The sequence below is a fragment of the Amycolatopsis ruanii genome, assembly GCF_003385175.1.
In the GTDB taxonomy this organism is placed as follows: Bacteria; Actinomycetota; Actinomycetes; order Mycobacteriales; family Pseudonocardiaceae; genus Amycolatopsis_E; species Amycolatopsis_E thermalba.
Window position 1 is genome coordinate 56,174 of the sequence record NZ_PQHY01000014.1, and the last position, 57,671, is coordinate 113,844.

The following is a 57,671-nucleotide window of genomic DNA, read 5'->3' on the forward strand; positions in this document are numbered from 1 at the left end:
GCCCGGCGAGGCCAGCTCGACGTACTTCTCCCCGAGCAGGCTGGACTGGCGGATGTTGGCCAGCGCGTTGGCGGGCAGCTTGACGTCGCCGTTGAGCTTGACCGTCACCTCGGCGTGCCAGCCGTCCTCGGTCAGCCCGATCGACTCGACCCGGCCCACCGGGACCTCGTTGACCTTGACCCCGGCCTGCGGCACGAGGTCGAGCACGTCGGCGAACTGGACCTTGACCGTGTACGGGTGGTCGCCCAGGTCGGCGCCGCCGGGCAGCGGCACGTCGTAGATGCCGCCGAACGAGCAGCTGGTCAGGGTCAGCGCCGCCGCCAAGCCGGCGGCGGCGAGGGCGAGTGGCTTCCTCACTGCGACGCCCCCGTTCCGTAGACGGTCTGCGCCAGCGGGAGCGGCAGCGGCGGCAGCTGGCCGTTCTGCAGCGCGTGCACGGTCTGCGCGACCGACGGCAGCGGCACCGCGCCATCCAGCAGCGGCGCCACCGAGCTGCACAGGTTGCCGATCGCGTCCAGCGCCTCCGGCGTCTGCTTGAGCAGGTTGCAGATCATCACGATCGGCGGCTGGGTCAGCTCGTTGAGGTTGGCCCGCGCGTCGAGCGTGCCCGACGAGCCGTTGTAGGCGTTGATGACGTTGTTCAGGCCGACCGGCGCGACGTCGAGGATCTCGGCGAGCGCGCTGCGCTGGTCCACCAGCACCTGGGTCACGCTGGCCAGCTTGTCCACGTTGGACTTCAGCCGGTCGGAGTGGTTGTTGATGAACTGCTGCACCGTGGCGAGCGTGGTGCCCAGCTGCTGCACCGTGGCGGCGAGGTTGTCCTTCTCCCCCGCCAGGTAGCCGGAGACGTCGGCCAGCCGCTGCTCGAACTGCCGCACCTGGTTGTCGCTGTTGGCCAGGGTGGTGGTGAAGTCGGCCAGGTTGGCGACCGTGCCGAACAGGTCGTCCTTGTTGCCCGACAGCGTCCGCGACGCCTGGCTCAGCTTCGTGATGGTGTCGTGCAGGGCCTGGCCGTTGCCGTCCATGTTCTGCGCCAGCGTGGTGAGCAGGTCCGACAGCGAGCCGTTGGAGTTCACCCCGTTCGGGCCGAGCGACCGGCTGATCTTGTCCAGGCTCTCGTAGAGCTGGTCGACCTCGATCGGCACCGCGGTCTTCTCCAGCGGGATGGTGGCGCCCTCGCTGATCACCGGGCCGCCGGTGTAGGCCGGGGCGAGCTGCACGTACCGGTCGCTGACCAGCGACGGCGCGACGATCGCGGCCTGCGCGTCGGCGGGCACCTGCACCGCGCGGTCGTACTCCATGACGACCTTGACCCGGTCGCCCATCGGCTCGACCGAGGTCACCTTGCCCATGTCGACGCCCAGCACGCGCACGCTGTTGCCCACGTAGAGGCCGGTCGCGCTGGTGAAGTAGGCGGTGACGTGCTTCTTGTCGGCGTCCTTGAGGGTCCACCAGAGCACGCCGGCCACGACGAGACCGAGCACGCACGCCGCCGCGATGCCACGCGCGAGGGATCGGCCGAAGCGGGTCTCCGTCATTTCTGGTTGCACCCCTCTTCGTTCAGGGGGCCGATCGAGGGCAGGATCAGACCGCAGATGTAGTTGTCGAACCAGTGCCCGTTGCCGACGGTGTTGGTGAACACGCGGATGTAGGGCGCGAAGCGGGCGATGCCCTGGGCCAGGTTGTCCTGGTTGCGCTGCAGCATCGCGGTGAGCTGGTCCAGCGAGGTCAGCACCGGCGTCAGCTGCGCGTCGTTGTCGCTCACCAGTCCCTGCAGCTGCCGGGACAGCTCCTGCGCGCCGGTCAGCAGCGTCGAGATCGCCTGCTCACGGGCGGCGACCTCCTGCAGCACCAGGTTGCCGTCCTGCAGCAACCGGGTGAGCTGCTGGTCGCGGTCGGCCAGCGTCTGCGAGATCTGGTTGGTGTTCTGCAGCAGCTGCGCCAGCTCGGTGTCCCGCTTGGCGATCGTGTCGGACAGCTGCGACAGGCCGTTGAGCGCGCCACGCACGTTGTCGGAGGTGCCGGACAGCGTCTGGGACAGCACGTCGAAGGATTGGGCCAGCTGGTCCGTGTCGATGTCGTTCACCGTGGTCGACAGGTCCCGGAACGCGTCCAGCACGTCGTAGGGCGCCAGCGTCCGTTCCTTCGGGATCGGCGTGCCCGGGTCCAGCGCCTTCTCCCCGACCGGGTCGAGCGCCAGGTACTTCTGGCCGAGCAGCGTCTTGATCTTGATCGCCGCCGCGGTCTTGTCGCCGAGCCAGGTGTCCTTGACCTTGAACGTCACCTTCACCGACGCGCCGTCCAGCGTCACGTCGGTGACCTTGCCGACCTTCACCCCGGCGACGCGCACCTCGTCGTCGGCCTTCAGGCCGGCCGCCTCGGTGAACTCCGCCTCGTAGCTCGTCCCGGCGCCGATGATCGGCAGGTCGTCGGCGTTGAGCGCGGCGACGAAGCCCAGCAGCATCAGCACGAGGCCGACGACCGCGATGGGCACCGGGTTGCGGGACTGGAAGCTCCTCATGATCCACACCGGTCCCGGGTCTGCGGCATGATCGGCAGGTTGATCTCCTGGTTGATCAGCGGCGGCAGGGACACGCTCCCGGTCGCCGAGCAGAGGTAGAAGTTGAACCAGGAACCGTAGTCGGCCGTGCGCGCGAGCGTCGTGACCTTCTGCGGCAGGAACTGGATGAAGTGCTCCACCACCGGCTCGCTGTCGTTGAGGTTCTGGGCGAGCCCGCCCAGCGCCGAGATGTCGTTCTTCAGCGGTTCGCGTGCCTCGTCCAGGAAGCCCGCGGTGGTGGTGGCCAGCCCGCCCAGCGCGTCGATCGCGTCACCGATCGAGTCGCGGTCCTGCGCCAGTCCGGTGGTCAGCCGCTGCAGCTTGTCGATCAGGTCGGTCAGCTGCGGGGTGTGCGCGTTGACCGCGTCCAGCACTGTGTTCAGGTTGGTCACCACCTGGCCGATCACCTGGTCCTTCTGCGCGATCGTGGTGGTCAGCGACGCGGTGTGGGCGAGCAGGCTGTCGATCGTGCCGCCCTCGCCCTGCAGGACCTGGATCAGCTCGTAGGACAGCTTGTTGACGTCCTCCGGGTTGAGCGCGCGGAACAGCGGCTTGAACCCGTTGAACAGCTCGTCCAGGTCCAGCGCCGGGGTGGTGCGCTCCAGCGGGATCGTGCTGCCCGGCTCGAGCGTGCCCTTGCCGGTGCCCTGGCCGAGCGAGAGGTACCGCTGGCCGACCAGGTTGCGGTACTTGATCTGCACCGTGACCCCGGCCGGCAGGGTGCGGCCCTGGTCGACCTCGAAGTCGATCTGGGCCTGGCGCCGGTCCACGATCTTGACGTTCGTGACCTGGCCGACCTTCACGCCCGCGATGCGGACGTCGTCACCGGGCAGCACGAGCGTCGCGTCGGTGAAGCGGGCGCTGTACCCGGTGGTGTCCTGGGTGTTGATGTTGGCGATGCTGATGCCGAGGATCGCCGTGAACAACACGGTGATCACGATGAAGATCGTCAGCTTGATCAGCGGCGCGACCAGTCCCCTCACTTGACCGTCACCTCCGCACCGCGGTAGAGCGGGCCCACGAGCAGGCCGGACCAGCCCGGCATGGCCGCCGGGTCGAGGCCGGCCACCGGGCCGACGAGCTGGGACAGGAAATCGAGCTCGGCCCGGCTGTTGGCCGGGTTGCCGCCCGCCGCGCCACCGCCGCCGTTGTAGCCGCCGGCGTCGGCGATCGTGTTGGCGGGCTGCAGGCCGTCACTGGCCGACTTCGACGCCGGGGTCGGCTGGGCGCCGTCCTTGATCGGACCCTCCGGCGGGTACTGCGGGAACGGCTGCGGGAACTCCTTGACGTTGTAGCAGCGCGGGCCCCGCTTGTCCTCGAAGCGCGGCTCGTCGCGGCCGGCCACGTACGGCCCGCGGGTGGTGACGATCTCGATCGTCGCGTGCAGGCCGGGCTGGTTCGTGCCCTTGCCCAGCGCCTGGTCCACGAAGGGCACCAGCTCGGCCATCGACCCGAACAGGCACGGGTACTCCGGCGCGTACTTCGCCAGCAGCTCGGCCGTCGGGCGCGAGTTCTCGGCCAGGCTGATCAGGTTGCTCGCGTTCGCGCTCACGAACGATTCCAGGGTCTGCGAAGCGGCGGTCACGTTGGCGTAGAGGGCCTGCAGGTTCTGCTGCTCGTCGAACACCGTCTTCGTCGTGGTCGACAGGTTGTCCAGCGTCTGCACCAGATCCGGCGCCGCGTCGGACAGGTTGTCGGAGAACTTCGCCAGCTCCTGCAGGTTTTCCCGCAGCTGCGGCAGGTGCGGGTTCAGGTCGCCGAAGTAGGTGCCCAGCTCGGACAGGGTCTGCCCGAGCGTCTCGCCGCGGCCCTGCAGCGCGGTCGAGATCGCGGTCAGCGTGGTGGACAGCTTCTCCGGCTGCACGGCCTGCAGCACCGGCAGCAGGTTGTCCAGCGCCTGCGACAGCTGGACGGCGTCCTGCGTGCGGTCCTCCGGGATCACGTCACCGGCGGCGATCGTCTTCGCCGACGGCCGCTCCGGGATCTCCAGCGACACGTACCGCTCGCCGAACAGCGTCTTCGGCAGGAACCGGGCGCTGACGTTCTCCGGGATCAGCTTCGCCGACTCCGGGTCCAGCGCGAGCGTCAGCGTGGTGCCCTCGGCGCTCGCGTCGATCGACTTCACCGAGCCGACGATCAGCCCGCGCACCTTGACGTCGGACTGCGGCAGCAGCTGGTTGCCGACCTCGCCGGCCTGCAGCTTCACCTCGACCGTCGGCGTGAACGCCTTGTTGTACATGGCGATCGACAGCGTGACGCCCGCCGCGAGCACCACGATCAGGAGCAGGCCCAGCAGCCTGCGACGCAAGGTCACCACTGTGTCCTCACCCCGCGATCCGGACCGTCACCGAGGTTCCCCAGATGGCAAACCCGATGAAGAAGTTGATGATGGCGACCGTGACGATGCTCAGCCGCACCGCGCGGCCCACCGCCACACCCACGCCGGCCGGGCCGCCGGAGGCGCGGTACCCGAAGTAGCAGTGGGTCAGGATGATCACGACGCTGAATATCAGCACCTTGATGAACGAGTAGAAGACGTCTTCGGGAGGTAGGAACAGGTTGAAGTAGTGGTCGTACGTACCTGCCGACTGCCCGTAGATGTAGATGACGACCAGCCGCGACGCCAGGTAGGACGACAGCAGGCCGATCACGTACAGCGGGATGACCGCGACGAACCCGGCGATGATCCGGGTGGTCACCAGGTACGGCAGGCTCGGCACGCCCATCACCTCGAGCGCGTCGATCTCCTCGGAGATCCGCATCGCGCCCAGCTGAGCGGTGAACCCGGCGCCGACGGTCGCCGACAACGCCAGCCCGGCGACCAGCGGCGCGATCTCGCGGGTGTTGAAGAACGCCGTCAGGAACCCGGTGAACGCCGACGTGCCGATCGAGTTCAGGGCCGAGTAGCCCTGCAGGCCGACCAGCACACCGGTGAACAGGGTCAGGCCGATCATCACGCCGACCGTGCCGCCGATGACCGCCAGCGAACCGGAGCCGAAGCTCACCTCCGCCAGCAGCCGCAGGACCTCCTTGGTGTAGCGGCGCAGCGTACGCGGCGTCCACGCCAGCGCACGGGCGTAGAACGACATCTGGTCGCCGAAGTTGTCCAGGATCTCCAGTGGACGGGTGGCGATCCGCTTCGCCGTCTGACCGATGCTCGCCATGATCAGCTCAGCTTTCCGGGGACGATCTGCAGGTAGATGAGCGTGATCACGAAGTTCACGACGAACAGCAACAGGAACGTGATGACGACGGACTGGTTCACCGCGTCACCCACGCCCTTCGGGCCGCCGGCGGGGTTCAGCCCGCGGTAGGCGGCGACCACGGCCGCGATGAAGCCGAAGATGAGCGCCTTGATCTCGCCGACCCACAGGTCGGGCAGCTGCGCCAGCGCCGAGAAGCTCGCCAGGTACGCGCCCGGCGTACCGCCCTGCAGCACGACGTTGAAGAAGTAGCCGCCGAGCACGCCGATGACGCTGACCATGCCGTTGAGCAGCAACGCGACGAGCATCATCGCCAGCACGCGCGGCACGATCAGCCGCTGCACCGCGGAGACGCCGAGCACCTCCATCGCGTCGATCTCCTCGCGGATGGTGCGCGCGCCGATGTCCGCGCAGATCGCGCTGCCGCCGGCGCCCGCGACGCGCATCGCGGTCACCAGCGGGGCGGCCTGCTGCACGGTCGCGAGCACGCTGCCGGCGCCGGTGTAGGACTGCGCGCCGAGCTGACGCGCGAGCGACCCGAACTGCAGCGAGATGACCGCGCCGAACGGGATCGCGACGAGGGCCGTGGGCAGGATCGTGACGCTCGCGATGAACCACGACTGCTGGATGAACTCCCGCAACTGGAACGGCCGCTGGAAGAACCCGCGGATGATGTCCAGCCCGAGGGCGAACAACTTCCCGGTCTCACGCAGCATTCCGAGTCCGGGAACCTTGGCCGGGGAGGCCGTCGAGCTCATGCCTCACCGGCCCCCGGGCCACGCAGCCGGTCGGTGGTCTCGGTTCTGGACCAGCCCGACTGCGGCATGTGGGCGATTTCCTCCTGCGGCAGCTGCCCCTGGTGCTGCGTCGGCAGCGGATGGGTCGGGGCGGCGTGCCTGCTGCCGGTGTGCACCGCGCGGCGCGGCGTGACGCCGTAGTGGCGCTGCTCCTCCGGCGACAGGGACTCGATGATCCCCTCCTGCGCCGCGGGCGGGAGCGTGTGCAGGATCTTCATGACCCGGTCCTTGCGGCGGATCGCGCCCTGCCGGGTCGGCACGCCCGGGGTCGGCTGCATCTGGGCCGGGATGCCGGTGACGTCCTCGACACCGCCGGCGTGGTGGCCGGCCTCGAACATGGCGCGCTCGGCGGCCATCTGGGCGGTGTCCTTCTCCTCGGACATACCGATCGGGCCGTCCATGCGGCCGTTCAGGAACTGCTTGACGACCGGCTCCTCGCTGGTCAGCAGCACCTCGCGGGGGCCGAACATGACCAGCTCCTTGCGGAACAGCATGCCCAGGTTGTCCGGCACCGTGCGGGCCAGGTTGATGTTGTGCGTGACGATCAGGAACGTGGCGTCGATCTGCGCGTTCACGTCGATGAACAGCTGCGAGATGTAGGTGGTGCGGACCGGGTCCAGACCGGAGTCCGGCTCGTCGACCAGGATGATCTCCGGGTCCAGCACCAACGCCCGGGCCAGGCCGGCGCGCTTGCGCATCCCGCCCGAAATCTCGCCGGGCAGCTTCTTTTCGGCACCGGCCAGACCGGTCATCTCGAGCTTTTCCAGGACGATCCGGCGGATCTCGGTCTCGGATTTCTTGGTGTGCTCGCGCAGCGGGAAGGCGACGTTGTCGTAGAGGTTCATCGACCCGAACAGCGCGCCGTCCTGGAACAGGACACCGAACAATTTTCGCGTTTCGTACAGCTTGTGCTCGCTGCACCGCACGATGTCCACGCCGTTGATGACGCACTTGCCCCGGTCGGGCTTGAGCAGCCCGATCATGGACTTCAGGAACACCGACTTACCGGTGCCCGACGGGCCCAGCATGACCGACACCTCGCCCGGAGGCAGTGTCAAGGTCACGTCCCGCCAAATGCTCTGCCGCCCGAAGGACTTGGTCAGACCCTCGATGACCACCTCGGCACCCATCGAACCTCCCGCAGCTCCGACGCCGTGGATCAACACCCTGGCACACGCCTGCCCGGCGTCAACAGGGTGCAACGAGTCAAGTCCCGGGCAGGTTACTCATGAGTTTTGCAAGCCACAATCCAGGTGATCCGAAAAAGGCGGGCCACCGTGGAGGTGACCCGCCTTTTTCGAGATGCGAAATTCGCGACTACTTGACGCTGACCTTGGCGCCGGCAGCCTCGAGCTTCTCCTTGGCCGCGTTGGCGGCGTCCTTGTCGACCTTCTCCAGGAGCGGCTTCGGGGCGCCCTCGACGAGCTCCTTGGCCTCCTTCAGGCCCAGACCGGAGACGACCTCGCGGACGACCTTGATGACCTGGATCTTCTTGTCGCCGGCACCCTCGAGGATGACGTCGAACTCGTCCTTCTCCTCCTCGGCCGGGGCGCCCGCGGCGGCGGCACCCGGGGCGGCCACCGCGGCGGCGACCGGGGCGGCGGCGGTGACGTCGAAGGTCTCCTCGAACTTCTTCACGAAGTCCGAGAGCTCCAGCAGGGTCAGCTCCTTGAACGCGTCGAGCAGTTCGTCGGTGCTCAGCTTCGCCATGATGGCGTTCCTTTCCTAACGGGTGGTACGGGGTGGGTGGTACGTCAGCTCTCGGCGGGTGCCTCGTCGCCCTGCTGCTTGTCGGCCAGGGCCTGCGCGAGGCGGGCGACCTGGGACGCCGGGGCCTGGAACAGTGCCGCGGCCTGGGACAGCTTGGCCTTGAACGCGCCTGCCGCCTTGGCGAGGAGAACCTCGCGGCTGTCGAGGTCGGCGATCTGGTTGACCTCGTCGACGGACAGCGGGCGGCCGTCCATGTAGCCGCCCTTGATGACCAGGGCGGCGTTGTCCTTGGCGAAGTTCTTCAGGGCCTTCGCGGCGTCGACCGGCTCACCCTGCACGAAGGCGATCGCGGTCGGGCCGACGAAGAGGTCCTGGAGACCCTCGATGCCGGCCTCTTCCGCGGCCCGCTGCACGAGGGTGTTCTTCGCAACCCGGTACTTGGCACTGGTGCCGAGAGCGCGGCGCAGCTGGGACAGCTGGGACACGGAGAGGCCGTTGTACTGCGTGACGACGGTGGCCGAGCTGTTGCGGAAGTGGTCCGCGATCTCGGCGACGGCCGCCACCTTGTCCGGCTTCGCCATGGGTCGCCTCCTCTCTTGGCTGGTGTGACCGCCTTGTGCGAGGAGTCCCGGGAAGAAGAAAACGCCCACGCGCAGCAAGCACGGGGCGTCATCGGCGCACACGGGTGCACCGGCCTCGTTCTTCCTGCGCGGGCCGCCCCTTCTGCTCGGGGCACTTCGCTTCACGCCTGACGGCGTGAAGAACCAGCGGTCTTCGGTAGAACCGTCGTCCATCGTACCTGGTGGTTTTCGTGCCCGGCGCGGGGGCCGGTTTGCGCGGTGCGTGATGACTCGGCCACCACACGGCAGGCATCATGGGGCGCGTGGTGGAGCAGCGACCAGGCCAGCAGCCCGACGAGCCGTCCCGGGACCCGGAGCCCAACGGTTCCGCGGTCGAACCCGCGCAGCCGCGGCTGGATCCGGAGCAGCTGCGGCAGTTCCAGCAGTTCCAGCAGTTCCAGGACTTCCTCCGCTACACGGAGGCCCAGCGGCAGGGCAACGGCCAGCTGGTGCCCACGCAGAACGCCCCGGTGCAAAGCGCGCCCGGCTACGGCCCACCGACGCAGGCCGGCCCCGGCGGCCGGCCGGTGCAGCCGCCTCCGCCGTACGGCCAGCTCCAGCCCGCCCCCCAGCCCGGCCCGAAGATCAGGGCGCCGAAGTGGGCGAAGCGCCTGGCGGGGAAGCTGCTGTCCGCCCTGCTGTTCCTGATCGTCCTGCTGGTGGCCGGCAAGCTGGCGTACAACCACTTCTTCCCCACCGACGACGAAGACAAGCCGGCCTCGGAAACCGGTGGCGGGCAGTGGCGCACGAACAAGATCTTCTCCACCCAGCCGTACGAGGCGGTCCGCACGGTCTACGCCCAGATCGCGCAGAACCGGCCCGATCTCGCGTGCGGCTCGTTCGACATCCCGATCCAGCAGAAGTTCGCGGAAGACCTCGGGTACGCCGACTGCCAGCAGGCGGTGTTCGCACTGAAAGCCCAGGTCACCAATGTCAACAACTACGCCGAGTCGATCCCCAGCTCGGTCTCCGAGCCTCCACCCGGCGATACCCTGACGATCGACTCGTGCCGGTTCCCCATCCAGGGCGGGCCCGCCCTCGGGACGTTCACCGTGCAGCGCGTGGAGAAGGGGCAATGGCTCATCACCGGCCACGAGCCGGGGCCCGTGACCTGTCCGGTGCCGAGCACCGCGGCCACTCCCACCAGCCGATAACGCGAAACGGGCCCCGGCGCAGCAGCGCCGGGGCCCGTTCACGTCACTGACCGTCAGGCGGTCGCTTCCTCCGCGAGGAGGTTGCGCGTCCGGGCCGGGTCGACCGGGATGCCGCGTCCCATGGTGGTCGAGACGACCACCTTCTTGATGTAGCGGCCCTTCGCGGCGGACGGCTTCGCCCGGAGGATCTCGTCCAGGGCGGCCGCGTAGTTCTCCACCAGCTTCTCGGCGTCGAACGACGACTTGCCGATCACCAGGTGCAGGTTGGCCTGCTTGTCGACGCGGAAGTCGATCTTGCCGCCCTTGATCTCGGTGACCGCCTTCGCCACGTCGGGCGTCACGGTGCCGCTCTTCGGGTTCGGCATCAGGCCACGCGGGCCCAGGATGCGGGCGATGCGCCCGACCTTCGCCATCTGGTCCGGCGTCGCGACAGCGGCGTCGAAGTCGAGCCAGCCACCCTGGATTCGCTCGATCAGGTCGTCGCTGCCGACGGCGTCCGCACCGGCGGCCTCGGCCTGCGCGGCCTTGTCGCCGACGGCGAACGCGATGACGCGGACGGTCTTACCGGTACCGTGCGGCAGGTTCACGGTGCCGCGGACCATCTGGTCGGCCTTGCGGGGGTCGACGCCGAGGCGCATCGCGACCTCGACCGTCTCGTCCATCTTGGACTTGGAGAGCTCCTTCGCCAGCTTCACGGCCTCCAGCGGCGCGTACAGCCGCGTGCGGTCGACCTGCTCAGCGGTCTGGCGGAAAGCCTTGCTGCGCTTTGCCATGTCTGTCCTTAGCTAGAAAGTGGATCAGTTGTGGTGACGAGCCAGCGCCTGGCTCTCCCACGACGAGCCCGAGGGCTCTTACTCGACCGTGATGCCCATCGACCGAGCGGTACCGGCGATCATGCTTTTGATCGACACTGTGCGGCCTGCTCGATGTCGTTGGCGTTCGCGGTGCGGGAATTACTCGACCGTGATGCCCATCGACCGGGCGGTACCGGCGATGATCTTCGCCGCCTGCTCGACGTCGTTGGCGTTCAGGTCCGACTTCTTGGTCTCGGCGATCTCGCGCACCTGGTCCCAGGTCACCTTGGCGACCTTGGTCTTGTGCGGCTCGGCCGAGCCCTTGTCGATGCCCGCGGCCTTCAGCAGCAGCTTCGCGGCCGGCGGCGTCTTCAGCTTGAAGTCGAACGACCGGTCTTCGTACACGGAGATCTCGACCGGCACCACGTTGCCGCGCTGCGACTCGGTCGCGGCGTTGTAGGCCTTGCAGAACTCCATGATGTTGACGCCGTGCTGACCCAGCGCGGGGCCGACCGGCGGAGCCGGGTTCGCGGCACCCGCCTGAATCTGCAGCTTGATGATCGCTGCAAGCTTCTTCTTCTTGGGTGGCATTCCTAGTTCCTATTCAGTACCGAGTACCCCGCGCGCCTGCCTGCGCGCGAGGGCCAACGATCCAGTGTACTGGGTCGTCAGATCTTGGAGACCTGGGTGAACGACAACTCGACCGGCGTCTCGCGGCCGAAGATCGACACCAGGACCTTCAACTTCTGCGCGTCCGCGTTGACCTCGCTGATCGTCGCGGGCAGCGTCGCGAACGGGCCGTCCATGACGGTGACCGACTCGCCCACCTCGAAGTCGACCTCGACCGCGGGCGCGCCCAGGGCGGCCTCCGCCGTCGCGGCCTCGCCCTTGGCCTTCGCCGGGGCGGCCTTCTCGACCTGCGGGGCCAGGAACTTCACCACGTCGTCGACGGTCAGCGGCGACGGCTTGGAGGTGGCGCCCACGAACCCGGTGACGCCGGGGGTGTTGCGCACCGCGCTCCAGGACGCGTCGTTGAGCTCCATCCGGACCAGGATGTAGCCGGGCAGCACCTTCTCCTGAACGACCTTGCGCTGGCCGTTCTTGATCTGGGTGACCTCCTTGGTGGGCACCTCGATCTGGAAGATGTAGTCCTCGACGTCCAGCGTCTGGGTACGGGTCTCGAGGTTGTTCTTGACCTTGTTCTCGTAGCCCGCGTAGGAGTGCACGACGTACCAGTCGCCCGGCAGCGAGCGCAGCTCCTTGCGCAGCTTCTCCACCGGGTCCTCGTCGTCGTCCTCGGCCGGAGCGGCCTCGGCGGCCGGCTCGTCCTCGACGAGCTCGTCCTCGGCGGGCTCGGCGTCGAGTTCGGCGACCGCGCCGTCGGCGTCCTGGTCGGACTGCGCAGCCTCGGACCGGGCGGCCTCGTCCTCAGCCACGGTGGCCGCCTCGACCGGCTCGTCGTACTCGTCGCCGGCTGCGACGCCGTTCTCGGAGGTCACGTTCCGTCCTCTCACTTGATCGCTTGTCGTGTCCGTGCCGGCCCCGCAGACGCGCTCAGCCGAACAGCCAGAACACGCCCTTGCGGAACGCGAAGTCCAGCAACGAGACCAGCGCGACCATGAAGGCCACGAAGACCAGCACGACCGTGGTGTAGGTGACCATCTGCTTGCGCGTCGGCCAGATGACCTTGCGCAGCTCGGCCCACACCTCGCGGATGAACCGCACCAGCCTCGCGAACAGGGACGGCTTCTTGTCCTTGCGGGTCCGCTTCGGGGTCGCGCGACCCTTCCTGACCTCACCGGCCTTGGCCGCGCCGTCGGCGGAGGGGCTGACCGAAGCCTTGCCCGACGGACGGGCCTTGTCGCCGTCCTTGGCCGCCTTGCCGGCAGGGCGCGCGGAGGCGCGACGTTCGCGCCGCGCCGCGGCCGTGACCGGACGGGCAGCCCGCTTGGGCTCCTGCTCCTGGCCCTTGCCGCCGGCGTCGTTGTCGCTCACGACCACTCCTCCGCTAAGGCACCTACATCGACGCAGGGGTGACAGGACTTGAACCTGCAACCTGCGGTTTTGGAGACCGCTGCTCTGCCAATTGAGCTACACCCCTTCGAGCAATCGAGCCGCTCGCTGGACGCCCTTGACCCTCCCCGCATGCCCTGCGGGGTCAAGCGCCGGACGTTCCAAGTTCGGAAGTCTACGGCAAGCCCTTCGCGGGCCCGCAACCGAGGGGCCGCGAAGGGCCTCCCGCGTGCTTCTGGACACACCGGACGTGCGACGATGTGGGTCATGAGCGCACCCGCAACCGTCACCACTGGCTCCCGCATCTCGGCCCGCATCGCCGGCATCACGCCGTCGGCCACCCTCGCCGTCGACGCGAAGGCGAAGGAGCTGAAGGCGCAGGGCCGCCCGGTGATCGGCTTCGGTGCGGGGCAGCCGGACTTCCCCACCCCCGACTACGTCGTCGAGGCGGCCGCGAAGGCCGTCCACGACCGGGCCAACCACGGGTACACCGCGGCCGGCGGCCTGCCCGAGCTGAAGGAGGCCATCGCGGCGAAGACGCTGCGGGACTCCGGCTTCACCATCGAGCCCAGCCAGGTGCTGGTCACCAACGGCGGCAAGCAGGCCGTCTACTCCGCGTTCGCCACGCTGTGCGACCCGGGCGACGAGGTCCTGCTGCTGGCGCCGTACTGGACCACCTACCCCGAGTCGATCAAGCTGGCCGGCGGCGTGCCGGTGCAGGTCACCGCCGACGAGTCGACCGGGTACCGGGTCACCGTCGAGCAGCTGGAGGCCGCGCGCACCGACCGCACGAAGGTGCTGCTGTTCAACTCGCCGTCCAACCCGACCGGCGCGGTCTACACCCGGGAGCAGATCGAGGCCATCGGCAAGTGGGCCTACGAGCACGGCATCTGGGTGATCACCGACGAGATCTACGAGCACCTGACCTACGACGGCGCCGAGAACCACTCGATGCCGGTCGTGGTGCCCGAGCTGGCCGACCAGACGCTGATCCTCAACGGCGTCGCGAAGACCTACTCGATGACCGGCTGGCGGGTCGGCTGGATCGCCGGCCCCAAGGACGTGATCAAGGCCGCGACCGGCTACCAGTCGCACCTGTGCGGCAACGTGTCGAACATCGCGCAGCGGGCCGCGCTGGCCGCCATCGCGGGGCCGCTGGACGTGGTCGCCGAGATGCGCGCCGCGTTCGACGCGCGCCGGAAGAAGATCGTCTCGCTGCTGTCGGAGATCCCGGGCGTGACCTGCCCGACGCCGGAGGGCGCGTTCTACGCGTACCCGTCGTTCAAGGAGCTCCTGGGCAAGGAGATCCGCGGCGAGAAGCCGTCCGACACGCTGGAGCTGGCCGACCTGATGCTGCGCGAGGCCGACGTGGCCGCGGTGCCGGGTGAGGCGTTCGGGACGCCGGGCTACTTCCGGTTCTCCTACGCGCTGGCCGAGTCCGATCTGGTGGAGGGCGTGCAGCGGATCGCCGCCCTGCTGTCCGAGGCGAAGTAACCCGATCCGGTTACCCGAAGCGCCACTTCCGCATGCCGGAAGTGGCGCTTCGGCGTTTTCGGGGTAGCCGGAGCGGGTGGGGAAGAAGGTACTGATCGGGGTGGTGGTGGCCGCGCTCGTGGGCGCGGTGACGGCCGGTGTCGTGTACTGGCGCGGCGACCGGGGCGAATCGGCCGAGCCGCCGAAACCGCCGGGCTCGGTGATCGGCCCGGGCACCGGCCGGTACGTCGCGCTGGGCGACTCCTACACGTCGGCGCCGCGCATCGGGGCGCCCGCGGGCACGCCGCCGGGCTGCGCGCGCTCGAACAACAACTACCCGCACCTCGTCGCCGCCGAGCTGCCCGCGGTGTCGTTCGCCGACGTGAGCTGCGGCGGGGCGACCACCCAGCACCTGACCGAGCCGCAGACCACGCCGGACGGGGTCAACCCGCCGCAGCTGGACGCGGTCACCCCCGACACGACGCTGGTCACGCTCGGGATGGGCGGCAACGACGTCGGGCTGGTGAGCCTCGCGCGGGACTGCCTGACGACCAACCGGACGGTGTCGCTGTGCAAGCCGCGGCTGACCGCGGGCGGACGGGACCAGCTGGCGGAGCGGATCTCCGCGACGGCGCCGAAGATCCGCGCCGCGCTGACCGAGATCCACCAGCGGGCGCCGCGGGCGCGGGTGATCGTGGTCGGGTACCCGACGGCGCTGCCGGACGGGAACGGGTGCTGGCCGTTCCTGCCCATCGGGCCGGAGGACGTGGCCTACCTGCGGACGTCGCTGGCGCGGCTGAACACGATGCTGGCCACCGAGGCGAAGGCGAACCAGGCCGGGTACGCGGACACGGCGACGCCGTCCAAGGGGAAGGACATGTGCGCCAAGGCGCGGGTGAAGTGGGTCGAGGACGTGGTGCCGTCCTCACCGGCGATGGAGCTGCATCCCAACGCGGTCGGGGAGCGCGGGATGGCCGACGTGGTGCTGGAGCTGGTGGATTGACGCGGTGGGCACGTCGCCGGGGTTCGTGCGGCTCCAGGGATCAAGGGATGTCCTCGCCGGACGGGCAGGCTCCGGGATGACCAAGGGGTGCCTCGTCTCGCCTTGGCGAGGTGGTCGCTGGGTGGTCATCCCGTCGCCTTCCGGTTTGTGCATATCACTTTGAGCCAGGCCCGCAAGGTTGCGTTGTCGGGCGGCGGTTGGCGGCCTGGGTTGCGGGCCTGGCTCAAAGTGATCGTCACGTGTCAGGCGACGGGATGACCACCCAGCTCGGGTTGGTTCAAAGCCGCGCTGTGCGCGCTACTCCAGGTCGAAGGCCAGGCGGATCGCTTCCGTCAGCTCGTGCTCCTGGTCCGGCATCAGGTAGCCGATCTGCTTGCCCAGCGCGGACTTCCGGATGGTCTGGATGTTGTCGCAGCTCACGACGCTGTCGTGGGACAGGCCGTTGCGGCTGCCCACCCGCACCTCGGTGGACAGGCCGCGGATCGTGCTCGTGATCGGCGCGATCGTGACGCGCGTCAGGTGCGGGCGGATCAGCTCCCGCGTCAGCACCAGCACCGGCCGCACCTTGTCGAGCCGGGCCGTGTGGATCGGGCGCATCAGTCCAGGTCGTCCAAGGGGGCGGCGTGCTCCTCGATCCCGGCGAGATCGTCCGGCACGCCGCCCGTCAGCAGGGCGATGTCGCGTTCCGCGATCAGCCGGCGGCGTTCCCGCTCCAGGGCGCGGAACACCAGCTCGGCGCGGCTCGCGGCGCCGCCCTCCTCCACCACGTGGTCGATGAAGGACACCAGGTCGTCCGGGAGACGAACGGCGATCTGCTTCGTCATACCACTACGGTACCAGTTTGGGATGCAACCTGTCGTCAGTGGACGACGGCCTGGGCCTTCCCGAGCACCGTCTTGCCGTCGAACTTCGCCGTGATGTCCACGCGCGCCGAGCCGTCCTCGCGGACCTCGGCGACCTTGCCGGTGAACTCGACGTCCGCACCCTCCGGCGAGACCACGACCGGCCGGGTGAAGCGCACGCTGTACTCGACCAGCTTCCCCGGGTCGCCGAGCCAGTCCGTCACGAGCCGGCCGCCCAGGGCCATGGTCAGCATCCCGTGCGCGATCACGTCCGGGAGCCCGACCTCCTTGGCGAACCGTTCGTTCCAGTGGATCGGGTTGAAGTCCAGTGACGCGCCCGCGTACCGGACCAGCTGGTCGCGTGTGACGTGCACCTGCAGCGGCGGCAGCTCGGTGCCCTTCTCGTACGCCATCAGGCCCCCTCTCCCCGCACGACGAGCTGCGCCCGCGTCGTGCACACCAGCTGACCGTCGGCGTCGACGACCTCGCCGCGCACGGTCAGGAAGTCGTTGCCGGCGCGGGCCATGATGTCCTCGACCGTCGTGGTGATGCGGAGCCGGTCGCCCGCGTGCACCGGGCGCGTGTAGCTGAACGCCTGGTCGCCGTGCACCATCCGGCTGTAGTCCAGCCCGAGTTCGGGGTCCTCGGCGATCGCGTTGATCGCGTCGAGGTTGATCACCGTGAGGAAGGTGGGCGGCGCGATGACGTCCGGGTAGCCGGCCGCGCGGGCCGCCTCCGCGTCGGTGTAGAGCGGGTTGGCGTCGCCGATCGCGGCGGCGAACTCGCGGATCTTCTCGCGGCCGACTTCGTACGTGGAGTCCGGCGGATACGTCCGCCCGACGAACGAGGGGTCCAAAGGCACCCGCGCAGCCTACCTACCGGGCGAGCGCGCACAGAGCCTGTCTGGCGGCCTCGCCGAGCGGGTGGCACAGCTCGGACGGCGTGACGTCCGCCGGTGACGGGCTCGGCCGACACCGCGCCGTCCGGGACGGCGTAGGCGCAGGTTGACCAGCCGGGATGACATGCCAGCGGGGCGGCGCTCGGCTACCTCGCGGAACGGCCCGTGATCCCGGAGTGGGCAGCCCGGGCCGCGGTCGGGGTCGACGTGGTGGCCGGGATCACGATCCTGGCGAGGGGCCCGGAAAGCACGAAGGCCGCTCCGGGGGGGACCGGAGCGGCCTTCGTCGAAACCTGGGTGCTGGCGTCAGCGGGTTTCCTTGTGAACCCGGTGCGTACCGCAGTTCGGGCAGAACTTCTTCATCTCCAGGCGATCCGGGTCGTTGCGCCGGTTCTTCTTGGTGATGTAGTTGCGGTGCTTGCAGACCTCGCACGCCAGCGTGATCTTCGGTCGCACGTCGGTGGCAGCCACAGCAAAGCCTTTCTCTACACAACGAACCCCCCACCGGCGACCTCAACCTGCCAGGTCACCCGACGTGGGGGTCCAGGGGGCTTGCCCCCTGGCGGGGGTCCGGGGGTCCGACCCCCGATGCAATGGCGAAGCGGACTCGGCTCACGCAGTCTGTGAGCATAGCTCGCCCATCCGCGTAGCGGTGGCCGGACTTGAACCGGCGACACAGCGATTATGAGCCGCTTGCTCTACCGACTGAGCTACACCGCCTTGACCGGCCGTCAGGCTCCCCCGCCGAAGCGAGGGCGTCCTGCTGACCACCGAGCCCCAATACGGAATCGAACCGTAGACCTTCTCCTTACCATGGAGACGCTCTGCCGACTGAGCTATTGGGGCGAGTTCCAACGTCTGAACGTTGAAGCCTCGAAGAGATTACATCCCCGGCCGGAGGGCCCGTGCAGGGGGGTCCCTTTTACGTCAGGAGCGTCAGCACCGTCTCCATCTTGCGCCCCGTCGACCGGGCCGTGCGGGCCTGCAACCAGGCCTCCAGGCGGTCCTCGGCCAGCGGGCGGGAGATCAGGTACCCCTGGGCGACGTCGCAGCCCATCGCCTCCAGCTGGTCCCGCGCCACGTCCTCCTCGACGCCCTCGGCGACGACCGCCAGCCCCAGCGAATGCCCCAGCTCGACGATCGACCGGACCACCGCCAGATCCCCGAGGTCGGTGCCCATGCCGAGGACGAAGCTCTTGTCGATCTTGACCTCGTCCACCGGCAGCTGCCGCAGGTAGGCCAGCGACGAGTAGCCGGTGCCGAAGTCGTCGACCGCCAGCACGATGCCCAGCCCGTGCAGCTCGCGCAGGATCGGCAGCGCCTTCTGCGGATCGGCCATCACCCCGGACTCGGTCAGCTCGAAGGTGAGCAGCTCGGGCGGCACGCCGAACTTCCGCAGCACCTCGACGACCTTGGCCGGGAAGTCCTCGTCGGCCAGGTTCCGCACGGACAGGTTGACCGCGACGGAGATCCGCAGCCCCTCGTCCATCCACTTGCGCACCCGGATCAGCGACTGCTCCAGCACGAACCCGGTCAGCACGCCGACCAGGCCGGCGGCCTCGACCGCGGGCACGAACTCGTCCGGGTCGAGCCGGCCGAACTCGGGGTGCTGCCAGCGCACCAGCGCCTCCACGCCGAGGACCTGCTTGCTCGGCAGCGACACCTTCGGCTGGTAGTGGACGCTGACCTGGCCCTCCTCGATGGCCTGCCGGAACTGGGTGACCATCTGGAACCGGCGCAGGAAGATCTGGCCCATGCTGGGCACGTACCCGCGGACCTCTTCGCCGCCGCGGGTGGCCCGCACGGCGACGTCGGCCCGCTGGAGCAGGCCGTCCACGTCGCCGGGGTCGAGGGTGTCGTCGTCGGCCGCCGAGGCGTAGCCGACCATCGCGTTGGCCTCGACCGTGAGCCGGTCGACCGGGTAGGGCACGGACAGCTGCGCGCGCAGCCGATCGGCCACGTCGTGCACGTCCTGGCCGCGCACCCCGGTGAGCAGGGCGGCGAAGGACGCGCCCTCCAGGCGGGCCAGGGGCACGTCGGGGCCGAGGGCGTCGCGCAGGCGGCGTCCGGCGGCGACCACCATCCGGTCCGCCCACGCGTAGCCCAGCGCGTCGCTGACCGCGGAGAACACGTCCAGGTCGATGCGCAGCACGGCGGAGTCGGGGTGCTCGGCGAGCGGCTCGCGCGCGACCTGCCGGAAGCCGGGCCGGTTGAGCAGGCCGGTCAGCGGGTCGTGGTAGGCGTCGTGGCGCAGGGTGGCGACCAGGCGGCGGTTGTCCAGCGCGGTCGCCAGGTGGCTGGCCATGGTGCCGAGCAGCTGCACGTCGTACTTGCCGAAGCCCCGCCACCGGGACAGGCGGTCGTGCGCCTCGACCACGCCGAGCAGCTGGTTCGCGCTGCGCAGCGGCACCACCAGCGCCTCCTGCGCACCGCGGCTGAGCAGTCCGGCGGCGATGTCGCTGTTGGCCTCGGTGATGCGGAAGTGCCGCACGTGCGAGCCGGGCAGGCGCAGCATCGGGTCGTCGGCGGGCAGGTCCGCCGTCGGCATCGGCTCCCCCGCGACGACGGCGCGCATGTCCGCGGTCGGTTCCAGGCGCAGCCGCAGCACCACGCGGCCGGCGGAGAGCTGGTCCTTGATGCGCTCGGCGATCGTCTGCCACTCGCTGACGTTCACCCCGGCCGCGAGGTCGTCGGCGCCGCTGGCCGGGCGCGCGGCGGCTTGCTGACCGGAGCGGGCGACCATCAGGCTGACGTCGGAGAGCGCCTCCATGTCCCGCTGCTCACGCAGCAGATCGGAGTAGGCCCAGTACAGCGCGGACAGGCCGGCGAAGACGGCGAGCACCAGCGGCCACGCGTTGGCCGTGCCGGCGATCACCAGGTAGCCGCTCAGGCCGACCGACGCGTTGACGAACCCGACGACCAGGATGCGGCCGGTGAGCCGGAGCGCGGTGCCGATGCGCATGCGGCGGCGCAGCACCCGGACGGCGGCCAGCGCCAGCAGCGTGCTGGTCAGCGGCGCGGTCAGGGTGCCGGCGAGCGCGGCGGGCCAGGTCATCTCGGTGGTGCCCATGATCCGCTCGACCAGGCCGGCCACGGCGAACGCGCTGGTGATCTCCAGCAGGAACGCGCCGGCGTTGTAGAGCACGCGCCCGGAGACGCGGCGGACCAGGAGCGTGCTGATCCCGGCGACCAGGTGGGCCGCGAGGACGACCTCGAACGGCGCCACGAAGAAGCCGATGACCAGCGGGATCTCGGTGAAGGAGATGGTCCAGGAGATGCCGGACCGGACGTCGACGTTGATGCCGAGCTGCTCGGCGAGCAAGAAGGACAGGGCCAGCACCGGGCCGATCCACCACAGCTCCGCCGAACCGTGGAACGGCAGCCACAGCGACACGGCGACGGCGGTGAGCACGCCGACCGAGAAGACGGTCAGCGTGTAGACCCGGAAGCGGCGCTCGTCCGCCCGCGCCTCGGCACCACCAGCATTGGCGGCTGCCGCCGGGATGGGGCCGTCCGGCCTGCCATCGGAGTCCGGCATGCAACCTCCTTCCACCCATACGCCCCAGTGCGCCCGCCGGTACTCACCGCGCACGAGACGGTGATCTCGGTGCGAATGAGGGGATCACTGTACCCCGGAGGGCGTACTTCAGCCTCTTTCCGGCCGCCATGACATCACCTCATAGTTAACAACGTGCCAACTACGGTGACCAGCGGAGACTTACGGGTGAGATGGATCTTTTCGGCGATCGCTCCCGGTAATCGACGTTAAGCGCGTCGCCCGGCTACAACGCGTTCCCCGCGAGCCGCCGTGCTGCGCTCCCGCGCATTGATCGCGATTCAATCGCGATCGTGATTGAACAGCGCCGATGACTGTGCGTGGCCCGCCCGCGATGCGACGAGCGTCTCAGTTTCGCCAGCCGGGACCGCTGCCGGGCCAGCCCCGGTTTTATTCCCGGACGCCGTCCGCTGCGAGCGAACTACCTGCGGAAACAAACCGGCTCGCCGGAAAGTTGAGCTAGGCAGACTCAACCAGGTAGGGAGCAAACAGATGACCGACACCAGGCTCCTCCCCGTACTGCCCCTCGACGACGACGTCGTGCTGCCCGGCATGATCGTCCCGCTCGAACTCGACGACGCGGAGACCCGCGCCGCGGTCGACTCCGCCCAGGCGAAGGCGCCGTCGTTCCCGGGTATCCGGTCGCTCCCGGCCACGCAGGCCGAGGTCCTGATCGTCCCGCGGGTGCACGGGGAGTACGCCGAGCTGGGCGCCGTCGCGACCATCGAGCGCGTCGGCCGCATCCCCGGCGGCAAGGCCGCCGGGCTGCTGCGCGCCACCCGGCGCGCCCGGGTCGGCGAGAACGGCGACGGCCCCGGCGCGGCGCGCTGGGTGTACGCCGAGCCGGTCGCCGAGATCTCCGGTGAGCGGGCCCGCGCGCTGGCCGCCGAGTACAAGACCGTCGTGATCTCGATCCTCCAGCAGCGCGGCGGCTGGCAGATGATCGACGCGGTGCAGCAGGTCGAGGACCCGTCCGCGATCGCCGACCTGGCCGGCAACTCGCCGTTCCTGAGCACGGACCAGAAGCTGGAGCTGCTGACCGCGCTCGACGTCGCGACGCGGCTGGAGAAGGCACTGGAGTGGAGCCGGGAGTACCTGGCCGAGCTCGAGGTGACCGACACCATCCGCAAGGACGTCGCCGAGGGCATGGAGAAGCAGCAGAAGGAGTTCCTGCTGCGCCGCCAGCTGGAGGCGATCCGCAAGGAGCTGGGCGAGCTGGACGGCACCGCCGACTCCGACGACTACCGCACCCGCGTGGAGCAGGCCGGCCTGCCCGAGCACGTCCGGACGGCCGCACTGGCCGAGGTGGACAAGCTGGAGCGCACCTCCGACGCCTCGCCGGAGGGCGGCTGGATCCGCACCTGGCTGGACACGGTCCTGGAGATCCCTTGGAACGACCGGACCACGGACGTCCACGACATCGCGGCGGCGCGGGCGGTGCTCGACGCCGACCACGCGGGCCTGGACGACGTGAAGGAACGCATCATCGAGTACCTGGCCGTGCGCGCCCGCCGCGCCGAAGCGGGCCAGGGACAGGTCGGCGGGCGGCACTCCGGAGCCGTGCTGGCGCTGGTCGGCCCGCCGGGTGTGGGCAAGACCTCGCTCGGTGAGTCGGTCGCGAAGGCGATGGGCCGCAAGTTCGTCCGCGTCGCGCTCGGCGGTGTCCGGGACGAGGCGGAGATCCGCGGCCACCGGCGCACCTACGTCGGCGCGCTGCCCGGCCGGATCGTCCGCGCCATCAAGGAGGCCGGGTCGATGAACCCGGTGGTCCTGCTCGACGAGGTGGACAAGGTGGGCGCCGACTACCGCGGCGACCCGACCGCGGCCCTGCTGGAGGTGCTCGACCCCGAGCAGAACCACACCTTCCGCGACCACTACCTCGAGGTCGAGCTGGACCTGTCGGACGTGGTGTTCCTCGCCACGGCCAACGCGCTGGAGACCATCCCGGGGCCGCTGCTGGACCGGATGGAACTGGTGACGCTGGACGGCTACACCGAGCACGAGAAGGTCGTCATCGGCCGCGACCACCTGCTCCCCCGCGAGCTGGAGCGGGCCGGGCTGGGCCGCGACGACGTGCGGTTCACCGACGCCGCGCTGAGCCGGATCGCCGCCGAGTACACCCGCGAGGCGGGCGTGCGCAACGCGAACCGGACCATCGCGAAGGTGCTGCGCAAGATCGCGACCCGGGTCGCGCTCGACGAGGCGATCCTGCCGGTGACCGTCGACGCGGCGGACCTGGAGGGCTACCTCGGCCGTCCGCGGCACCTGCCGGAGTCGGCGCTGCCCGCGTCGACCCAGCGGACCGCGACGCCGGGGGTGGCGACCGGGCTGGCCGTCACGGGCGCCGGCGGGGACGTCCTCTACATCGAGGCGTCGCTGGCCGATCCCGAGTCGGGCAGCTCCGGGCTCACCGTCACCGGGCAGCTGGGTGACGTGATGAAGGAGTCGGTGCAGATCGCACTGTCCTACCTGCGCTCGCACGGCGCCGAGCTGGAACTGCCGGTCGGCGACCTGAAGGACCGGGGCGTGCACGTCCACGTCCCCGCGGGCGCGGTGCCCAAGGACGGGCCGAGCGCCGGGATCACGATGACCACGGCACTGGCGTCGCTGCTGTCCGGTCGCGTGGTGCGGGCCGACGTGGCGATGACCGGCGAGGTGTCGCTGACCGGCCGGGTCCTGCCGATCGGCGGGGTCAAGCAGAAGCTGCTGGCCGCGCACCGGGCCGGGGTGAAGACGGTGATCATCCCGCAGCGCAACGAGCCGGACCTGGACGACGTCCCCGCGGACGTGCTGGCCCAGCTCGACGTGCACCCGGTGTCGAACGTGCGGGAAGTCCTCGACCTGGCGCTGGCGCCGGCCACCACCCCCGTGGTCCAGGCCGCCTGACGCCCGCGAGCGAAGCCGCCCTCCCCTGCCCCCGGGGAGGGCGGCTTCGTGTTCACGCCCGCACGCGGTCGCGCAGTCGCGTGACGACGAACACCACCAGCGCGATCGCGACGGCGCCGATCACCGCGTACTGGAAGATCCCCGCGTAGTCGTTCATCACGTGCCAGTTCGCGCCGAGCAGGTAGCCGGCGAAGACGAACAGCGTGTTCCAGATCAGGCTGCCCAGCGTGGTGAGCACCAGGAACCGGCCGAACGGCATCCGTTCGATCCCCGCGGGCAGTGAGATCAGGCTGCGGAAGATCGGCACCATCCGGCCGAAGAACACCGCCTTGGTGCCGTGCTTGGCGAACCACGCCTCGGTGCGGTCGAAGTCGGACGCCTTGACCAGCGGGATCCGCAGCAGCAGCGCACGGGTCCGGTCGCGGCCGAGCAGCGCGCCCAGCCAGTAGACGATCACCGCGCCGGCGACCGAGCCGAACGTGGTCCAGGCCAGCGCTTCGAGCAGGCTGAACGTGCCCTGGCTGGCGGAGAACCCGGCGAGCGGCAGCACCAGCTCGCTCGGGATGGGCGGGAACAGGTTGTCCAGGCCGACGATGACGGCGGCGCCGAGCCCGCCGAGGGAGTCCATGAGGCCGACGGCCCAACCGGCGAGTCCCCCGAGCGGTTCGGCCTGTGCGAGGTGAAGATCCATGCTTTCGACGCTAGGAATCCGGGACGGCCGCGACCATGGGGTGCAGCACCCGATCATCCTGCGGAAAACCTCAGTACCGGGCGCGTGGAACCCCGCTAACCTCGGGATATGCCCACAGTGGACGTGCGCCGCGCGATGCGGGTGACGGCGGGGCTGGCGCTCGGTGGGCTGAGCGCGTTCGCCGAGGCGGTCTTCGTGATCGTGGCGACGCTCGCCCTCGCCGTGCCGGCCGCGCGCCCCGCCGTGTTCGGGGCCACGCGCTGGTTCGCCGAGCGGGACCGGTCGCGGCTGCGGCGGTACCTGGACTACCCCACCTCGGACGACTACCGGGACTCGCGTGCCCTGCGCTACCTCGGCACGCGCAGTGTGGTGGGCGGGCTCGGGGCGGGCATCTTCGTGCTGATCGCGCTGGGGGTGGCGGCGGCCGGGATCATGGTGTGGCAGCTGATCAGCGGGCACCCGCTGGGCGGCGGCGACCCGATCGGCGAGGACCAGGACTGGTACGACGCGCCCGGACTGCTGTTGATCGGCGTGTTGCTGGTCTTCCTGGCGGTGCAGGGGCTCATCGGGGTCGTCGCGCTGGAACGCCGGCTCGCGCACCACTTCTTCGGGCCCACGAAACAGGAACGGCTGCAGCGCCGCGTCGACGCGCTGACCCACAGCCGGGCCGAGGTGGTCGAGGCGGTGAACGACGAGCGGCGGCGCATCGAGCGCGACCTGCACGACGGGGTGCAGCAGCGGATCGTGTCGCTGGGCATGCTGCTCGGCCGCGCCCGCCGCGCGAAGGACCCGGAACGGGCGGAGGCGCTGTTGCGGCAGGCGCACGAGGAGACCCAGCTGGCGCTGCAGGAACTGCGGGACGTCGCGTGGCGGGTGTACCCGATCGCGCTGGACGAAGGCGGTCTGGGCACGGCGCTGGAGGCGCTGGCGGAGCGGTCGAGCCTGCCGGTCGGGCTGTCGTACGCGCTGGACGAGCGGGTGGATCCGGCGACCGAGACCGTCGCCTACTTCGTCGCGTCGGAGGCGGTCACGAACGCGATCAAGCACGCGGCGGCGAGCCGGATCGACATCGCCGTGGGGCGGACCGGCAGGATGCTGACCGTGACCATCAGCGATGACGGCGTGGGCGGCGCGCGGCCGGACGGCAACGGCTTGTCCGGGCTGGCCCGGCGGGTCGGCGCGGCGGACGGGGTGTTCACTGTGGACAGTCCGGCCGGCGGGCCGACGGTCGTGCGGGCGGAGCTGCCGTGCGCGTGATCCTGGCCGAGGACTCGACCCTGCTGCGCGAGGGCCTGATCCGGCTGCTCGCCGAGGAGGGCCACGAGGTGCTCGCCGCGGTCGGCAACGCGACGGAGCTGCTCGACGAGGTGTCCCGGGTGCGGCCGGACGTGGTGGTGACCGACATCCGGATGCCGCCCGACCACACCGACGAGGGATTGCGGGCGGCGCTGGAGATCCGGCGGCAGTGGCCGGAGGTCGGGGTGCTGGTGCTGTCCCAGTACGTCGAGAAGCGCTACGCGACGGAACTGATCACCGACGACGGCGGGCGGGTCGGGTACCTGCTCAAGGACCGGGTGATGCAGGTCGGCGAGTTCCTCGACGCGCTGGAGCGGGTGGGGTCCGGCGGGGCGGCGTTCGACCCGGAGGTCGTCCGGCGGCTGCTGGCGCGCACCACGCACGCCGACCCGCTCGCGACGCTGACCGCCCGGGAGCGCGAGGTGCTGGCGAAGATGGCCGAGGGGCACACGAACGCCGGCATCGCGGCCGAGCTGTACGTGTCGCAGTCCGCGGTGGAGAAGCACGTGAACGCGATCTTCGACAAGCTGGGGCTGAGCCATACGACCGGGTACAGCCGGCGGGTGCTGGCCGTGCTGCGATACCTGGGCTCCTGACCCACCGCGAGTCCCACATTCAGTACCGCGAGTCCCACATTCAGTACCGCGAGTCCCACATTCAGTACCGCGAGTCCCACATTCAGTACCGCGAGTCCCACATTCAGTACCGCGAGTCCCACGTTCAGTGCCGTCCGGGAACGTGGGACTCACGCGCCGGAACGTGGGACTCGCGCGCCGGAACGTGGGACTCGCGCGCGGGAACGTGGGACTCGCGCGCCGGAACGTGGGACTCGCGCGCGGGAACGTGGGACTCGCGCGCGGGAGCGTGGGACTCGCGGGCGGTTGCCGGTAGTCTCGATCTTGAGCCTGATTTGTCTGGATCCCAGGAGGAACCCGTTCATGTTCAAGCGGATGCTCAGCGCCTTCGGCGTCGGTGGGCCGTCGGTCGACACCGTGCTCGACTCGCCCCATGCGGTGCCCGGTCAGGTGGTCACGGGGCAGGTCCGGATCCAGGGCGGGAGCGCCGACGCGGCCATCGACCAGGTCGTCCTGTCGCTGGTCACGCGGGTCGAGATCGAGCGCGGCGGGCACGAGTCCGCGGCCACCGGCGAGTTCCACCGCCAGCTGGTGCAGCAGGGGGTGCGGGTGCCGGCCGGTCAGCTGGTCACCGTGCCGTTCGAGCTGCGGCTGCCGTGGGAGACGCCCATCACCGCGGTCGGGGACACGCTGCTGCACGGCATGGCCGTCGGCGTGCGGACCGAGCTGGTGATCGCGGGCGCGCCGGACAAGGGTGACCTCGACCCGGTCCACGTGCACCCCCTGCCGTCGCAGGACCGGGTGCTGGACGCCTTCGGCCAGCTCGGCTTCCGGTTCCGCAACGCCGACGTGGAGGCCGGCCGCCTCTACGGCGTGCGCCAGGAGCTGGGTTTCTACCAGGAGATCGAGTTCTTCCCGCCCGCCGAGTTCGCCGGGCGGATCAACGAGGTCGAGCTGACGTTCGTCGCCGGACCGCACGATCTGGCCGTCGTCCTCGAGGCCGACCGCCGGGGCCGCTTCATGCAGGCCGGCGGCGACTCGTTCGGCCGCTTCCAGATGCCGCACCAGGACGCGGAGACCGCCGACTGGGCCGCGCTGATCGGCCAGTGGCTGGCCGAGGCCGCCCAGCGCGGCGGGCACTCCGCGTTCGGCAACCCGGCCTTCGGCGGCCACCACCACGGGCACCACGGCCGCGGGATGGGCATGGGCGGCGTGGTCGCCGACGCGGCCGCGGGTGTCGTGGGCGGCATGGTCATGGGCGAGATGCTGGAAGAGGCCTTCGAGTTCGACGGCGAGGAGTGATCACCGCACCACGAAGTTCGCCATCATCATCATGTCCTCGTGTTCGAGGTTGTGGCAGTGCATCACGTACTTCCCGCGGTAGCCCTCGAACCGGACGAGCACCTCGGCCTGGTCACCGTTGCCCAGGTCGACCGTGTCCTTCCAGCCGTGCGCCGTGCCCGGGATCTGGAACGGCGCGAGGTGGATGTGGATCGGGTGCGGCACGTTCTGCGCCCGCAACCGCCACAGCTCGACCGTGCCCAGCGCCGGCTCGGCCACGACCCCGTCGGCGCTGAACGGCATCCCGTTGACCGTCCACAGTGTCATCCCGTGGTGCTCGGCCCCGCCGCGGCGGAACGTGAACTCGCGCTCCACCACCGCGTCCGCGCGGGACAGCGGCCGGACATCGGCCAGCCGGTCCGGGATGGCGCTGTCATCGGCCGCCCGCCGGGTGACCACGAACCGCATCACGCGCGCCGTGCCGTCCTCGCCCAGCCGGTTCAGCAGCGTGACCTCCTGGCCCGGCTGGTACGCCGAGAAGTCGATCACCACGTCGTACCGTTCGGCCTGCGCGATCTGCAGCTGGTCGTGCCGGACCGGCGCGGCGAGCAGCCCCTGGTCGCCGCCGATCTGCACGAACCCCGGCCCCGGCGGGTCCAGCGCGAGCCGGTAGCGGCGGGCGTTGGAGGCGTTGAGGATCCGGAACCGGTAGCGGGCCGCGTCCACCTCCATCACCGGCCAGGGCGCGCCGTTGACCAGGATGCAGTCGCCGAGCACACCGCTGACGAAATCGTCGGTCACCCCGGGCTCGCCGAGCAGTGACGGATCGACCGAGGGGTAGGCGAAGGAACCGTCGGCGGCGAACGACCGGTCGGTGATCATCAGCGGCACCTCCCGCTCGCCACGCGGCAGGGGCAGCGCGTCCTCCTCGTCGTCGCGGATCAGGTGGAACCCGGCGAGACCGCGGTAGACCTGCGGGCCGGTGAAGTCGGCCCGGTGGTCGTGGTACCAGAGCGTGGCCGCCGGCTGGTCCAGCGGATAGACGTACTCGCGCGCCGCGCCGGGTGCGACCAGGTCCAGCGGGTAGCCGTCGTGCTCGGGCGGGGTCCGGCCGCCGTGCAGGTGCACCACCACGGGCACGCCCAGCTCGTTGCGGTGCCGCACGACGGTGGTCTGCCCGCGGCGGGTTTCGATCGTGGGGCCGGGGAAGATGCCGTCGTAACCCCAGACCGTCGTGCGCAGGCCGGGCAGGATCTCCACGTCGGCGGCCCGCTGGGTGATCTCGTAGTGGCCGGGCCGGACCGGTCGCAGCACCGGCGGCACCGGCGGCGGCACGGTGAACGGCTCGGGCAGCTTCGCCGCGCTGCGCAACAGCGTGCCCGCGCTGGACTCGGTCTCGGTGTTCGAGCCGCCGCTCGCGCAGCCCGCCACCAGCAGGCCGGCCGCGGTGACCCGGAACAGGCCGCGCCGGGACAGGTTCATCGGTTCCGCCTCCGCTGGTCGATCAGCACGGCGACGACAGCGCCCGCGACGGCGAGCAGTTGTGGCCCGAAGCCGATCACGAACGTCCAGGGCGCGTCGACCTGGCCGTCCCGCGCGGCGAGCCGCCCGACGAGTTCGCTGAAGACCAGAAATCCCACCGCGAGGCCGACGAACAGGCCGAGGATGGCGACACCCAGGGTTCTCATGGCGCCCAACGTAGGCGGATCCGCGCCGCCCGTCGTCCGTCCGCAAGCGACGGAACAGTCAACATCCGACGACTGTGCGACGGCGCCGGCCTGGCTATTCTCACCAGGTGAGCGAGCGAAAGCGGGTGCTCGCCGACGCCGCTCTCGGGGTCGCGACCTCCACCGTGGTGGCCGTCGCCATCGCGATGGACCTCGGCGGCGCGCGGGCACCCGATCCGGTGGCGTACCTGTTCGCGCTGTGCCTCGGCGCGCTCATGCTCGTGCGCCGCCAGTTCCCGGTGCTGGCGCTGGCCGCGACGACGGCCGGGCTGCTCGCCTACTACGCGGCCGGGTACCCGCCGGTCGGGCTGGCGCTGCCCGTCGCGGCGGCCCTGTTCTCCGCGGCCGAAGCCGGGAAGGCGCGCGTCGCGGCGGTGGTGGCGGCGGCGGTGGTGCTGGTCAGCACGGTCTTCCGGTTGCGGCAGGGCGAGAACCCGGACTACCTGCTGGGCTTCGAGCTGGCGTCGACGGTCGGGCTGATGCTGAGCGCGATCGCGCTGGGGGCGTTGCGCGCCGAACAGCGCCGCACCGCGCGGCAGGCGGCCGCGGAACGGGAGTGGGAGGCCCGGCGCCGGGTCGAGGAGGAACGGCTGCGGATCGCGCGGGACCTGCACGACGCCGTCGGGCACACGCTGGCCGTGGTGTCGGTGCAGGCCAGCGTTGCCGCCGAGGCGCTGGACGACGATCCGGACGCGGCCCGCTCCGCGCTGACGACCCTGCGGCTGGCCGCCGACGAAGCCGCCCACGACCTGCGCACCACGCTCGGCCTGCTGACCGACGACTCCGGCCGCGCCCCGGTGGGCAGCCTGCGGCACCTGGACGCCCTGGTCACCGCGACCGTCCGAAGTGGTCTGGCGGTGACCGTGTCCACCGAGGGCGAACCGGTCGCGTTGCCCGCCGCGGTGGACACGACGGCGTACCGGATCGTGCAGGAGGCCCTGACCAACTGTCTCCGCCACGCCCGGGCGAGCAAGGCGGAGGTGCGGGTGCGGTACGAACCGGACCGGCTGCGGATCCAGGTCCGCGACGACGGCGCCGGCGCCGAACTGCCGGTCCGCACCGGCCGCGGGCTGGACGGGATGCGGGACCGGGCCGAACTGCTGGGCGGGTCGGTGGCGCTGGATTCCCGCCCGGGCGCGGGTTTCCGGATCGACGCGAGCCTGCCGGTGGAGCCGCGATGATCCGGGTGGCGCTCGCCGACGACCAGCACCTGATGCGGGCCGGCCTGTTCGCGCTGCTCGCCCGCGCCGACGACATCACCGTCGTGGGCGAGGCCGCCGATGGCGCGGAGGCCGCGCTGGCCGCGCTGACCGCGCGGCCGGACGTCGTGCTGATGGACATCCGCATGCCCGGCGTGGACGGCATCGAGGCCACGCGGCGCATCGTCGCCGACCCGCGGTTGCGCGCCGTGCGGGTCGTCGTGTTGACCACCTTCGACACCGACGAGCACATCCTCGACGCGATCCGCGCCGGGGCCTCGGGTTTCCTGCTCAAGAACACCGAGCCCGGCGACCTGCGGGCGGCCGTGCGCACGGTGGCCGGCGGGGAGGCGTTGCTGTCGCCGTCGGTGACCCGGCGCGTGATGGCGGCGGTTGCGCGGGGGCACCGGACCGACCCGGCGCGGCTGGCGCACCTGACCGGGCGGGAACGGGAGCTGCTCGCCGAGGTCGCCGCGGGCCGGTCCAACGACGAGATCGCCGGGCGGCTGTTCCTGAGCCCGGCCACCACCCGCACCTACGTGAGCCGCCTGCTGTCCAAACTGGACGCCCGGGATCGCGCGCAGCTGGTGCACATCGCCTACGAGACCGGTCTGGTCCGTCCCGGCGACGCCGGTCAGTGACCGCAGCCGCGCCACCGCGGCGTGACCACCCCGGCCAGCACCACGTCCACCACCTGCTCCGCCAGGTTCCCGGTGACCGGTAGGTGTCCGAAGAGGACGCGGTAGTAGGTGGTGGATGCCAGCATGTCGAGCACGAGACCCAGGTCGAGGTCCGGGTCGAGGTCGCCGCGCTCGATGCCCCGGCGCAGGGCCTGCGCGGTGGACGCCCGTCGCGTGTGGAAGTAGTCGCGCAGGAACACCGCCGAAAGTTCCGGATCGTCGGCGAGGTCGGCGACCAGGGCGGGCAGCACGCGCCGTCCGATCCTGGTGGTGAAGGCCTCGCTGAGCGTCCGGATCCCGGCGATGAGATCGCAGCGCGTGCACCCGGTGTCCGGCGTGGGCACCGCGCCGACGGTGGCCACCAGTGCGTCGACGACCAGGTGCTGGCGCCCGCGCCACCGGCGGCGCAACGCGGGCTTGCTCGTGCCCGCCCGGCTCGCCACGGCTTCCAGCGTGAGGCCCGCGTAGCCCACCTCGTTCAGCAGGTCCACCGTCGCCTCGCGGACAGCCCCGTCGATGCGCTCGTCGCGTGGCCGTCCCGCCCGGGTGCTCGTCACAGGGCCCATCCTAGCACTTCCATTCCGTTCCGATACGGAACATAATTGCCGCCATGACTGTCTCCTCGACTTCCGAGGGTGTGCTCTCGCCCCGCTACCGGGCTCGCACCGTCGGCATCGTGCTCACCGTCGGACTGGTCGCGCTCGAGTCCCTCGGCGTGGCGACCATCCTCCCGGACATCTCCCGCCTGCTCGGCGGCCTCGGCTCCTACGGCTGGGCGCTGGCCGCGCTGATGCTGGCGAACATCGTCGGCACCGTCCTCGCCGGTCACGCCGCCGACCGCGGCGCGCCGGCCCGCCCACTGGCCGCCGGGGTGATCGCGTTCGCGCTCGGCAGCGCGCTGGCCGGTCTCGCCCCGTCGTGGACGCTGTTCCTGCTCGGCCGGTTCACGCAGGGCCTCGGCGTCGGCGCGGTGATGGCGATGGCCTACACCTTGATCGGGCTGGTCTACCCGGAACGCCTGCGTGCCCGCATGTTCGCGCTGCTGTCCTCGGCCTGGACGATTCCGTCCCTGGTCGGCCCGGTCGTCGCGGCGGCGGTGGCGAGCACGATCGGCTGGCGGTGGGTGTTCCTGGCCATGATCCCGCTCGCCGCGATCGCGGCCTGGTGCACGCTCCCCGGCCTGACCACGCCGGCCACCCCGGCGCCGGACGGCTCCCGCTGGCGTCCGCTGGTCGCCAGCGTCGCACTCGCCGCGGGCACCGCCGTCGTCCTGGCCGCGCTGGAACTCCACACCGCCGCGGTGCTGGTCCCGCTCGCCGCGGCCGGGCTGGTTCTCGCCGTGGTCGCGCTGCGGCACGTCACCCCGGCCGGGACCCTCACCGTCCGGCGCGGGGTGCCGGCCGGGGTGGTCGTGCGGTTCCTGCTGTGCGCGGTGTACTTCGGCACGGAGGCGTTCCTGCCGCTGGGGCTGACCGAGCTGCGGCACGTGAGCGCGTTCGAGGCCGGGCTGGGGCTGTCGGCCGGGGCGCTGAGCTGGGTGGCCGGCTCCGCGGTGCAGGCGAAGTGGGACCGCAACCGGCGGGCGGCCGTGGGGCTGGGCTTCGCGGTCCTGGTGGCCGGGGTGGCCGTGCTGGCCTACGGCGTGCTCGTCGGCCCCGGGCTGCTCGCGGTGCTCGGCTGGGTGATCGGCGGGTTCGGCATGGGTGTCGCGTTCAACGCCGCCACCACCGAAACGCTCGGCCGTGCCGCGGACGGCCAGCAGGGATCGGTCAGCGCGGCGCTCCAGCTGGCACAGACCCTGGCGACGGCGGTCGCGAGTGGACTGGGCGGCGCGCTCATCGCCGCCCAGGGTGCGGTGACCCCCGCGTTCCTGGCGGTCTTCGCCGGCACCGCGGTGCTCGGCCTCGCTGGCGTCCTCGCGGCCCGGCGGATCACCGTGTGACGCAGATCTCGCCCACCCGGAGCTTGCCGAGGCGATCACCGCTGTATTAGCACTCTTAACAGGAGAGTGCTAATTGCATAGACGGTCCGAGGAGGCAGCTTGAGCAGCGCGCATCGCCCCGCGTGGAAGGCCCGATCTGTTTCGCACGCCGCCGTGCGCCGCGACGACCCCGACCGCCCGCTCCGCGTGGCGATGGTCGTCCCGCCCTACTTCGACGTTCCGCCCAAGGCGTACGGCGGGGTCGAGGCGGTGGTCGCCGACCTCGCGGACGCCCTCGTCGACCGCGGGCACCAGGTCACCCTGATCGGGGCCGGCCGCCCCGGCACCAAGGCGCGGTTCGTGCCGGTGTGGGACCGCACCGTCCCGGAGCTGCTGGGCGAGCCCTACCCGAGGTCATGCACGCGATCGCCGCCCGCCGGGCCGTGCAGCGCCTCGCCGCGACCGAGGGTGTCGACGTGGTGCACGACCACTCGCTGGCCGGGCCGCTCAACGCCCCCGCTTACGGTGTGCCGACGGTGGCGACCGTGCACGGCCCGGTGGGCGAGGACATGGCGCGCTACTACGCCGAACTGGGCGACGACGTGCACCTGGTGGCGATCAGCAACCGGCAGCGAGAGCTGGCGCCGGACCTGAACTGGATCGGCACCGTCCACAACGCACTGCGGCTGGCCGACTGGCCGTTCGAGTCCGAAAAGGACGACTACGCGCTGTTCCTCGGCCGGTTCCACCCGGACAAGGCGCCGCACCTGGCGCTGGAGGCCGCGCACCGCGCCGGGCTGCGGCTGGTGCTGGCCGGCAAGTGCGCCGAGCCGATCGAGAAGGAGTACTTCGAGCGGGAGGTCCGGCCGCGGCTCACCGAGAACGACCACGTGTTCGGCGTCGCCGACGCGACCGCGAAGCGCGAGCTGCTCGCCAAGGCCCGCTGCCTGCTCTTCCCGATCCAGTGGGAGGAGCCGTTCGGGATGGTCATGATCGAGGCGATGGCGTGCGGCACGCCGGTCGTGGCGCTGCGGTCGGGCGCGGTGCCGGAGGTCGTGGTCGACGGCGTCACCGGACTGGTGCGCGACGACCCCGCCGACCTGGCGCAGGCCCTGCGCGACGTCCGCCACCTCGACCCGGCGAAGTGCCGCGCCCACGTCGCCGAGCACTTCGACATCGGCGGGCTGGGCGCGGGTTACGAGGCCGCGTACCGGCGGGCGGTCGAGGTCAGCCGCCTGCGGCGGGACTACGCGGCACTGGACTCGGCGCTCGACCGCGCGTACGACCAGATGGACAACGACGGCCCCGCCCTGCAGCCATCCGGAGGACGGCCATGACGCCGGAGGCGTTCAACGCCGGCGAACCGGTGCCCGTGACCAGCGCGGGCGGCACGGTCACGCTCGTCGAGGGCAGCACGTTCTGCCTGTCCGGCACGAACGGCGACATCCAGCCGGGCACCTCGCACGGCCTGTTCTTCCGGGACGCGCGGCTGATCTCGCGGTGGGAGCTGCGGCTGGACGGGCAGGCCCCGCACCCGCTGTCGGTCCTCTCGCCGGAGGCGTTCGCGGCGCAGTTCGTGCTGCGCCGCAACCCGAAGCCGGGCCAGGCCGACAGCACGCTGCTGCTGGTGCGGGAACGCCTGGTCGGCGACGGCCTGCGGGAGACGATCACGCTGCGGAACCTGGGCCGGGAGAACACCGTCGCGACGCTGACCCTGCACGTCGACGCGGACTTCTCGGACCTGTTCGCGGTCAAGGAGGGCCGTCCCGCGCACGGCGGGGCGGACGCCACCGTGGCCGGGTCGGAACTGCTGCGCGACCGGTCCGACGGCTCGCGTGGCCTGTCGGTGAGCGCCACCGCCGACCCGCTCACCGCGCCCGGCGTGCTGAACTGGCGCGTCGTCGTGCCCGCGCGCGGTGAGTGGTCGACCGAGATCGTGGTGCAGCCGACCGTCGGGAACCGGCGGGTGCGGCCGCAGTTCGACCGCGGCGAGGAGGTCGAGGCGAGCGGCCCGGCACGCAAGATCCGCGCCTGGCGCGACGTGAGCACGGTGATCGCCGCCGACGACCCGGTGCTCACGCAGGTGTTGCAGCGCACCGAAAGCGACCTCGGCGCGTTGCAGATCCACGACAGCAGCCAGGACGGCCGCCCGTTCGTCGCGGCCGGCGCGCCGTGGTTCATGACCCTGTTCGGCCGGGACAGCCTGCTCACCGCGTGGATGGCGCTGCCGCTGGACGTCGGCCTCGCGCTGGGCACGCTGGAGACGCTGGCGGAGCTGCAGGGCAAGCGCGTCGACCCGCTGACCGAGGAGGAACCCGGGCGGATCCTGCACGAGCTGCGGCTCGGCCCGGACAGCGACCAGGTGCTCGGCGGCAGCCACTACTACGGCACGGTGGACGCGTCGCCGTTGTTCGTCATGCTGCTGGCCGAGTGCTGGCGCTGGGGTGCGGGCGAGACCGCGGTGCGGGCGCTGCTGCCGGCGGCCGACGCGGCTCTGGAGTGGCTGGAGCGCTACGGCGACCGCGACGGCGACGGGTTCGTCGAGTACCGGCGGGCGACCGACCGCGGCCTGCTCAACCAGGGCTGGAAGGACAGCTTCGACGGCATCAACGACGCGGCCGGGCGGCTGGCGACCACGCCGATCGCGTTGTGCGAGGTCCAGGGCTACGCCTACGCGGCCTGGCTGGCGCGCGCCGAGCTGGCCGACGCGTTCAACGACCCGGCCACCTCCGCGCGCTGCCGCGAGCGGGCCGAACGGTTGCGGGAGCGGTTCGCGGAGGCGTTCTGGCTGCCGGACCAGGGCTGGTACGCCGTCGCGCTGGACGGGCGCAAGCAGCCGCTGGACGCGTTGACCAGCAACACCGCGCACTGCCTGTGGTCGGGCATCGCGACCGACGAGCACGCGGCCGTGCTGATCGAGCGGCTCAGCCGGCCGGAGATGGACAGCGGGTACGGGCTGCGGACGCTGTCCTCGGCGATGGGCGCCTACAACCCGATGAGCTACCACAACGGTTCGGTGTGGCCGCACGACACGGCGATCGCGGTGGCCGGGCTGCTGCGGTACGCGCACCTGCCGGGCGCGGTGGACCTGGCGCAGCGGCTGGCGACCGGGCTGCCGGCCGCGTCGGCGTCGTTCGGCGGGCGGCTGCCCGAGCTGTTCTGCGGGTTCTCGCGGTCGGAGTTCAGCCCGCCGATCCCCTACCCGACGTCGTGTTCACCGCAGGCGTGGGCGAGCGCGGCGCCGCTGCTGCTGGTGCGGTCGTTCCTCGGGCTCGAACCGCACGTTCCGCAGCAGCGGCTGGCGGTGCGCCCGCACCTGCCGGGGCAGTGGGGCCGGGTGCGGTTGTCGGATCTGCGGCTCGGGGAGCTGACCGTGCACGTCGAGGCAGATCACGAAGTGGCCAAGGTTCGGGGGCTGCCGGAGGGCTGGGACCTGCGCGTAGCTGGGTGAACGCGGTTCCGGGGTGATCCGCGTCGCAAGCTGCGGGGTTGATTCCTTAGGTTAGCCTTGCTTGACTTGGCGCACTTTGTCGCAGTTCCTTCGAAAGGGTGTTGCCATGTCTCGCAGGGTTCGCCTGCCCGGACTCCGCTCGCTCGTGGCCGTTTCGGTCGCGGGCGTGCTCGGCCTCGGGCTCGTGGCGTGTGGCAATGTGCAGGATTCGTCGACGCAGACGGCGTCCTCAGCGAGTGCCGACGCGTCGGCCTTCCCGGTGAGCATCACGCACAAGTTCGGCACCACGAAGATCGAGAAGGCCCCGCAGCGGGTGGTCGTGATCGGCACGTCGAGTGATGATCTCGACGCGGCGGTGGCTCTCGGCGTCACCCCGGTCGCGTACTTCAGCAAGGACGGCTCGGCGAGCGTGCCGCCGTGGCTGCAGGGCAAGATCGACCCGGCCAAGACGCAGATCATCGACGCGGCGAGCGGGGTCAACGCCGAGCAGGTCGGCGCGCTGACGCCGGACCTGATCCTGGCCACCGCGGACTACGGCCTGGAGCAGGAGTACGAAAACCTGGCCAAGATCGCGCCGACGATCGGGTACGCGACCGAGTGGGGCGCGCAGACGTGGCAGGAGCACGTGGACGTGGTCGCCCAGGCGCTGGGCAAGACCGGCGAGGCGGCTGCGGTGAAGGCCTCGGCCCAGGCCGCGATCGACCAGGTGAAGGCCCAGCACCCGGCTGCCGCGGGCAAGACGTTCACCGCGTCGGTGGGCAACACGGCGGGCAAGATGTTCACCCTGGCGTCCGAAAAGGACTTCGCGGTGCAGCTGCTGCAGTCGACGGGCCTCAAGCTGAGCCCGGCGGTGGCCGACGCGTCGAAGAACGAGTCCGGCAGCCCGACGGGCACGCTGACGCCGGAGCAGTACGACAAGCTCGCCGCCGATCTGGTGATCGTCGCCTTCACCTCGCCGGACCTGCAGCAGGCGTTCGAGAGCAACCAGCTGGTGTCCGGCATCAAGGCGGGCAACTACCTGGTGACCGACATGCAGACCATCTCGGCGCTGCGCTACCCGACGGTGCTGGACATCCCGTGGGTGCTGGAGAAGCTGAAGCCGGGGTTCGCGAAGCTGGGTTGATCTTCTGACCCAAGGGCCCTCCCCGCTGCGGCGGGGAGGGCCCTTTTCGTTGCCACACAACCGCCACCCGGCAACGAGAGCCAACCACCCCACGAGCACCCCCCTCCCGCAACCCGATCCCCAGCCACATCGGTTGCCGAACACTGAGAGATCGGGTTCGGGAGGGGCAAATCGGGGCGTAGCGAAGCGAAGCCGGTGATTGAGAAACCCGCGTAGCGGACCTCACAACTGCGCGTTCAAATCCTCTTCGGACAGCGCGTCCACCTCCAGGTAGATCTCCGCCACCTGCTCCAGCCGCCCCGGCACCGACTGCTCGGCCACCAGCCGGGCAGCCATCGCGCCCACCGTCAGCGACGAGAACAGCGTCCGCACGCTCACCTCGGACGTGTCCAGCGCCTCCCGCAGCCGGCCGACGATCATCGTCGCCAGGACCGAATCACCCCCGAGCGCGAAGAACGGGTCGTCGCGGCCGACGCGGTCCACTTCGAGCACCTCGGCCCACACCTTGGCCAGCACCTGCTCCACCGGCGTCTCCGGGGCGACGTAACTGTCCGCCGACGCCTCCCAGTGCGCCGCCACCGCGCGGCGGTCCACCTTGCCGTTCGCGGTCAGCGGCAGGGCGTCCAGCACCACCACGCGCGCCGGGACCATGTGCGGCGGCAACAGCGTCCGGACGAACTCACGCACCTCGTCCCCGTCCACCGCGCCCCCGACAGCCGCCACCAGCTGGTTCCCGGCCACCCCCGCCACGCCCCGGTGCACCCCGGGGAACTCGGCCAGCGCGGCCTCGACCTCGCCCAGCTCGATCCGCACGCCCCGCACCTTGACCTGGAAGTCCCGGCGCCCCAGGAACTCCAGCGTCCCGTCCGGCCAGTACCGTGCCAGGTCACCCGTCCGGTACCAGCGGCGGCCCTCGTACGACACGAACCGGTCCGCGGTCCGCTCCGGATCGGCCCGGTATCCGTGCGCGACCCCGTCGCCGCCGATCCACAGCTCCCCCGCGACCCAGTCCGGGCAGTCCCGCCCGCGCGCGTCCACCACGCGGCACACCACATTCCGCAACGGCGTCCCGTACGGCACCGAACGCCACGTCGACGGCACCCCGTGCACCTCGCACACCGTCGAGTGAATCGCCGTCTCCGTGGTGCCACCGAGTCCGGCGAACCGGCACCGCGGCGCCTGCTCCGCCACCCGGCCGGGGAGGTCCGTGCCCACCCAGTCACCGCCCAGCAACACCGTCCGCAGCCCGCTCAGCTCGCCCGGCCGCGCGGCGGACAGCAGCATGTCCAGCAGCGCCGGCACGCAGTTGACCAGCGTGACCCGGCGGGAGGCGGCCAGCTCGACCCACTGCCGCGCCTCCTTGCGGTCACCCTCCTCGACCAGCACCACCGCGCCGCCCGCGGACAGCAGGCCGAACACGTCGTACACGGACAGGTCGAAGTCCAATGCGGACACCGCCAGGCACCGGTCGTCCGAGCCCACCGAGAACCGCTCGTTGAGGTCGTCGATGGTGTTCATCGCCGCCCGGTGCGGCACCTCGACGCCCTTCGGCTCCCCCGTCGAACCGGAGGTGAACAGCACGTACGCGATCTGCTCCGCGTCCACCCGCACCGGCTCGGCGAGCGGCTCGGCCGCCTCCTCGGCGGACGTCAGCACGTGCGAGAACCCGGCGATCCGCCGGATCCGCTCCGCCCGCGCCGCCGGCTGGTCGACACCGATCGGCACGTACCCGGCGCCCGCGGCCAGCACACCCAGCACCGCCGCGATCTGGTCCGGGCCCTTCGGCAGGCTCACCCCGACCAGGTCACCCGCGACGACACCCTTGTCCTGCAACGACTTCGCGATCCGCAGTGCCCGGTCACGCAGCGCGCCGTAGCTGAGCACCCCATCGGCACCCCACAGCAGCGCGGGCGCGTCCGGCTGCGTCAGGGCGAGCTCGAAGAACCCGTCCTGCAGCAGCCGCCCGCTGCGCGGCCCGTCCGTCGCGTTGACCCGCGCCCGCACCTCGGCCTGCTCCCGCGGCAGCGCGCCGCCGACCGGCTGCTCCCACGCGTCGTCCCGCTGCCCGAGCCGGGTGATGAGGTCCTGGAACGCGGCGAACATCGCGTCGATCATCCCGGCCGGGAACGCGTGCTCCCGCACGTCCCAGTTGATCAGCAGGCCCTCGTTGACCTCGGTGACCTGGGCATCCAGCAGCACCTGGGGGCCCTGCGAGATGATCCACACGGCCTCGCCGAAGCACCGCCGCACCCGCGCGTCGAACAGCTCGCCCAGGTTGAGCGCGCTGGTGAACACCACCGGCGCGAGCACCTGCTCACCGTGGTGCCGGGACAGGTCCCGCAGCACCTCCACACCCGAGTAGGCGGCGTGCTCGGCATCGGCGTGCATCCGGTCCTGCAACGCCTTCGCGTGCTCCACGAACGACGCCTCGGTCGAGAAGTCGACTTCCAGCAACACCGAGCTGGTGAAGTCGCCGACCAGCTTGTCGACGTCCGGGTGGGTGCTCTGCCGGTCGAACATCGGCAGGTTCATCAGGAACCGCGGCTGCGCGCTCCACGACGACAGGGTTTCGGCGAACGCGGCCGCGACCACCATCGCCGGGGTCAGGCCGTGCTCGTGCGCGCGGGCGCCGAGGCGCTTGCGGTCCTCGGGCGCGAGCCAGTGGTGCCGCCGGGTGACGCGGGTGGCGTCGGCGCGCTCGGTTTCCGGCACCAGCGGCAGGTCGGGCGCGCCCGGCAGCTCGGGAACCCGCCGCTGCCACCACTCGCGAGCCTTCTCCTGCTCGGCCTGACGGGTCACCTCGCGTTCGGCCAGGTAACGCGGGTAGCTGTAGCCGATCGGCGCCAGCTCCGTGTCCGGCTCGTCGTAGAACCGCGCCAGGTCCGAGAGCAGGACGCGGTAGCTCAGCGCGTCGGCGGCGAGCATGTCCACGTCCACGTGCAGCCGTGCGCGGTCGCCGGACCGGCGGCTGAGCTGGATCTTGAACACCTCGCCGTTCGCGACGTCCAGTCGAGCGTGCGAGGAGGCGTCCCGCAGCTCCGCCAGGCGCCGCGACTCGGCGTGTTCGTCGAGGTCGCGCAGGTCGTGCACGAGCAGCGACGGCTGGGCGCGCTCCGGCAGGATCCGCTGACGGCCGTCGTCACCGAAGGCCGCGCGCAGCATGCCGTGCCGGGCGACGAGCTTGCGCACGGCGACGTCCAGGCGCTGCGGGTCCAGGTCCGGGCCGTCGAACTCGACGTAGAGGTGCGCGGCGACCGAGCCGAGCGTGGTCTCCTCGTCCCGGCCGATCCAGTACGCGTGCTGCATCAGCGCGAGCGGGAACGGCTCGGTCTCGTCGACCTCGACGGTCACCTCCGGCTCGGGCGCGACCCCGGCCGCGGTGGCGAGGATGTCGCGCCACCCGGCCAGGGTCGGGTTCTTGGCCAGCTTGGCGAAGCCGACCTTGATGCCCTGCTTGCGCCACTTGTTCGCGACCTGCATGAGCTGGATCGAGTCGAGGCCCCATTCGATGAGGCTGTCGTTCTCGGACAGTTCCGCCGCCTCGGGCCCCAGCAGGTCGGTGACCTCGCGCAGGAGCTCTCCCACCGTCGGCTGCTGACTCACCACGTGCCCAGCTCCTCTTCGAACTCGTCGATGTCTTCTTCGGAAACGTCCACCAGTGCGGTGTCCAGCGCGGTCGGCGCGCTGCTCAGCGCCTTGCGGAACAGCTCGGTCAGCTCGGGCACCGCGGGCCCGGTGATCGCGACGCGCAGCTGCCCGTCGACGCTGACCGCGTTGACCTCCATCGCCCACTGCGGGACGCGCGGCGGCACCCGCAGCATCGGGGCCTCGGGCGCGACCGTCCACGGCTCGCCGGTCCCGGACCGCAGGCGGCCGAGGTAGTTGACGACGATCGTCGGCTCCGGCAGGCCGAGCGGGCGGAGCAGCCCGTAGCCGAGGCCGTGGTCGGGCAGGCTGTCCAGCTGGTCGCGGATGTCGCGCAACCGGGTGCCCGGGCGCAGCCGGAGCGGGAAGATCGTGGTGAACCAGCCGACCGTGGCCGACAGGTCGGCCCCGAGCTGTTCCTCGCGCCCGTGTCCTTCGACCGCGATCATCGCGTCCCCCCGCCCGCGCCAGGTTTCCAGCGCCTCGGCGAAGGCGCTGATCAGCAGCTCCGGCACGCCGGCTTGCTCGGCTCCGTCGGGCAGCGGCACGCTGAACTCGGTCTCGTGCCGTTCGCCGCCGGGTTCGAACACCGGGTCGGCGCCGTCCAGGATGTCCCGCCACAGCCCGGTTTCCGCGCCGCGGTCCTGCGCGGCGAGCAGTTCGCTCCAGCGCCGGAACGACGTGCCGGTGCGGGTCAACGTGGTGCCGCGCCAGGCTTCGGCGAGGTCGTCCATCAGAATGCGCCACGAGACCCCGTCCACGACGAGGTGGTCGGCGACGATCAGCACCCGGTCCGGGAAGCGGACGACCTGCAGCAACCGCTCGTCGGTCAGCCGCTCGCGGGCGGCGCGCAGTTCCTCGTCGAGGTTCCCGGTGGCGTCCCGGACGATCTCGCCCGCGTCGAAGGACTCGGCCGGGACGATCAAGGCGCCGTCCCAGCGGGCGCGCAGCACGTCGTGCCGGTCCAGGATCGCCCGCACCACCCGCACCAGGTCGTCGCGGGTGAGGCCGTCCGGCGCGACCAGGAGCATCGCCTGGGCGAGACCGCGTTCGCTCCAGCGCATGATCGGGGTCGGCTCGATCCGGCCGGTGCCGTCGTCGGTCTCCACCACGGCGGCTTCGGCGACCGCGGCGAGCCCGGCCGGGGTGTGGTGCTCGAACACCTGCCGCGGCGTGATCGTCAGCCCGGCCTTGCGGGCGCGGCTGACCAGCTGGACGGACACGATGCTGTCCCCGCCGAGGGCGAAGAAGCTGTCCTGCGCGCCGACCTCGGCCAGGCCCAGGACCTCGGCGAACAGCCGGCACAGCAGCGCCTCCCGCTCGGTCGCGGGCTCGGCTGTGCCCGCCAGCGCGGCGAAGTCGGGTGCGGGCAGGGCCTTGCGGTCGAGCTTGCCGCTGGGGGTCAGCGGGAACTCGTCCAGCTGGACGATCGCGGACGGGATCATGTGGTCCGGCAGCTCGCGGGCGAGGCTGTTCGCGTCCGCTTCGCCGAGGACGTAGGCGATCAGGCGGTCGTCGCGCACCACGGCGACCGCGCTGCGGGCACCGGCGCGGGTGAGCGCGACCTCGACCTCACCCAGCTCGATCCGGAAGCCACGCAGCTTGACCTGGTCGTCGGCGCGGCCGAGGAACTCCAGCACCCCGTCGCGGTGCTTGACCAGGTCGCCGGTGCGGTACAGCCGCTCCCCGTCCGGCGCGGCGACGAACCGGGCGGCGGTGAGCCCGGGCCGGTTCAGGTAGCCGCGGGCCAGCTGGACGCCGCCCAGGTACAGCTCGCCGGTGACGCCCGGCGGTACCGGTCGCAGGTACCGGTCCAGGACGTGGACCTGCGTGTTCCACACCGGCCGTCCGATCGGGACCGTGCCCTGGCCGGCGCCTTCGGTGCACGGCCAGGAGGTGACGTCGACCGCGGCTTCGGTGGGGCCGTAGAGGTTGTGCACGTTCGGTCGCGCCAGGTCGGACGGCAGGGCCTCGCCGCTGCAGATCACCCGCGTCAGCACCGACAGGTCACCGCCCGAGGAGACGAACGCCCGTAGCATCGACGGGACGAAGTGCGCGGTGGTGATCCGCTCGCGGGCGATCAGGTCGGCCAGGTACTCCGGGTCCTTGTGCCCCTCGGGCCGGGCGAACACCAGCGTGGCACCGGTGATGAGCGGCCAGAAGAACTCCCACACCGACACGTCGAAGCTCGACGGGGTCTTCTGCAGCACCCGATCCTCGGGCGTGAGACCGTACTCGTTCTGCATCCACAGTAGACGGTTGACGATCGCGCGGTGGCTGACCACGACCCCCTTGGGGCGTCCGGTGGAGCCCGAGGTGTAGATGACGTAGGCCGGGTTGTCCGGGCCCGCCGCCCGTGTTTCACCGGGTTCGCCCAGCGAGGCGGGAAGAACCACGGTGGGCTGCGCATCCTCGATCATCATGCCTAACCGCTCGGCTGGATACGAGGGATCCAGCGGCAGATAAGCCCCACCCGCCTTCAACACACCCAACAGCGAAACGATCAGGTCCAGCGAACGGTCCTGCCGGACCGCCACGATGTGCTCCGGCCCCACCCCCGCTCCGGCCAGCTGTTCCGCCAGGAGCGTGGCGCGGGCGTCCAGTTCGGCGTAGGTCAACGACGCGCCCTCGAACACCACCGCCGTTGCGTCCGGCGTGCGCGCCACCTGCTCGGCAAACAGCTCCGGCAGCGTCGTCGCCGCCACTTCCCGCACTTCCCCGGCGGGAAGCACGTCCGCGGCGGTCAGCACCGAGGTCGTGGACAGCCGCCGGTCCGGGTCCGCCACCAGATTGCCGACCAGGCGCGTGAACCGGGCCACCAGGTCGTCCACCGTGGACCGGTCGAACAGGTCCGTGCTGTAGACCAGCCATCCGTCGATGCCCGCGTCCTGCTCGAACAGGTGGAACGACAGGTCCAGCCGCGCCGCGTAGAAGTCGACGTGCTCCGCACGCAGCGAGGCGTGCCCGAACGGCACGGGCCCGCCGGGCGCCCGCTGGTAGGCCAGCATGACCTGGAACAGCGGGTGCCGCCCCATCGACCGGGCCGGGTTGAGCGCCTCGACGAGCCGTTCGAACGGCAGGTCCTGGTGGGCGAACGCGTCCAGGTCGGCGCGCCGGACCCGGTCGACGAGCTGCCGGAACGTCGGGTCGCCGCTCAAGTCCGTGCGCAGCACGAGGTTGTTGACGAAGAACCCGACCAGGCCGGCCAGGGCGTCGTCGGTGCGGCCGGCGACGGGCGCGCCGATCGGCACGTCCTCCCCCGCGCCCATCCGGCCGAGCAGCGCGGCGACGGCGGCCTGCACGACCATGAACGTCGTGGCCCCGGTCTGCCGCGCCAGCTCCGCCAGCGCCCGGTGGGTCTCCGGCGGCAGCTGGAACCGCACCGCGTCCCCGGCGAACGACGGGTCCGCCGGGCGCGGCCGGTCGGCCGGCAGGCTGATCTCGTCCGGCAGGTCGGCGAGCTGCCGCGTCCAGTAGGCGAGCTGGGTGGACGCCAGGCTGTTCGGGTCGGCGTCGTTGCCCAGCAGGTCGCGCTGCCAGAGCGCGTAGTCGGCGTACTGCACGGGCAGCGGCGCCCAGCCGGGGCTGCGGCCCTGCAGGCGGGCGGTGTAGGCGGTGGTCAGGTCGGCCAGCAGCCGTTCGGTGGACCAGCCGTCGCTCGCGATGTGGTGCGTCAGCAGGGACAGCACGTGCGAGTCGCCGTCGCGGAACAACCGCGCCTCGAACGGCGGCTCGCGGTCCAGCTCGAACGCCCGCTGCGCGGCCTCGCGCGGTGAGCCCTCATCGAGGATCAGCGGCGGGATCGTGTCGAGCACCTGCTGGTAGGGCTTGCCCTCGAACTCCGGGTAGATCGTGCGTAGCACCTCGTGGCGGCTCACGACGTCGGCGAGTGCGGCCCGCAGCGCGTCCACGTCGAGCGGGCCGTCCAGGCGCACCGCGAACGGCACGTTGTAGGTGGCGCTCGGGCCTTCCAGCCGGTACAGGAACCACAACCGCTGTTGCGCCGACGACAACGGCGTCCGGCGCGGGCGCGGCATCGGCGTGAGCGCGGGCCGCTTCTGCGTGCCGCCGTCGAGCGCCGTGGCGAGGCGGGCGACGGTGGGCGCGTCGAAGACGGTCCCGATCGCGACGTCGATGCCGAGGTCCGCGCGGACGCGGCCGACGAGCTTGGTCGCCAGCAGCGAGTGCCCGCCGAGGGCGAAGAAGTCGTCGTGCCGCCCGACCCGCTCGACGCCGAGCAGGTCGGCGAACAACGCGGCCAAGGCGCGCTCGCGCTCGGTCTCCGGCTCCTCGGCGACGGTGGCGGCCCCGGGCTCGGGCAGCGCCTTGCGGTCGAGCTTGCCGGCGGGGCTCAGCGGCAGCTCGTCGAGGAACGTGATCACCGACGGCACCAGGTGCTCGGGCAGGGTGGCGCCGAGCTTCCGCCGGATGGCCGCCGCGTCGGCACCGGGCTTGGCGACGACGTATCCGATGAGCTGCTGCCGGTCCGGACGCGCGACCACCCCGGCGTTGACCACCTCGGGCAGCGCGGTCAGCGCGGCCTCGATCTCGCCCAGCTCGACGCGGAACCCGCGGATCTTGACCTGGTCGTCGGCGCGGCCGAGGAACTCCAGGGCGTCCCCGGTGCGGCGGACCAGGTCCCCGGTCCGGTACAGCCGCTGCCCGTCCGGTCCGGCGACGAACCGCGACGCGGTGAGCCCGGGCCGGTTCAGGTAGCCACGCGCCAGTTGGACGCCGCCCAGGTACAGCTCGCCGACGGCGCCGGGCGCGACCGGCTGCAGGTGCCGGTCCAGCACGTGGAGCTGCGTGTTCCACACCGGCCGCCCGATCGGCACGGTTCCGGTGCCGGCGCCCTCGGCCACCGGCCAGTGGCTGACGTCGACGGCGGCTTCGGTGGGCCCGTACAGGTTGTGGACGTGCGGCAGTTCGCGCGCGAGGTCGGACGGCAGGGCCTCGCCGCTGCAGATCACGCGGCGCAGGCTGCTCGGCCGGGCGCCGGACTCGACGAACGCCCGCAGCATCGACGGGACGAAGTGGACGGTGGTGACCCGCTCCCGGGCGATCAGCTCGCTGAGGTAACGGGGGTCCTTGTGCCCGCCGGGCTTGGCGAACACCAGGGTCGCCCCGGTGATGAGCGGCCAGAAGAACTCCCACACCGACACGTCGAACGACGACGGCGTCTTCTGCAGCACCCGATCTTCGGGCGTCAGCCCGTACTCGGCCTGCATCCACAGTAGACGGTTCACGATCGCCCGATGGCTGACCACGACGCCCTTCGGACGGCCCGTGGAGCCCGAGGTGTAGATGACGTACGCCGGAGTATCCGGGCCCGCCGCCCGCAACTCCCCGTCAACTTCCAGTGAGGCGGGAAGAACCACGGTGGGCTGAGCGTCCTCGATCATCATGCTCAACCGCTCCGCCGGATACGACGGATCCAGCGGCAGATAAGCCCCACCCGCCTTGAGGACTCCCAGCAGCGAAACGATCAGATCGAGTGAGCGGTCCTGCCGGACCGCCACGATGTGCTCCGGCCCCACACCAGCACCCGCCAACCGCTGAGCCAGCGCGGTGGTGCGGGCGTCCAGCTCGGCGTAGGTCAACGACGCGCCCTCGAACACCACCGCCGTCGCGTCCGGGGTTCGCGCCACCTGCGCCGCGAACAGCTCCGGCAGCGTCGTCGCCGGTACCTCACGCGCGTCGCCGATCAGGACGGTGTCCGGGAAGAACTCCAGGCGCGACACGGGCCGCTCCGGCTCCCCCACCGCCGCGTCGAGCAGCGATTCCAGGTGCGCCAGGAAGCGGTCCACCGTGGCGGCAGCGAACAGCTCCGTCGAATACGTGGCCTCGACCCGCATTTCGCCGTCGACCAGGAACGCCTCCAGCGCCAGGTCGAACTGCGTGGTGTCGTTGTGCACCGTCTCCCAGCTCGCCTCGACGCCGGGCAGGTCGAAGCCCTGCAACCCCTGGGTCAGGAACAACAGCATCACGTCGAACAGCACCGACCGGCCCGGCACGCGCGGCGGCCGCAGGCGCTCGACGAGCAGGTCGAACGGCAGGTCCTGGTGCGCGTACCCGTCGGTGCACACCCGCCGCACCCGGTCCACCAGCTCCGCGAACGACGGGTCGCCGGACAGGTCGGCCCGCAGCACGAGCGTGTTGCCGAAGTTGCCGATCAGCCGCTCGACCTCACCGGCGTCGCGGTTCATCGACGCCGACCCGATCGGCACGTCCGTCGCGCCGGTCCAGCGGGACAGCAGCGCCGCGTACCCGGCGAACACCACCATGAACGGGGTGACCCCGCGGGCCTGCGCGAACTCGCCGATCCGGTCGGTCACCGCCCGGTCGAAGGTGTGGAACCGCCGGTCCCCGCGGTCGGACCGCGCGGGCGGGCGGGGCAGGTCGGTGGGCAGCGGCAGGTTCTCCGGCGCCGGGGCCAGCTCGCGGCGCCAGTAGTCCAGATCTCCGGCCAGCTTCTCGTCGGTCAGCGTCTTCCGCTGCCACACCGCGAAGTCCGCGTACTGCACCGGCAGCGGGTCCAAACCGGACGGTTGCCCCGTGGTGTCCTCGCGGTACAGCGCAGACAGGTCGCGGGAGAGCGTGTTGAACGTGTAGCCGTCCCACGCGATGTGGTGCACGGTCAGCACCAGCACGTGGTCGTCGTCGCCGCGGCGCAGCAGGCGCAGCCGCAGCGAGTGCTCCGTTGCGAGGTCGAACGCGTGCGCCGACTCCTCCCGCGCGACCCGCTCGACGGTCCGGTCCCGGTCCGCTTCGGACAGCCCGCGCAGGTCCGACTCCGGCATCGTCACCACGGCGTACGGGTCGACGATCTGCCGCGGCTCGCCGTCCGGCCCGGCGACGTACCGGGTGCGCAGGATTTCGTGCCGCTCGACCAGCCGCTGGAACGACCGGTGCAGCGCGGCCTTGTCCAGCGCGCCGCGCAGGGTGATCGCCAGGCACACGTTGTACGCCGGGCTGGCCGGGTCGAGCTGCTGCAGGAACCACATCCGCGACTGCGCGTAGGACAGCGGCATGTCGTCGTCGGAGTCCCGCTTCGGGATCGACGTCGTGCCGGCCAGGCCGGCCTGGGCCAGCCGTCGGCGCAGCAGCTCACGTTTGCGGGCGGCGAGGTCACTCACCGGGGGCCTCCTTGCGCGATCAGGGTCAGCGCGGCGAACCACTCGCGGGACAGCTGCTGGATGCGGTCTTCGGTGAACAACGCGGACGGCCACTGCCAGTCGGCCTCCAGCGTCGAGCCGCGGACCAGCACGTTGAGCACCAGGCAGTACGGCGCGGGCATGTCGTCGTCCACGCCACCGCCCATCGCGCCCGCCTCGGGCGCGCCGGACCACGGCTCGCCGTCGCGCTCGCCCACGGTGAGCCGGCCGAGGTAGTTGAACTCCAGCTGCGGCTCGGGCAGCGCCTCCAGCTCGGCGGCGGTGTCCGGGTTGAGGTAGCGGAGCAGGCCGTGGCCGATGCCCTTGTCCGGCAGGGCGAGCTGCTCGTGCACCCGCACCAGTCCGTTGTGGACACCGCCGGTGAGGTCGCCGGGGTCCACCCGCACCGGGAAGACGCTGGTGAACCAGCCGACCGTGCCGGACAGGTCCGCGCCGGGCACGATCTGCTCCTCCCGGCCGTGGCCTTCCAGCGCGAGCAGCAGCGACGTGTCGCCAGTGCCGCGCCAGCGGGACACCGCGTGCGCGAGCCCGGCCAACAGGACGTCGTTGATCGTGACGCCGTGCCGCTCGGGCACCTCGGTGAGCAGCTTGCCGGTCACCTCGGGGTCGAGGAACGTCCGCGTGGCTCGCATGGACGCGCGGGTGTCCACGGCCGGGTCGAGGCGGCGGGTGCCGAGCACCGGGTCCGGTCCGGACAGGATGTCCCGCCACAGCGGCATCTCGCTCGCCTTCGCTCGCGCGACCTCGGGCAGGGCCCGCGCCCATTCGCGGTACGACGTGCCGACCGGCGGCAGCTCGTGGCCCACCCACAGCTCCGCCAGCTCGGGCACCAGCACGCCCCACGACGCGCCGTCCACGACGAGGTGGTGCAGCACGACGAGCAGCCTGCCGGGGCGGTCCGGGCCGGTGTCGAACCAGACGAACCGCACCAGGTCGCCGGACGGCGGATCGAGCCGGATCTCCCGCATCAGGTCCGGCAGACGGTCGGCGATCTCCTCGTACGGCAGGTCGCGGGCGTCGATCCGGGTGACGCAAGCGCTGGCGTCCACCGCGCCCCGTGGGCGGACGACGAACGTACCGTCGAAGGTCGCGCGCAGTACGTCGTGCCGGTCCAGCAGGGCCTGCACCAGCTCACGCAACCGGTCCAGGCCGAGCCCGGCCGGGGTGCAGAGCATCCGGGCCTGGCTGAGCTGGCCGTACGGCTGGTTGCGGGTGAGCCAGTGCAGCATCGGGGTCAGCGGCACCTCACCGATGCCGGCGTCGGAGTCCGCGCGGTGCACGGCGTCCCCGGCGACCCGCGCCAGGGCTGCCACCGTCCGTTGCTCGAACACGTCCCGCGGGGTGAACGCCAGTCCGGCGCCACGGGCCTTGCTGACCAGCCGCATCGACACGATGCTGTCCCCGCCGAGGGCGAAGAAGCTGTCGTCCGCGCCGACCTCGGGCAGGCCCAGGACCTCGGCGAACAGCCCGGCGATGCGCTTCTCCAGGTCCGTCGCGGGCGGCCGGGACGTGGTGCTCGTGTAGTCCGGCGCGGGCAGCGCCTTGACGTCGAGCTTGTCGTTGCGCGTCAACGGGAAGTTCTCGACCGCGACGATCGCGGCCGGGACCATGTACTCCGGCAGGGCCGCCGCGACCTGTTCCCGCAGACCGTCCGTGCTGCTCGCGACCACGTAGGCGACCAGCCGCTTCACTCCGGGCGTGTCCTCGCGCGGCACCACGACCGCGCGTTCCACCCGCTCGTCGCGCAGCAGCACGGCCTCGATCTCGCCGGGCTCGATGCGGAAGCCACGGATCTTGACCTGGTCGTCGACGCGGCCGAGCAGCTCGATCAGGCCCTCCGCGTTCCAGCGCGCCACGTCGCCGGTGCGGTACATCCGGGTGCCGGGCTCGCCGAACGGGTCGGCGACGAACCGCTCCGCCGTCGTGCCCGGCCGCCGCAGGTAGCCGCGGGCGAGACCGGCGCCGGACAGGTACAGCTCACCCTCCACGCCCGGCGGGCAGGGCCGCAGGTGCCGGTCGAGGACGTAGGCGCGCGCGTTGCCGACCGGCGAGCCGATGCACGGGTTCTCGGTGCGGTCGAAGTCGCACGCCGCGGAGTCCACTGTGCACTCGGTCGGGCCGTAGAGGTTCCACACGGCCAGGTCCGGCTCGTCCCGCAGCGACCGCCACAGCTGCGCGGGCACCGCCTCACCGCCGACGCCGAGCACCTTGAGCGCGCCGCGCCAGCCTGGTTCGGTCGCGACCTGCGCGAGCAGCGACGGGGACAGCTCGACGAACTCGATCTCGTGGTCCCGCAGGAACGCCCGCAGCAGGTCGTCCTCGCGGCGGGTGTCCGGCGGCACCAGGTGCAGCTCGTGCCCGGCGAACATCCACAGCATGGGCTGCCAGGACGCGTCGAACGCCATCGGCCAGGCGTGCGCGACGCGCAGCGGGCGGCCGGCCCGCTCGCGTGCCGGGTCGAACAGGTCGGTGCGGTGGCTGACCAGCAGGTTCGCGATCGAGCTGTGCGGCACCACGACGGCCTTGGGCGTGCCGGTGGAGCCGGACGTGTAGATCACGTACGCCGGGTGCTGCGGCTTCGCGCGCGGCGGCAGGTCGTCGGTGGAACCGGTCGCGGGTGGCAGCTCGGTCAGGACCAGCTTCGGGGCGGCGTCGGCGAGCATGAACTCGATGCGCTCGGCGGGCCAGTCCGGGTCGAGCGGCAGGTACGCGCCGCCCGCCTTGAACACCGCGAGCAGGGCGATCAGCATGTCCGGCCCGGCCGGCATGCGCAGCGCCACCACATCCTCCGGCCCCACCCCCTGCTCGATCAGCACGCGGGCCACCTGGTTGGCCCGCGCGTTGAACTCGGCGAAGGTCAGCCGGGTCTCCCCCGCCACGATCGCCACGGCGTCCGGCGTGGCCCGGGCCTGGTCGCGCAGGACCTCGGGCAACGTCGTCGCCGGGGCGTCCAGGACCTTGCCGGTGCCGATGCGACGCAGTTCGGCCAGGGTCTCGTCGCCGAGCAGGTCGATGCTCGTCGCCGTCTGGGCGGGGTCGGCCGCGAAGGCTTCCACGGCCCGGCGGAACCAGCCGCTCAGCGACTCCGCCCACGCCTCGTCGAACGTGTCCGGCCGGTACTCGAAGACGACCGACAACCGCTCCTCGGCGGCGACCGCCAGCGTCAGCGGGTAGTGCGTGGAGTCCTCGACCTCGACCCGGTCGATCGTGATCCCGGCGGCCCGCTCGCTCTCGCTCACCGCGTCGGAGTCGATCGGGTAGCTCTCGAACACGACCAGCGTGTCGAACAGGTCGCCGTGCCCGGCGGCGCGCTGGATGTCGGTGAGGCCGAGGTACTGGTGGTCCATCAGCCGCGCCTGCTCGTCCTGCACCGCGCGCAGGACGTCCAGCAGCGCGCCACGCAGGCGGACCCGCACCGGGACGGTGTTGATGAACAGACCGACCATACCGTCCACACCGGACAGATCGGCGGGACGTCCGGAGACGGTGGTGCCGAACAGGACGTCGTCCCGGTTGGTCAGCCTGCTCAGCACCAGCCCCCACAGCCCCTGGACGACGGTGTTGACGGTCAGGCCGTGCTTCCGGGCGACCGCGTAGAGCCGTTCGGTGGTCTCCGGTGGCAGTTCGAGGCGCAGCTTGCCCGGGTGCATCGGCACCCGGGAGGCGGCCGGGACCAGCAGCGTCGGTTCCTCGACGTCGTCCAGCGCGGCCAGCCACGCCTCCGCGGAGGCGTCCCGGTCCCGCCCGGCGAGCCAGGCCAGGTAGTCGCGGTACGGCCGGGGCGACGGCGGCTCGGTGCCGGCGTAGAGCGCGAGCAGGTCGCGCACCAGCAGCGGCAGCGACCAGCCGTCGAGCAGGATGTGGTGGTTGGACAGCACCAGCCGGTGGTCCCGCTCGCCCAGCTTCACCAGGGTCATCCGCAGCAGCGGGGGCTCGTCGAGCGCGAACCGCTCCGCCCGGTCCCTGGCCAGGAACGCGTCGAACTCCCCGTGGCTGAGTGTCAGCTCCGCCCAGGGCAGCTCGGCCGCACGCCGGATGATTTGTTTCGGCTCGTCGTCGTGCACGAACGCGGCACGCAGGTTGGGGTGCCGGACCAGCAGGTCCTGCGCGGCCCGGCGCAGCCGCGCCGCGTCGATCTCACCGGTGAGGCCGAGCACGAACTGGACGGTGTAGACGTCGTCGGCGCTCTCGTCGTACAGCGCGTGGAAGAGCATGCCCTGCTGCAGCGGGGACAGCGGCAGGACTTCCGCCACCTCCTCCGCGGCCGCGAGGTCACGTAGGGCGTCCTGCCACTTCCCGATCAGAAGGTCCACTTCGGAATCGGCGAACCGGCTGGTCCACGACCAGGTCGCCGTCAGCACCGGACCGTCCGGTCCGTCCTCGGTGACGACGTTGATCTCCAGTGGACGGTGCTGGATCTCCGGCTGCGGCAGCTGCTCCGCGGCCGGGACCCAGTAACCCTCGGAGACGTCGAACCGGCCGAGGTAGTTGAAGCCGATCTCCGGGTCGGGAACACCGGTCAGCTCGCCGTGCAGCCAGCGGAGGATGCCGAACCCGATGCCGTTGTCGGGCACCGCGCGCAGCCGCTCCTGGATCTGCGGTGGGCTCGCGGCGGCGGGCAGTTCCACCGGGTAGACGCTGGTGAACCAGCCGACCGTGCGGGACAGGTCCGCGCCGGGCACCAGGTGCTCCTCGCGGCCGTGGCCCTCCAGCGCGACCAGCCGCGGCTCGCCGAACGCCTGCGCGAGCGCGCTGAGCAGCACGTCCTGCACCCCGGTCCGGAACTTGCCCGGCACCTCGGTGACCAGTTCGGAGCCGAGCGTCAGCTCCCGGCGGCCAGCCGTGGGAGCCGGTCGCACGTCGTTCTGTTCGGCGCGGGGCAACGACTTCCACGGCTCAGTGCTCGGGGTCGGCAGGTGCCGCGCCCACCAGCGGAACGACGTGGGCACCGGGTCGAGCTTGGCCGGATGACCGGACGCGCGGGCCTCCCACGCCTGCGCCAGGTCCCCGGCCAGGATGCGCCACGACACGCCGTCGACGACCAGGTGGTGCAGCACGAGCAGCAGCCGGCCGGGCTCTTCCGGGCCGTGGTCGAACCACACCGCCCGCACCAGCACGCCCGCCTCCGGGTCGAGCGCTTCGACCGCCTCGGCGTACTTCTCCGCGACCGGCGTGTTCCCCGGAACGTGCTCCAGCACGTCGGTCACCGCGCCCGGCGGGCGGACGTCGAGCACGTCGCCCCGTAGCCGGGCACGCAGCAGGTCGTGGTGGTCGAGCACGTCCTGAAGCACCCCGGCGAAGATCTCCGGCCCGTCCGCGGGCGGCACCCGCAGCAACGCGGCCTGGGCCATCTTCGTCTCGCCGCTCTCCCGCCACCACCGCATGACCGGGGTCAGCGGCACCTCGCCGACGCCCTGCGCGCGATCGCCGTCGACGACGACCACGTCGGTGTCGACTGCCCGGGCCAGCGCCGCCGCGGTCTGGTGCTCGAACACCTGCCGCGGCGAGATGCGCAGCCCGGCCGCGCGCGCCTTGCTCACGAACTGGATGGACAGGATGCTGTCGCCGCCCAGGCCGAAGAAGTTGTCCTCGGCGCCGACCTCCGGCACCCGCAGCACCTCGGCCATCACGCGGCAGAGGATCCGTTCGGCCTCGGTCTCCGCGGCCCGGCCACCGGCCGTCGGCTCCGGCCCGGGGTCGGGCAGCGCCTTGCGGTTCACCTTGCCCGAGGGCATCAGCGGGAACTCGTCGAGGAACACGAACCGCCGCGGCACCATGTGCTCGGGCAGTCGCGTGCGCAGCCAGTCGCCCAGACCGTCCACTTCGGCGCCGAGGCAGTAGCCGACCAGCCGCTTCGGCTCGTCGCGCACCAGCACGACCGCCCGCCGGACGCCTTCGTGCTGCTCCAGGACCGCCTCGATCTCCTCCAGCTCCACCCGCATGCCGCGGATCTTGACCTGGTTGTCGGCGCGGCCGAGGAACTCCAGCGTCCCGTCGGGCTGCCACCGGGCCAGGTCGCCGGTGCGGTACAAGCGGGAGCCGGGCGGGCCGAACGGGTCGGCGACGAAGTGGTCGGCCGTCCGCTTCGGATCGTTGATGTAGCCGCGGCCGAGGTAGACACCCCCGGCGTACAGCTCGCCGGGTACGCCGACCGGCACCTGCCGCAGGTGCTGGTCCAGCACGTACAGCCGGGTGTTGCCGTTGGGGTGCCCGATGGACACGGCCTTGCGGACCGCGCTCGCGTCCCGGTAGACGACGTGGCTGACGCCGATCGTGGCCTCCGCCGGGCCGTACCCGTGGTACATGATCGCGTCGCTGACCGCGCGGAACCGGGCGAACAGCTCCGGTGTCAGCACCTCACCGCCGCACCAGACGTGCTTGAGCGACCGGCCGCGTTCGGCGAAGCCGTCCAGGCCCACCAGCAGGTCCAGAATGGACGACGGCAGGTAGGTGAAGGTGACCGCGTGCCGTTCGATCAGGCCCAGCAGGTAGTCGATGTCGCGTTCGCCGCCGGGTTCGGCGATCACCAGCTTGCCGCCGGTGACCAGCGGCAGGAACACCTCGTTGATCGAGATGTCGAAGCCCATCGGCGCCTTGAACAGCGCCGCGTCACCGGGCCCGAAGCCGAGCATCTCGCGCTGCCACAACAGGCGGTGCGTGATCGCGCGGTGGCGGATCATCGCGCCCTTCGGTTTACCGGTGGAGCCGGACGTGTAGATGACGTAGGCCAGGCCCTCCGGCGGCACCCGCACGCCCAGGTTCTCCGGGTCCTCGTCCGCCAGATCGACGTGCACGACCGGCACGCCCAGCTCCCGCACCGGCGCGTCGTGCTCGGGTCCACTGAGGATCGCGGCGAACCGGGAACTCTCCGCCACCTCGGCGATGCGCCGCTGCGGCCACGACGGCTCCAGCGGCACGAACGCGCCACCGGCCTTCTCGACCGCGACCAGGCCGACGACCAGTTCCAGCGACCGCTCCCAGTGCATCCCGACGGTCCGCTCCGGCCCGACACCGGCCGCGGCGACCCGCCGGGCGAGGTGGTTGGCCTTCGCGTTCAGCTCGGCGTAGGTCAGGCCGCGGTCGTGGAACTCGACCGCGATCGCATCCGGGGTGCGGGCGGCCTGCTCCTCGACCATCTCCGTCAGCGTGGTGTGCGGCCGCTCCTCGGCGGTGTCGTTGAACGCCGCGAGCTGGGCCCGCTCGTCGTCGCCGAGCATCTCGGCCAGGCCGACCGGCTGGTCCGGCTTGGCGACGAGTGCGGTGAGCAGCCGCACCAGCCGACGGGCGAGCGAGTCCACAGTGGATTCGTCGAACAGGTCGGCGGAGTAGCTGATCAAGCAGTCCTCCGGCCCGAAGTGGAACGCGAGGTCGAACTTGGCGCCGGTGAACGCGGGGACCATCGGCTCGGCCACGACGTCCGGCAGCTCCAGGCCCGCGGTCGCCGGATCGCGGTGCGACACCATGATCTGGAACAGCGGGTGCCGCCCCGGCGAGCGCGGCGGGTTGACCGCCTCCACGACCCGCTCGAACGGCAGGTCCTGGTTGGAGTAGGCGTCCAGGTTCGCCTCGCGCACGCGTGCGAGGAGGTCGCGGAACGTCGGGTTGCCGGACAGGTCGGTGCGCAGCACGACCGTGTTGACGATGTACCCGACCAGGTCGTCCAGCGCTTCGTCGGTGCGGCCGGCGACCGGCGTGCCGAGCGGGATGTCCTCGCCCGTGCCGAGGCGGGACAGCAGCACCGCGGTCGCGGCCTGCGCGATCATCAGGTCCGTCACGCCGAGTTTGCGGGCCAGCTTCGCCAGCGACGCGGTCAGCGCGGCGGGGAACTCGACGGTGACGTTGCCGCCCTCGCGCGTCGGGTGCTGCGGGCGCGGCCGGTCGGTGGGCAGCGGCAGTTCCTCGGGCAGGCCCTCCAGGCGCTTCAGCCAGAATTCGCGCTGATCGTCGACCGGGATGTCCTGCAGCCACTGCGTGTAGTCGGCGTACTGGACCGGCAGCGGCGCCCACTCCGGCGCGCGTCCGCCGCGGCGGGCGGCGTAGGCCTCGCCCAGGTCGCGCAGCAACGGCCGCGCCGACCACTCGTCGCCCGCGACGTGGTGGACGACCAGCACGAACAGGTGCTCATCCGGGCCGGTGCGGACGACTTCGGCGCGGATCGGCGGCTCCTCGCCGAGCCGGAACGCGTACCGGCTCGCGCGTTGCACGAACCCCTCGGCCGGGCCGTCGTGGCGCTGCACCGGGAACCGCTCGAACGGCGGCAGCACGCGCTGGCCCCCGGCGGTGAGCAGGGTGCGCAGCGCGTCGTGGCGGTTCACCACGTCGGTGAGCGCCTGGTCGAGCGCGTCCAGATCGAGCGGGCCGGTCAGGCGCGCGGCGAACGGGATGTTGTAGACCGGCGACGGGCCCTCCAGCTCGTGCAGGAACCACAGGCTGCGCTGCGCCGGGGACAGCGGCACGGGGCTGTCGTGCTCGCGGCGGGCCAGCGGCGGGCGCGCGGCACCGCCGTCCAGGTGCCGCGCCAGGCGCGCCACCGTCGGGGCGTCGAAGATCGCGCGGATCCGCAGGTCGGCGCCGAACGTGCGGCGGATGCGGCTGACCAGGCGGGTCGCGAGCAGCGAATGGCCGCCGAGGGCGAAGAAGTCGTCGTCGCGGCCGACCTCGGGCACGCCGAGGACCTCGGCGAACAGCCCGGCCAGGATTTCCTCGCGCGGGTCACGCGCCTCGGCGCTGGTCTGCGTGATCTGCGGTTCCGGCAGCGCGCGGCGGTCCAGCTTGCCGCTCGGACTGAGCGGCAGCTCGTCGAGCACGACGATCGCGGACGGCACCAGCTGTTCGGGCAGGGACTCGGCGAGGTTCCGCCGCAGCGCGGCCGGGTCCAGCCCGTCGCCGACGACGTACCCGACGAGCTGCTGACGGCCGGCGTGCACGGTGGCCGCCGCGGCGGTGACCCCGTCCAGCGCGAGCAGAGCCGCCTCCACCTCGCCCAGCTCGACCCGGAAGCCGCGGATCTTGACCTGGCCGTCGGCGCGGCCCAGGTACTCCAGGACGCCCTCGGCCGTCCAGCGCACGACGTCCCCGGTGCGGTAGAGCCGCGAACCGGGCTCGCCGAACGGGTTGGCGACGAACCGGGACGCGGTCAGCCCGGCGCGGTTCAGGTAGCCCCGGGCGAGCTGTACTCCCCCGAGGTACAGCTCGCCCGGCGCGCCCGGCGCCACCGGACGCAGGAACCGGTCCAGCACGTAGGTCTGCGTGTTCCACACCGGACGTCCGATGGGGACGGTCGTGGTGTCCGCGGGGACCGGCCAGTAGGTGACGTCGACCGCCGCCTCGGTCGGCCCGTACAGGTTGTGCACCTGGGCGAATTCACTCGCCTGCCGCGCCAGTTCGGGCGGCAGCGC

39 protein-coding genes, 3 tRNA genes and 2 pseudogenes (2 of these 44 running past the window's edge) are annotated in these 57,671 nt (G+C 71.5%); 13 read left to right on the forward strand and 31 right to left on the reverse strand.

What is annotated here, in order from left to right; translation table 11 throughout:
- The 10 genes from D0D28_RS10515 to rplJ form a co-directional block, all read right to left on the reverse strand.
- Window positions 1-357, reverse strand: partial view of an MCE family protein gene (locus D0D28_RS10515; RefSeq protein WP_094003887.1) — the 5' portion only. The gene continues 864 nt to the left of window position 1, outside the view; the window shows 357 of its 1,221 coding nt (coding positions 1-357); its start codon is at window positions 355-357; its stop codon lies off the left edge, out of view.
- On the reverse strand, window positions 354-1,538 hold the full coding sequence (locus D0D28_RS10520) for an MCE family protein (protein ID WP_094003886.1): 1,185 nt from the start codon (window positions 1,536-1,538) through the stop codon (window positions 354-356). The genes D0D28_RS10515 and D0D28_RS10520 overlap by 4 nt, the downstream gene beginning before the upstream one ends.
- The gene (locus D0D28_RS10525; RefSeq protein WP_116110458.1) at window positions 1,535-2,521 is read right to left on the reverse strand and encodes an MCE family protein; all 987 of its coding nucleotides are present in this window, start codon (window positions 2,519-2,521) and stop codon (window positions 1,535-1,537) included. Before D0D28_RS10525 ends, D0D28_RS10520 begins: the two co-directional genes overlap by 4 nt.
- Complete coding sequence (locus D0D28_RS10530) at window positions 2,518-3,543, reverse strand: MCE family protein (protein WP_116110459.1); 1,026 nt, start codon at window positions 3,541-3,543, stop codon at window positions 2,518-2,520. The genes D0D28_RS10525 and D0D28_RS10530 overlap by 4 nt, the downstream gene beginning before the upstream one ends.
- Entirely contained in the window at window positions 3,540-4,877 is a 1,338-nt protein-coding gene (locus D0D28_RS10535) for an MCE family protein (RefSeq protein ID WP_205413221.1), read from the reverse strand. The genes D0D28_RS10530 and D0D28_RS10535 overlap by 4 nt, the downstream gene beginning before the upstream one ends.
- Before the next feature lie 7 nt (window positions 4,878-4,884).
- Complete coding sequence (locus D0D28_RS10540; protein ID WP_094003882.1) at window positions 4,885-5,724, reverse strand: MlaE family ABC transporter permease; 840 nt, start codon at window positions 5,722-5,724, stop codon at window positions 4,885-4,887.
- 2 nt (window positions 5,725-5,726) lie between these two features.
- Window positions 5,727-6,521: an MlaE family ABC transporter permease gene (locus D0D28_RS10545; protein WP_162831029.1), complete on the reverse strand. Its 795-nt coding sequence runs from the start codon at window positions 6,519-6,521 to the stop codon at window positions 5,727-5,729.
- On the reverse strand, window positions 6,518-7,690 hold the full coding sequence (locus D0D28_RS10550; protein WP_116110461.1) for an ABC transporter ATP-binding protein: 1,173 nt from the start codon (window positions 7,688-7,690) through the stop codon (window positions 6,518-6,520). The genes D0D28_RS10545 and D0D28_RS10550 overlap by 4 nt, the downstream gene beginning before the upstream one ends.
- A gap of 187 nt (window positions 7,691-7,877) precedes the next feature.
- The gene (gene rplL, locus D0D28_RS10555) at window positions 7,878-8,270 is read right to left on the reverse strand and encodes a 50S ribosomal protein L7/L12 (protein WP_116110462.1); all 393 of its coding nucleotides are present in this window, start codon (window positions 8,268-8,270) and stop codon (window positions 7,878-7,880) included.
- Window positions 8,271-8,314: 44 nt separating this feature from the next.
- Window positions 8,315-8,851: a 50S ribosomal protein L10 gene (gene rplJ, locus D0D28_RS10560; protein ID WP_094003879.1), complete on the reverse strand. Its 537-nt coding sequence runs from the start codon at window positions 8,849-8,851 to the stop codon at window positions 8,315-8,317.
- Window positions 8,852-9,144: 293 nt separating this feature from the next.
- Between rplJ and D0D28_RS10565 the strand changes: the two genes are divergently transcribed.
- Window positions 9,145-10,044 carry a hypothetical protein gene (locus D0D28_RS10565; RefSeq protein WP_240323152.1) on the forward strand — a complete coding sequence of 300 codons (900 nt, stop codon included), beginning with the start codon at window positions 9,145-9,147 and terminating at the stop codon, window positions 10,042-10,044.
- A 53-nt stretch (window positions 10,045-10,097) separates the two neighbouring features.
- Here D0D28_RS10565 and rplA read toward each other — a convergent pair whose 3' ends face one another.
- The 6 genes and pseudogenes from rplA to D0D28_RS10590 all read right to left on the reverse strand — a co-directional run bounded on the left by rplA (window position 10,098) and on the right by D0D28_RS10590 (window position 12,939).
- On the reverse strand, window positions 10,098-10,817 hold the full coding sequence (gene rplA / locus D0D28_RS10570; RefSeq protein WP_094003878.1) for a 50S ribosomal protein L1: 720 nt from the start codon (window positions 10,815-10,817) through the stop codon (window positions 10,098-10,100).
- A gap of 78 nt (window positions 10,818-10,895) precedes the next feature.
- Window positions 10,896-10,961 (reverse strand): annotated as a pseudogene (locus D0D28_RS37600) (hypothetical protein); the annotation flags it as partial.
- Between the two features lie 36 nt (window positions 10,962-10,997).
- Window positions 10,998-11,429: a 50S ribosomal protein L11 gene (gene rplK / locus D0D28_RS10575; protein ID WP_094003877.1), complete on the reverse strand. Its 432-nt coding sequence runs from the start codon at window positions 11,427-11,429 to the stop codon at window positions 10,998-11,000.
- 77 nt (window positions 11,430-11,506) lie between these two features.
- Complete coding sequence (nusG, locus tag D0D28_RS10580) at window positions 11,507-12,337, reverse strand: transcription termination/antitermination protein NusG (protein WP_116110463.1); 831 nt, start codon at window positions 12,335-12,337, stop codon at window positions 11,507-11,509.
- Between the two features lie 55 nt (window positions 12,338-12,392).
- Window positions 12,393-12,839, reverse strand: coding sequence for a preprotein translocase subunit SecE (gene secE / locus D0D28_RS10585; RefSeq protein WP_094003875.1), 447 nt, complete (start codon window positions 12,837-12,839; stop codon window positions 12,393-12,395).
- 27 nt (window positions 12,840-12,866) lie between these two features.
- Window positions 12,867-12,939: transfer RNA gene (locus tag D0D28_RS10590), tRNA-Trp, on the reverse strand.
- Between the two features lie 179 nt (window positions 12,940-13,118).
- On the opposite strand from D0D28_RS10590, the gene D0D28_RS10595 reads away from it, so the two are divergent.
- Together D0D28_RS10595 and D0D28_RS10600 are read left to right on the forward strand one after the other, a co-directional pair.
- Window positions 13,119-14,345, forward strand: coding sequence for a pyridoxal phosphate-dependent aminotransferase (locus tag D0D28_RS10595; RefSeq protein WP_094003874.1), 1,227 nt, complete (start codon window positions 13,119-13,121; stop codon window positions 14,343-14,345).
- 76 nt (window positions 14,346-14,421) lie between these two features.
- Window positions 14,422-15,327 (forward strand): SGNH/GDSL hydrolase family protein, encoded by a 906-nt coding sequence (locus D0D28_RS10600; protein WP_116110464.1) that lies wholly within the window; start codon window positions 14,422-14,424, stop codon window positions 15,325-15,327.
- 297 nt (window positions 15,328-15,624) lie between these two features.
- Here the strand turns inward: D0D28_RS10600 and D0D28_RS10605 are convergent, their stop codons facing one another.
- From D0D28_RS10605 to D0D28_RS10640, 8 genes are all read right to left on the reverse strand, one after another.
- On the reverse strand, window positions 15,625-15,924 hold the full coding sequence (locus D0D28_RS10605) for a type II toxin-antitoxin system PemK/MazF family toxin (protein ID WP_094003872.1): 300 nt from the start codon (window positions 15,922-15,924) through the stop codon (window positions 15,625-15,627).
- Window positions 15,924-16,151, reverse strand: a complete 228-nt coding sequence (locus D0D28_RS10610; RefSeq protein ID WP_094003871.1) for a ribbon-helix-helix domain-containing protein — start codon at window positions 16,149-16,151, stop codon at window positions 15,924-15,926. The genes D0D28_RS10605 and D0D28_RS10610 overlap by 1 nt, the downstream gene beginning before the upstream one ends.
- A 35-nt stretch (window positions 16,152-16,186) precedes the next feature.
- On the reverse strand, window positions 16,187-16,582 hold the full coding sequence (locus D0D28_RS10615) for a MaoC family dehydratase (protein WP_094003870.1): 396 nt from the start codon (window positions 16,580-16,582) through the stop codon (window positions 16,187-16,189).
- Window positions 16,582-17,031: a MaoC family dehydratase N-terminal domain-containing protein gene (locus D0D28_RS10620; protein ID WP_094003869.1), complete on the reverse strand. Its 450-nt coding sequence runs from the start codon at window positions 17,029-17,031 to the stop codon at window positions 16,582-16,584. Before D0D28_RS10620 ends, D0D28_RS10615 begins: the two co-directional genes overlap by 1 nt.
- Window positions 17,032-17,373: 342 nt before the next feature.
- Window positions 17,374-17,538, reverse strand: coding sequence for a 50S ribosomal protein L33 (rpmG, locus tag D0D28_RS10625; protein WP_005453176.1), 165 nt, complete (start codon window positions 17,536-17,538; stop codon window positions 17,374-17,376).
- Between the two features lie 176 nt (window positions 17,539-17,714).
- Window positions 17,715-17,787, reverse strand: a tRNA-Met gene (locus D0D28_RS10630).
- Between the two features lie 53 nt (window positions 17,788-17,840).
- A tRNA-Thr gene (locus D0D28_RS10635) sits at window positions 17,841-17,913 on the reverse strand.
- A gap of 76 nt (window positions 17,914-17,989) precedes the next feature.
- Window positions 17,990-20,605: a putative bifunctional diguanylate cyclase/phosphodiesterase gene (locus D0D28_RS10640; protein ID WP_116110465.1), complete on the reverse strand. Its 2,616-nt coding sequence runs from the start codon at window positions 20,603-20,605 to the stop codon at window positions 17,990-17,992.
- 510 nt (window positions 20,606-21,115) lie between these two features.
- On the opposite strand from D0D28_RS10640, the gene lon reads away from it, so the two are divergent.
- Window positions 21,116-23,509 (forward strand): endopeptidase La, encoded by a 2,394-nt coding sequence (gene lon / locus D0D28_RS10645; protein ID WP_116110466.1) that lies wholly within the window; start codon window positions 21,116-21,118, stop codon window positions 23,507-23,509.
- Between the two features lie 52 nt (window positions 23,510-23,561).
- Here lon and D0D28_RS10650 read toward each other — a convergent pair whose 3' ends face one another.
- Window positions 23,562-24,200, reverse strand: a complete 639-nt coding sequence (locus tag D0D28_RS10650) for a DedA family protein (protein ID WP_094003866.1) — start codon at window positions 24,198-24,200, stop codon at window positions 23,562-23,564.
- Between the two features lie 108 nt (window positions 24,201-24,308).
- On the opposite strand from D0D28_RS10650, the gene D0D28_RS10655 reads away from it, so the two are divergent.
- The 3 genes from D0D28_RS10655 to D0D28_RS10670 all read left to right on the forward strand — a co-directional run bounded on the left by D0D28_RS10655 (window position 24,309) and on the right by D0D28_RS10670 (window position 27,373).
- Window positions 24,309-25,457 carry a sensor histidine kinase gene (locus tag D0D28_RS10655; protein WP_094003865.1) on the forward strand — a complete coding sequence of 383 codons (1,149 nt, stop codon included), beginning with the start codon at window positions 24,309-24,311 and terminating at the stop codon, window positions 25,455-25,457.
- Entirely contained in the window at window positions 25,448-26,092 is a 645-nt protein-coding gene (locus D0D28_RS10660) for a response regulator transcription factor (RefSeq protein ID WP_094003864.1), read from the forward strand. The genes D0D28_RS10655 and D0D28_RS10660 overlap by 10 nt, the downstream gene beginning before the upstream one ends.
- 342 nt (window positions 26,093-26,434) lie before the next feature.
- On the forward strand, window positions 26,435-27,373 hold the full coding sequence (locus tag D0D28_RS10670; RefSeq protein WP_116110467.1) for a sporulation protein: 939 nt from the start codon (window positions 26,435-26,437) through the stop codon (window positions 27,371-27,373).
- Here the strand turns inward: D0D28_RS10670 and D0D28_RS10675 are convergent, their stop codons facing one another.
- Together D0D28_RS10675 and D0D28_RS10680 are read right to left on the reverse strand one after the other, a co-directional pair.
- A complete protein-coding gene (locus D0D28_RS10675) occupies window positions 27,374-28,834 on the reverse strand; it encodes a multicopper oxidase family protein (protein ID WP_116110468.1) in 1,461 nt (486 codons plus the stop codon). It lies immediately after the preceding gene.
- Entirely contained in the window at window positions 28,831-29,040 is a 210-nt protein-coding gene (locus D0D28_RS10680) for a DUF5957 family protein (RefSeq protein ID WP_094003861.1), read from the reverse strand. Before D0D28_RS10680 ends, D0D28_RS10675 begins: the two co-directional genes overlap by 4 nt.
- A 107-nt stretch (window positions 29,041-29,147) precedes the next feature.
- On the opposite strand from D0D28_RS10680, the gene D0D28_RS10685 reads away from it, so the two are divergent.
- Together D0D28_RS10685 and D0D28_RS10690 are read left to right on the forward strand one after the other, a co-directional pair.
- Window positions 29,148-30,260, forward strand: coding sequence for a sensor histidine kinase (locus tag D0D28_RS10685; protein ID WP_240323153.1), 1,113 nt, complete (start codon window positions 29,148-29,150; stop codon window positions 30,258-30,260).
- Complete coding sequence (locus tag D0D28_RS10690; protein ID WP_116110470.1) at window positions 30,257-30,919, forward strand: response regulator; 663 nt, start codon at window positions 30,257-30,259, stop codon at window positions 30,917-30,919. The genes D0D28_RS10685 and D0D28_RS10690 overlap by 4 nt, the downstream gene beginning before the upstream one ends.
- On the opposite strand, the gene D0D28_RS10695 is transcribed toward D0D28_RS10690, so the two are convergent.
- Window positions 30,913-31,524, reverse strand: a complete 612-nt coding sequence (locus D0D28_RS10695) for a TetR/AcrR family transcriptional regulator (RefSeq protein ID WP_167481477.1) — start codon at window positions 31,522-31,524, stop codon at window positions 30,913-30,915. The two genes, D0D28_RS10690 and D0D28_RS10695, sit on opposite strands and share 7 nt — an antisense overlap.
- Before the next feature lie 44 nt (window positions 31,525-31,568).
- Between D0D28_RS10695 and D0D28_RS10700 the strand changes: the two genes are divergently transcribed.
- The 4 genes and pseudogenes from D0D28_RS10700 to D0D28_RS10715 all read left to right on the forward strand — a co-directional run bounded on the left by D0D28_RS10700 (window position 31,569) and on the right by D0D28_RS10715 (window position 37,453).
- Window positions 31,569-32,900 carry an MFS transporter gene (locus D0D28_RS10700; RefSeq protein ID WP_116110471.1) on the forward strand — a complete coding sequence of 444 codons (1,332 nt, stop codon included), beginning with the start codon at window positions 31,569-31,571 and terminating at the stop codon, window positions 32,898-32,900.
- A 153-nt stretch (window positions 32,901-33,053) separates the two neighbouring features.
- Window positions 33,054-34,216 (forward strand): annotated as a pseudogene (locus D0D28_RS10705) (glycosyltransferase family 4 protein).
- Window positions 34,213-36,330 carry an amylo-alpha-1,6-glucosidase gene (locus D0D28_RS10710; RefSeq protein WP_116110472.1) on the forward strand — a complete coding sequence of 706 codons (2,118 nt, stop codon included), beginning with the start codon at window positions 34,213-34,215 and terminating at the stop codon, window positions 36,328-36,330. Before D0D28_RS10705 ends, D0D28_RS10710 begins: the two are co-directional and overlap by 4 nt.
- 106 nt (window positions 36,331-36,436) lie before the next feature.
- Window positions 36,437-37,453: an ABC transporter substrate-binding protein gene (locus tag D0D28_RS10715; RefSeq protein ID WP_240323154.1), complete on the forward strand. Its 1,017-nt coding sequence runs from the start codon at window positions 36,437-36,439 to the stop codon at window positions 37,451-37,453.
- 222 nt (window positions 37,454-37,675) lie between these two features.
- Here the strand turns inward: D0D28_RS10715 and D0D28_RS10720 are convergent, their stop codons facing one another.
- The 3 genes in view from D0D28_RS10720 to D0D28_RS10730 are tightly spaced (each overlapping or abutting the next) and all read right to left on the reverse strand, a layout consistent with a single transcriptional unit that may run on beyond the window.
- Window positions 37,676-41,059 carry a non-ribosomal peptide synthetase gene (locus D0D28_RS10720; protein ID WP_116110474.1) on the reverse strand — a complete coding sequence of 1,128 codons (3,384 nt, stop codon included), beginning with the start codon at window positions 41,057-41,059 and terminating at the stop codon, window positions 37,676-37,678.
- Window positions 41,053-48,234 carry a non-ribosomal peptide synthetase gene (locus tag D0D28_RS10725; RefSeq protein WP_116110475.1) on the reverse strand — a complete coding sequence of 2,394 codons (7,182 nt, stop codon included), beginning with the start codon at window positions 48,232-48,234 and terminating at the stop codon, window positions 41,053-41,055. Before D0D28_RS10725 ends, D0D28_RS10720 begins: the two co-directional genes overlap by 7 nt.
- A protein-coding gene (locus D0D28_RS10730; protein ID WP_116110476.1) for a non-ribosomal peptide synthetase crosses the window boundary here: on the reverse strand, window positions 48,231-57,671 show its 3' portion. 2,013 nt of this gene lie beyond the right edge of the window; only the last 9,441 of its 11,454 coding nucleotides appear in the window; its start codon lies off the right edge, out of view — the gene reads right to left on this strand; its stop codon occupies window positions 48,231-48,233. Before D0D28_RS10730 ends, D0D28_RS10725 begins: the two co-directional genes overlap by 4 nt.

Coding starts and splice junctions, on each gene's coding strand:
- D0D28_RS10680 (WP_094003861.1), bottom strand. CDS start 29,040: ATGAGAACCCTGGGTGTCGCCATCCTCGGCCTGTTCGTCGGCCTCGCG.
- D0D28_RS10550 (WP_116110461.1), bottom strand. CDS start 7,690: ATGGGTGCCGAGGTGGTCATCGAGGGTCTGACCAAGTCCTTCGGGCGG.
- D0D28_RS10710 (WP_116110472.1), top strand. CDS start 34,213: ATGACGCCGGAGGCGTTCAACGCCGGCGAACCGGTGCCCGTGACCAGC.
- rplL (WP_116110462.1), bottom strand. CDS start 8,270: ATGGCGAAGCTGAGCACCGACGAACTGCTCGACGCGTTCAAGGAGCTG.
- D0D28_RS10650 (WP_094003866.1), bottom strand. CDS start 24,200: ATGGATCTTCACCTCGCACAGGCCGAACCGCTCGGGGGACTCGCCGGT.
- D0D28_RS10595 (WP_094003874.1), top strand. CDS start 13,119: ATGAGCGCACCCGCAACCGTCACCACTGGCTCCCGCATCTCGGCCCGC.
- D0D28_RS10565 (WP_240323152.1), top strand. CDS start 9,145: ATGGGGCGCGTGGTGGAGCAGCGACCAGGCCAGCAGCCCGACGAGCCG.
- rplA (WP_094003878.1), bottom strand. CDS start 10,817: ATGGCAAAGCGCAGCAAGGCTTTCCGCCAGACCGCTGAGCAGGTCGAC.
- D0D28_RS10545 (WP_162831029.1), bottom strand. CDS start 6,521: ATGAGCTCGACGGCCTCCCCGGCCAAGGTTCCCGGACTCGGAATGCTG.
- lon (WP_116110466.1), top strand. CDS start 21,116: ATGACCGACACCAGGCTCCTCCCCGTACTGCCCCTCGACGACGACGTC.
- D0D28_RS10525 (WP_116110458.1), bottom strand. CDS start 2,521: ATGAGGAGCTTCCAGTCCCGCAACCCGGTGCCCATCGCGGTCGTCGGC.
- D0D28_RS10695 (WP_167481477.1), bottom strand. CDS start 31,524: ATGGGCCCTGTGACGAGCACCCGGGCGGGACGGCCACGCGACGAGCGC.
- D0D28_RS10715 (WP_240323154.1), top strand. CDS start 36,437: ATGTCTCGCAGGGTTCGCCTGCCCGGACTCCGCTCGCTCGTGGCCGTT.
- D0D28_RS10610 (WP_094003871.1), bottom strand. CDS start 16,151: ATGACGAAGCAGATCGCCGTTCGTCTCCCGGACGACCTGGTGTCCTTC.
- D0D28_RS10670 (WP_116110467.1), top strand. CDS start 26,435: ATGTTCAAGCGGATGCTCAGCGCCTTCGGCGTCGGTGGGCCGTCGGTC.
- D0D28_RS10675 (WP_116110468.1), bottom strand. CDS start 28,834: ATGAACCTGTCCCGGCGCGGCCTGTTCCGGGTCACCGCGGCCGGCCTG.
- D0D28_RS10615 (WP_094003870.1), bottom strand. CDS start 16,582: ATGGCGTACGAGAAGGGCACCGAGCTGCCGCCGCTGCAGGTGCACGTC.
- D0D28_RS10700 (WP_116110471.1), top strand. CDS start 31,569: ATGACTGTCTCCTCGACTTCCGAGGGTGTGCTCTCGCCCCGCTACCGG.
- D0D28_RS10640 (WP_116110465.1), bottom strand. CDS start 20,605: ATGCCGGACTCCGATGGCAGGCCGGACGGCCCCATCCCGGCGGCAGCC.
- D0D28_RS10520 (WP_094003886.1), bottom strand. CDS start 1,538: ATGACGGAGACCCGCTTCGGCCGATCCCTCGCGCGTGGCATCGCGGCG.
- D0D28_RS10540 (WP_094003882.1), bottom strand. CDS start 5,724: ATGGCGAGCATCGGTCAGACGGCGAAGCGGATCGCCACCCGTCCACTG.
- rplJ (WP_094003879.1), bottom strand. CDS start 8,851: ATGGCGAAGCCGGACAAGGTGGCGGCCGTCGCCGAGATCGCGGACCAC.
- D0D28_RS10690 (WP_116110470.1), top strand. CDS start 30,257: ATGATCCGGGTGGCGCTCGCCGACGACCAGCACCTGATGCGGGCCGGC.
- rplK (WP_094003877.1), bottom strand. CDS start 11,429: ATGCCACCCAAGAAGAAGAAGCTTGCAGCGATCATCAAGCTGCAGATT.
- D0D28_RS10605 (WP_094003872.1), bottom strand. CDS start 15,924: ATGCGCCCGATCCACACGGCCCGGCTCGACAAGGTGCGGCCGGTGCTG.
- D0D28_RS10655 (WP_094003865.1), top strand. CDS start 24,309: ATGCCCACAGTGGACGTGCGCCGCGCGATGCGGGTGACGGCGGGGCTG.